This window comes from Kitasatospora sp. NPDC033851 (genome assembly GCF_055576085.1).
In genome coordinates, this window is the sequence record NZ_JBVIRL010000001.1 from 742,738 (window position 1) to 798,945 (window position 56,208).

The following is a 56,208-nucleotide window of genomic DNA, read 5'->3' on the forward strand; positions in this document are numbered from 1 at the left end:
GGCTCACCGACACCCTGGCCGGCGCCGACGCCCTCGCCGCCGCCACCGGGGCCGATGCCCGCAGCCGCCTCGACGCGCTCGCCCGCGCCTACCTCGGCTTCGCGGCCGCCGGCCCCGGCATGTTCGAGCTGATGTTCCGTCACGACCTGCTGGAGGGCAGCGGCGCGGAGCTGCGCCGCACCACCGTGCCGCTGTTCCTCACCTTCGTCGGCCTGGTCGCCGAGGTGCACCCGGACTGCGACGATCCGGCCGCCGCCACCGCCGCCCTGTGGTCCAACCTGCACGGCCTCGCCCAACTGCGCGCCTGGGGCAGCCTGCGGCTCATCACCGGCAGCGAGGACATCGAGCCGCTGCTGCGCGCCGCCCTGGACGCCCACCTCGGCCCGGCCGACCGGTGACGGCGCGGCCGCGCCGTCGGCTCACCCTCGCCGCGAGCATCACCGGTGCCGCGCTGGTCGCCCTCGACGGCACCGTGCTGACCGTCGCCCGGCCCGTCCTCCAGCACGACCTGCACGCCTCCGTCGCCGCCGTCCAGTGGACCGGCACCGGCTACCTCGTCACCGTCGCCGCGCTGCTGGTCTTCGCGGGGCGTGTCGGCGACCGCTACGGGCACCGGCGGGTCTTCACCCTCGGCGTGACGGGCTTCGCCGCGTGCTCGGCCGGGATCGCCCTGGCGCCCGGCATCGGCTGGGTCATCGCCCTGCGGGTGGTCCAGGGCGTGGCGGGCGCGCTGCTGCAGCCGGCCACCCTCGGCATGCTGCGCGCCGCCTGGCCCGCCGAGCGGCTGGCCGGCGCGATCGCGGTGCGCACGGCGGCGATCGGGCTCGCGGCGGCGGCCGGACCGCTGGTCGGCGGGGCGCTCACCGCGCACTTCGGCTGGCGGTCGGTCTTCCTGCTCGGCCTGCTGCCCGCCGGGGCCGCGCTGTTGTCGGTCCTCGCGGTGCCGTCCACGGAACGCCCCGAGGCGGCCGTACGGGACGGCGGGCTCGACCTGCCGGGCGCGGCGCTGCTCGCACTGGCTCTGGCCTGCCTCGTGCAGACCCTGGTCGCCCTGCCCGACTCCGGGTGGTCGGCGACCACGGCGCTCGGGCTCGCGGCGGCCGCCGCCCTCGCCGTGGCGCTGGCCCGGCACGAGCGGCGCACCGCCCGTCCGCTGCTGCCGCCCGCTCTGCTCCGCTCACCGTCGGTCGCGCCGCCGCTCGGCGTCCTGCTCGCGGCCTCGGCGGCACTCCAGGGCGCGCTCTTCCCGGCGACGTACTACCTGCAGGACGTCCTGGGGCTCGACCCGCTGCAGAGCGCCCTGCGGGCGGCGCCGCTCGCGGTGGCGATGATCCTCGCGGCTGCGGCCTCGGCCCGGCTGGCGAAGCGTCACGGTGAGCGGACCGTGGTGCTGGTGGGGATGTCTTTGGTCACGTCGGGCGCGCTGCTGACCGCCCGGCTCGGCCCCGGTTCGGGGACCGTCGCCATCGCCGTCTGCTTCCTGCTGCCGGGTGCGGGCTTCGGCGCGGTGATGGCCACGGCCACCGCGATGGTGATCCGGGGCGCACCCACCGCCGAGGCGGGCGTCGCGGGCGGCCTGCAGCAGACCGCGCTGAACATCGGCCCGGCTCTGGGCATCGCGCTCGCCACCACCGCCGCCGGCCGCACCGAGCCCGGCACGGCGCCGGCGCCCGCCGCGCTGGCCATGGCCGCCGTGGCGGCGGCGGGAACGCTGCTCGCCGCCCGACTTCCCGGCCAACCGACCGACCGGGAACGGGAGTTCGTCACACGCCCGTGACCCCGTCGATGCACTCGCGGAGCAGGTCGGCGTGGCCGTTGTGGCGGGCGTACTCCTCGATCAGGTGGAACAGGATCCAGCGCAGCGAGACGGTCTCCGAACCGATCACCGCCGCCGCCTGCGCGATGAGCGGGCCTGCCGCGTCCAGGGACGCTCCCGCGGTCAGCTTGCGCCCGTACTCGACCTCCGCCTGCCAGTCCGCGAGCGCCTCGGCCAACCCCCGCGCCTGGTCCAGCCCGTACCCGTCCGGATTGTCCGCGCCGTACACCGGCGGCACCTCCCGGCGCGCGAACACCCGCTGGTACCACGTGCGTTCGACCTCGGCGAGGTGCTGCACCAGGCCCAGCAGGGTCATCGTCGACGGGGGCACGGCCGCCCGCCGCACCTGGCGGTCGTCGAGCCCGGCGACCTTCCGGCCGAGCGTGGCCCGCTGGAAGTCCAACCAGCTTTCCAGCATGGCGCGTTCGTCAGCGTGCGCGGGCGGAATCGGCCGCCCGTCCGGAGTGGAACCCATGCCCGCCACTCTGGCACAGCCGACGGGGGACCACACCCGGCACGGGCCCTCCGCGCCGGCCACGGCGGCGAGTTGACGAGCGTCCACGCCGCCGCCCTTCACTCGACCGGCTGACGCACCTGCGGCTCGTCGGCCGCCATCGGGGCCGGCGCCGACGCCGCCCGACGCCCCACGAGGGCCGACAGCAGCGCGAGCTGCAGCGCCGCGCCCACTGCCGGGCCGAGCCACACGCCCGACACCCCCATCGGCCCCGACAGCACCGCCGAGGTGGCGAGTTGGGCGCCGAGGCCGAGCAGCACGGCGAGCACCAGCGGGCGGCCGGCGCCCGCTGCCTGGTGGACGCCGCCGAGGGCCACCACCAGGGCGTACGGAAGGAGGTAGAGCGCTGCCATCCGCAGGAAGCCGACGGACTGCGCCGCCACCGCCCGGTCGTCGGTGAAGAGCGCGGTCAGCGGGGCGGCGAGCGTCGCGGACAGCAGCGCCGCCACGGCACCGAGCAGCGCGGCGAGGCGTCCGGTGTCGCGGCGCAGGGTGCGCAGCGCGCCGGTCTCCCCCGCGCCGGCGAGACGGGCGGCCTCGATCGCGGCGGCCTGGCGCAGCGCGTAGAAGGCCATGGTGACGACGAGCAGCACGCGGTAGCCGACACCGTACCCGGCCACCGCCGCGACGCCGAAGCCCGCCACCAGCCCGAGTTGGGCCGCGCCGACGGCCATCCGGGCCGTGAAGTCCAGACTGAACGGCGCTCCCGCGCGCACGATCCGCACCGCCGCCGCGCGCACTCCCCCGGCGAGACCGGCGGTCCGCGCCGACGGCGCCGGCGCCGGCGCCGGCCGTCCCGGCAGGCGTACCCGCAGCCGTCCCCGCAGGCGCAGCGTGACGGCGAAGGCGATCGCCCGCGAGGCCGTCAGGGCCAGCGCCGCGCCCGGTACACCGAGGCCGGGCAGCGGGCCGGCGCCGAGGATCAGCAGGGGGTCGAGGGCGAGCAGCAGCGCGTTGGAGAGCAGGGCGATCCGCATCGGGGTGCGGGTGTCGCCCGCCCCCTTGAACAGTTCGTCGGCGACGCGCTGGCCGAAGAACAGCGGGAAGGCCGGGAGGGCCACGGCGAGGTACTCGGCGGCGCGGGCGGCGGCTTCGCCGTCCAGGAAGGCCCCCGCCAGCCGGTCGCGCAGCAGGAAGCCGGGGACGGCGAGCGCGAGGCTTCCGGCGGTACAGAGCCGCCAGGCGGCCCGGGTGGTCCGGGCGGCCTCGGCGTGATCGCCCGCGCCGAGGGCGCGGGAGAGCCGGACGCTGGTACCGGAGCCGACCACCAGGACGAGCCCGAGCAGCAGGTTCTCGACGGTTCCGGCGAGTGTGACGGCGGCGACCGCGGCCCCGCCGAGGCCGGCCACCCAGAGGGTGCCGATCACCGAGGCGATCACCCCGGACAGCAGTTCCGCGTAGACGGGTACGGCGAGCGCCGTGAGTCGGGACAGATGCCCGCGCATGATTCCTCCCCTGTTCCGCCGCCCGAAGCCGTGCCCGGACCTGGGCCGGGGCCTCGGAATGGTCCGGGACCTCGGGCTTGGTGCGGAGGCCTCGGGTGTGGACCGGAGGCGTGGACCGGAGGCCTGGGCGGCAACCTCGAATAGAGATACATCGGATCGAGGTATATCGGCAAGAGGTAGCATGGCCGCTCCACCGGGCGCACTCCGACGGAAGGGCTTCGACCGTGCTGACCCTCGCGATCCTCGGCTTCCTGTACGACGAGCCGCTGCACGGCTACGAGCTCAAGTCCCGGATCACCGGCCTGACCGGCCACATCCGCCCGGTCAGCGACGGCGCGCTCTACCCCGCCATCGCACGACTGGAGAAGGCCGGCCTGCTGTCCCGCCGCACCGAACCGGGCACCGGTGCCGCGCCGCGCCAGACCCTGGAGCCGACCGAGGACGGCCGGGCCGAACTGCTCCGGCGGCTGGCCGACCCGGAGCAGGTCGAGATCACCGACCAGATCCGCTTCTTCACGCTCACCACGTTCCTGCACCACCTCGCCGACCCACCCCGGCAGGCCGCCGTCCTCCGCCGCCGACTGGCCTTCCTGACCGCGCCGAGCAGCTTCTTCTACGACGGCGACGGCCGACCGGTCACCGCCGAGCGCGAGCCCAACCCCTTCCGGCGCGGGATGCTGCTCGTCGCCCGGGCCTCCTCGGCGGCCGAACGGACCTGGCTGGAGGAGACCATCGCGGAGCTGGAAGAGCCCCGGTAGCGCCCCGCAGCCCCTGGCAGCCCCCATAGCCCCACCCGCTCGAACGACCGAGCGAACAACCGGAATCAGGTTCCTCCGGACCTGGTTCCACCGGGCCCCGGCGTGGCTATGATGATCCGCCTCACGTCCTCGGCGTCCCTCCGCGGCGTGACCCGCCACCGCGCCCCGCCGTCCCCCTGGAGGCCGCCGTGCCCACTGCCGAGACCGCAACCGCCCGTCCCGTGCCGCTGCAGCGCGACGACATCCCCGGCTGGTTCTTCAGTCTCGATCGGGCTGCTTTCAGCCATCTGCTGTCCGCCCAGAGCGCCGCCGGCGTCACCGGCGACATCCTGGAACTCGGCAGCTACCTGGGCCGCAGCGCCGTCCTGCTCGGCGACCACCTGCGGCCGGGCGAACGGCTGACGGTCTGCGACCTGTTCGACTCCGAGGCGGGCGACGACGACAACGCCGCCGAGATGGCCATGTCCTACCGCAAGACACTGACCCGCAGCGCCTTCGAGTCCAACTACCTGGCCTTCCACCACGAGCTGCCCGAGATCGTGCAGGCGCCCACCTCGGCGCTTGCCGACGGCCGGATCCCGGCGGGCAGCTGCCGGTTCGTCCACGTCGACGCCTCCCACCTGTACGAACACGTCGCCGGGGACATCACCGTGGCGCGGGCCGCGCTCACCCAGGACGGCCTGATCGCCCTGGACGACTACCGCTCCGAGCACACCCCGGGCGTCTCGGCCGCAGTCTGGGAGGCGGTCTTCACCGGCGGACTGCAGCCGGTGCTGCTCACCCCGATGAAGTTCTACGGCACCTGGGGCGACGCCGCGGCCGCCCGGCAGGTCCTCCTGGAGCGGGACTGGCGGGCCGAGGGCTACACGGTGGACGAGGACACCATCGCCGGGGCACGCGTGCCGCGCCTCAACTACCGGGTCAAGGCCCCGGTCCAGCGCTCCGCCTCGCGCCGACTGGCACTGGAGCTGCTGCCCCCCGTCGCCACCAAGGCGACCCGCCGGATGCTCCGGACGCTGCGCGAGCGGCGTGCCGTGCCGCCGCCGCGCGCCTGAGCCCCGACGGGCCGGCCATCCGTTTCACTCCTGCTGTCCCGTCCGCCACGTCCGCCGCCCAGTGGGGGCGGGCCGGGGTCGGCGCCCGCTCCGCCGTCGGCGTCGGCTGCCACACCGGTGCCGCCGACGCCGGCACGAACACGTAGGCGAGGACCGAGCCGAGGATCCCCGCCGCCGCGGCGGCCACCAGGAGGAGGTTCAGGCCCTCGAACGGCGCGGCGCCGCCCTGCCGGAACAGCACGCCGAACGCCGCGACCCCCAGGGCCTGCCCCAGCTGACGGAACGTCGCCACGACCCCGACGGCCAGGCCCGCCCGCTCCGGCGGCAGCGCCGCGAACACCGCCGCGCCCATCGCCGGGGCCCATCAGCCCGACGCCGACACCGGTCGGCGCCGGCCCGGCCGCGCGCCCGTAGCGGCCGAGGAGCGCACGTCCAATCCGGCCTGCAGCGTGCGGGCGCCCTGCTGCCGCTCGAACGGGTCCCGTGGTGACGGATGGGTGGGTGGGCGGATAGGTGGGCGGAGGGCTGGGCGGAGGGTTGGGCCGATGAGCTTCTTTTACGCCTGACGTATTTTCAAAAGGCCTTCACTCCAACGGGGGAATCTCCTTTAAAGATTTGCCCACGGAACATTAAAGGGCGCATAGTGATGACGCCTCAGTTTGGTCTAGCGAACACCAAGTCCAGGCAAAGTCATCCCAGGTGAGGAGAAGGCCTTGTTCCACGGAATCACGATGGCGGACGCCCCCGGGCAGCGGCTCCGCGAGGAGATCGCGGGCCCCGGCACCACGCCCCTGATCGGCGTCTACGACATGTACTCGGCCTCCATCGCGGCCGAGCACTACAACGGCATGTTCGTCTCCGGCTTCGGCTTCGCGGCCTCCTACTACGGGCTGCCCGATATCGGTTTCATCGCCTGGCCGGACATGGTCGCCTTCGTCGAGCGGCTGCGCGGCGCGTTCCCCCTGCACCACCTGCTGGTGGACATCGACGACGGGTACGTCGATCCCGAGGTGGCCTGCCATGTCGTGCGCCGGCTTGAACGCATCGGCGCCTCGGGCGTGATCCTGGAGGACCAGAAGCGGCCGCGCCGCTGCGGTCACGCGGACGGCAAGCAGGTCCTCCCGCTGGAGGAGTACCTGGCGAAGCTGGAGCTCGTCCTCGCCAACCGGACGGACCTCGTGGTGGTCGCCCGCACCGACGCCACCGAGGAGGACGACATCCTGCGCCGTGCCCGGGCGCTCGCCGCCACGGACGCCGACGTGGTGCTCGTCGACGGCGTGCGCAGCGAGGCGTGGATCCGCCGGATCCGCGCGGTGGTCGGCGACAAGCCGCTGCTGTTCAACCAGATCGGCGGCGGCAAGTCCCCCCGGCTCTCGCTCTCGGAGCTGACGGAGCTGGGGGTGGACGTGGCCATCTACAGCACGCCCTGTCTGTTCGCCGCGCACCGGGCGATGGAGGAGGCGCTGGCCGGGCTGAAGGTCGCCGATGGGCGACTGCCCGCCGCAGCCGAGGAGAGCCGGCAGATCGGCGTGCGGGAGTCCACCGAGCTGCTGGAGCGGAACATCTCCCGCTCCCGGGGGCTGACGGCGGTGACGGCGTGAGGGCCGGGCCTCGCGGGCCCGCCCCGCCCTCGGCGGCTGCCGTCCTGCGGGCCGGCGCGCTGGGGCTGGCCGGGGCGTGCGCTGTGCTCGCGGGCGGGGTCGCACCCGCGGCCGCCGGCAGTCTGATCACGGTCGTGGACAACTCCCACGCGGACTCCTGGCTCGAGATCGACCGGACGGCCAATGTCCAGAACGGCAGCGGCTCGGCGGGCAGCGACCACGACGGCGCGGGCTCGCTGGTGGGCGGTGTCCTGGGGCCGGGTTCGTCGGCCGGGCCCGCGCTCCGCCCAGTGGCGGGAGGCGGCCCGTGAGCGACCGTCCGGCCGACTCGAAGCGGCAGGGACGGCAGGAACGACCGCCCGGGGGACGGAGGAACGGGCTTCGGGCGCGTCGGCCGGTGCCACGTCGGGCGGTGCCACGTCGGCTGCGGCCTCGGTGGCTCGATCCGTACCTGGCGGCGCTGGCCGGGACGGTCGGCCTGGCTGCGCTCTTCCCGGCCTCGGGCGGGTCGGCGCGGGTCGCCGAGGCGGCCTGCGACCTCGCGGTGGTGCTGCTGTTCTTCCTCTACGGCGCCCGTCTCTCCACGCGCGAGACGCTGGCCGGGCTGCGGCACCTACGGCTGCACGGGCTGGTGCTGGCCGCCACCTTCGGCCTCTTTCCCCTGCTCGGGCTGGCCACCACGCTGCTCACGCCGGTGCCGCTGACCGGGCAGTTGCAGACCGGGGTGCTGTTCCTCTGCCTGGTGCCCTCGACGGTGCAGTCCTCGGTGGCGCTCACCGGCAGCGCCGGGGGCAATGTCCCGGCGGCGATCTGCGCGGGCACCTACTCCGGCCTCGCGGGGCTGGTCCTCACCCCGCTGCTGGCGGCCTGCCTGCTGGGTTCACACGCCGAGCTGTCCGCTGACGGGCTGCTGCGGATCGGGCTGCAACTGCTCGCACCGTTCCTGCTGGGGCAGGTGCTGCGGCCGTGGATCGGCGGCTTCCTGGCCCGCCACAAACGGGGGCTGACCCCGGTGGATCGCGGTTCGATCCTGCTCGTGGTCTACACGGCGTTCAGCGCGGCGGTGGCCCGGGGCATCTGGAGCCTGGCCACTCCCGCCGCCCTGTTCGGGCTCCTCGCGGTGCTCCTCGCCCTGCTCGCCGCCGCCCTGGCCGCCACCGGGCTCGGGGCGCGACTGCTGGGGCTCGACCGGGCGGCCCGTATCGCGGCGGTGCTATGCGGTTCGCAGAAGAGCCTGGCCAACGGGCTGCCGATGGCCACCGTCCTGTTCGGGCCGGAGGCGGGGGTACTGGTGCTGCCGCTGATGCTTTACCACCAGCTCCAGTTGGTCGTCGGCACGGTCCTCGCCGGGCACTGGTCCCGGGCCCCCGCCGTAGCCACTGCCACTGCCACTGCCACCACTGCCGCCACAGCTCCACTCAACGGGCAGGCGCCGGCCGCGCTCACCGGTCCGGGCGCGCCGCCAGCGCCCGGGTGATCCCCCGGCGCAGCCGGGTCGAGGCCCCGGGCAGGTGTCCCAGTCGGCGCAGCCGCTCGGCCGGCAGCTCCGGCCGTCGGGTCAGCTCCAGCACCGCCGCGTACGGGCGGTCGCCCTCCCTCAGCCGTTCGGCCACCAGGTCGACCAGCCCGTCCAGGGCCGCACCGGTGAGGGCGGGGTGGACGGCGAGCAACAGCAGCAGGTGGTTGTCGTTCCAGGTGCTGTGCCGTCGGAGGGCGAGCGCGGCCAACAGGTCGGCTGGCGCGGCGGCGTTCCGGGCGATCGCATGCCAGACGAACGGGTACTCGCCCCTGGCCACTTGGCGCAGCACGTCCGGGTTCGAGGTCCGTTCGGCCAGTCGGCGGTAGTCCCCGCCGTCGTGCAGCCGGCGCAGCGCCTCGACGTCGTCCTGCTGATGGGTGTCGTCCATGTCGAGGCGCGACCCTAACAGGCCGACCGGCCCTCAGGCTCCCGGCCGAGACGCCGGGCCGACCACGTCACCATGACCATGGCCATGGTGACGTGGTCGGTCGTCATCGGACGTAGTAGGCGCGGTTGTGGGCGGCGACCGGCGGGGACTGGTAGGTCCAGACCCCGGCGGCCGGGGCGTCGGCGATCAGGTGGGCGAGGTCGCGGGCGGACTCCTCGGCGGGGTTGCCGAGGTCGAGCCGGACGCGGTCGGCGGTGCGGTCGTCCAGCGCGTAGTAGCGGTAGGGCTGGTAGACGTTGAGCGGACCGGCGAGCAGCTTGCCCTCGTCGTCGGTGCCGTAGCCGGTGATCGGGGTGTTGTTGACCGGTTCGGCGGTGAGACCGACCAGGTTGACGTCCAGGGCGAGGAGTTCCTCGTCGTGGCGGTCCAGACCGTCAGGCCCGAGGGTGGCGCGGCGGCAGGAGACGGACCAGCGTTCGCGCACGGCGGGCGCGTTGAGGGAGGGCAGCGTGGTCTCGAACCAGCCCGGGTGCTTGGGCTCGGCGTAGAGCCGGCGTCCGGCGTCGATGGCCAGCGGGTTGTCGCAGAGCACGTGCAGGCGGGCGATGCCGAGCAGCTTGGTCTGGTCGTAACCCCGGGCGTACTGGCCGTAGTTGACGGCCGGGATCCGGTCTTCGGCGAACACCGGGTGGGCGACCAGGTTGATCTCCAGCTCCTGGGTGATACCGCCGCCGTTCGGGTACTGGGCGAAGTAGAGCTGGTAGTTGAGCGACACGCACGCCCCGCCGTCGAAGGCGGCGGCGTTCAGCCCGGGGTGGCGCTTGCCGAGCAGTTCGCGCGCCCGTTCGCGATCGACCAGGTAGTCGACGCCGATGTTGTGCAGCGCGCCGTAGTGGAAGGGCAGGTGGTAGGGCTCCGGTACGGGCGGCAGCGGCAGGCCGGTCATGAGGGCTCCGAGGGCGAAGGAGGTTCGGGGGTACGGGCGTTGGCCGAGGACGTGACCACAGTCGGGGGTGTGACGGCGGGCGGGGGCGTGACGGCCGGCGGGGGTGCCACCACCGCCGGGCGGTGCAGCTCCAGCAGGTCCCGGTGCATCCGCTCGGCGCTGCGCAGCGCGAGCGCGGCCATGGTGAGCGAGGGGTTGGAGGTGCCGAGCGAGGGCATCGAGCCGCAGCCGACGGCGTACAGGTTGGGGTGGTCCCAGCAGCGCTGCCAGTGGTCGACGACGGAGGTGGCGGGCGAGTCGCCCATGATGTGGGTGCCGCCGGCGTGGCCCGCGCCCCGGTAGCCGTGGACGGCTCCCCGGTGTTCCAGCCGGCCCGGCCAGGCGCCCGCCGGGTAGGTGGTGTGGTCCTCGGCGCCGAGCAGGGCGAAGAGCTGGTCGGAGACGGCCCGGGCGGAGGCCATGCCCTCGCGGACGTAATCGGAGAGGTCGTAGCGGACGGCCGGTGCGGGGAGGCCGAGCGGGTCGCGCCGCGCCGGGTCGAGGGTGACCCGGTTGGCCGGGTCGGCGGGCTGTTCCAGCTCGAACTGGAGCGAGAACTGGCGGCCGAGCCGGTCGCCGAGGCGCTCGCGCAGCTCCTTGCCGCGCAGTCCCCTGCCGTGCGGGCCGCCGGCGATCAGCGCGGCCGCCTCGGCCTCGGGCGCACCGCCGGCCCAGGACCAGCCCCAATTGCCGATCTCGATCCGGAACGGTGCCCGGCGGTCACGGCCCGGGCCGAAGCGGAAGGCCTCCAGGCCACTGGTCGAACCGGGTCCCCGGTAGGGGCCGACCGGGCGGGGCATCAGGCCCCAGGTGAGCAGGGCCGGGTGATCCATGAGGTTCCGGCCGACCTGGTCGCTGCGGTTGGCCAGGCCGGAGAGGAGCAGCAGCCGGGCGTTCTCGATCGCGTGTGCGGCGAGGACCACCAGGTCCGCCTCCACCCGGTGGGCCGTGCCGCCGGACAGGTACTCGACTCCCCCGGCCCGCCCGCTCTCCGGGTCGGCGAGCACCCGGCTGACCACCGCCTCGGTGCGTAGCTCCACTCCGGCCGCCCAGCGGGCCTGGGTGCGCAGCGGGGTGTACTTGGCCCCGGTCGGGCAGGCCGGGACGCAGCCGGCGCTGCCCGCGCAGAGCGGTCCGTCACCGGAGCCCGGGCGGGTCGGTACCCCGCTGGCCGGTACCACGTCGGTCGGCACCCCGTTGCGGGCGTGCGGGGTGGCGGTGACGGCGAGCCGGGCGGGACCGGGCATCGCGGGGTCGCGGACGGTCCGGCCGTCGAGCACGTCGGCCAGCTGCCGGTCGAGGAAGCTGGCGGGGATGGCGCGCATCGGGAAGGCGTAGTCGTCCGGGATGGGCAGTCCGACGGCGTTGCGCTGCGCCTCGGCGTCGGCGGCGACGCCGAGTTCGTGCTCGGCGGCGCGGTAGTGGGGCTCCAGGTCGTGGTAGCCGATCGGCCAGTTGCGGCCGTGGCCGAGGTCGCCGGTGCGGAAGTCCTCGGGGTGCATGCGCGGGGTGAGCCCGGTCCACAGCAGGCCGGTGCCGCCATTGGCGCGCAGGTAGCCGCTGGCGTACGGCAGCGGCCCGTGCTGGCGCAGGTGGCCGGTGGCGGTGAAGCCGCCGTCGGGCAGACCGGTGAGGTCGGTGACATCGGGGGACGGCGCCTCGGGGTTGTGCGGGTAGGGCGAGGTGGGCGGTCCACCGCCGGCCGCGCGGTGGGCGGCGGAGACCTCGGCGCCGGTGGGCGCGGCCCGGCCGGCCTCCAGGACGAGCACCCGCCAGCCCTGCGCGCCGAGGTGGTGGGCGACCAGGGTTCCGGCGAAGCCCGCGCCGACGACGACGGCGTCCCAGCGCGCGGTCATCGGGCCTCGCCTCGTCGGGGTGCCTCGACCAGGAGCGCCTCGGCCCGGGGCGCCCCGCTCCGGGGTGCCCCGGCCCAGCTGCCGTGCCCGGGCGCAGCAGCACCGGGCGGGGTGGCCCGGAAGGTCCGCCAGACCAGGCCCTGGTCGTGGGCACGGGCGGAGCTGGGTGCCTCGCCGGGCCAGGCACCGACGTACCAGAGGTGGACGAGGGCGTGCTCGTCGCGGACCCGGTGGGCCAGCACGGTGCGGTGGTGCTCCTCGGCCATGCCGGTGGCGCGCAGCTCGGGTACGTCGAAGCCGGTCAGCTCGGCGCAGACGCGCAGGAATTCCTCCGGGTCGGCCAGCTCGTCGGCCTCGTCGGCCTCGACGGGGTCCCAGTGCTGCGCCAGGTCGAAGTCGGCCGGACGATCGTCGGACACGGACACGCGGGCACCCCCACGATCGACAGCGGACGGCCACGGAACCGGTGGCCGGGAAACGAATGGCCAGTCGGATGGCCAAGACATGACAGGTCCGGAGCGCCCATGCCTCACTGCACGGCCGGAACTGCCACCGCGATCCTGCCGCCGGCACTCACCACCGGAAACCCGTTGCCCGAATCTGCCCGGACTTGATCACCTGCCGACCGGCCACCCACCCAGTTCGCCCATATGACGCCAGCTTTCGATCATCGAAGGTCGGCGATCGTCATCGGCGGTCAGTCCTCAGCGATCAGTCCTCGGCAGTCAGTCCAGGGCGGTCAGTCCAGGGTGCGCACCGCGTCCAGCACGTCCAGGCCCAGCTCCGGGTCGGCGTCCTCGGGCAGGCTGACGGACACTCTGGTGACCAGGCCCGCGTACCGGCGGCGGATCTCCCGGGCGACCTCCTCGACCGACCCGGACACGGCGAAGGTGTCGAGCACCCGGTCGTCGATCAGCGCGGCCATCTCCGCCCAGCGTCCGCGCACCGAGTGGGTGTGCAGCTCCTCCTGCAGCCCCTCCCAGCCGTGCTGCGCCAGCACCGGGCGGTAGGCCGGGGTGGAGGCGTAGAAGGCGAGCCGCTCACGCGTCGCGGCCCGATTGGCCGTCAGTTCCTGCTCGGTGCGCCCGGCGGCGGTGAGCACGTTGCCGACGATCTCGAACGGCCGTGCCGTCCACGCGGCCCCCTCCCGCTCGGCCCGCGCCCGCTCCTCGGCCAGCCCGGGCAGCACCTGCTCGGCCAGGTAGGCGGTGGAGGAGAACGGGTGGCTCAGGAACCCGTCGGCCACCGCCCCGGCGGTGCGGGTCATCAGCGGCCCGACGCCCGCGAGCAGGATCCTCGGCACCCCGGCCGGGACGGGGTCGGGCGAGAACACCGGGGTCATCACCGTGTGGGTGTAGAACTCGCCCCGGAAGCGCAGCCGTTCACCGGTCTGCCAGCTGTCCCAGATCGCTCGCACGGCGTGCACGTACTCGCGCATCCGGGCGGCCGGACGGTCCCAGGGCATCCCGAAGCGCTTCTCGATGTGCGGCTTGACCTGCGAGCCCAGCCCGATGACGGCCCGTCCGCCGGAGGCCGCGTGCAGCCCCCAGGCCTGGTAGGCCAACGTCATCGGGGTGCGGGCGAAGGCCACCGCGATGCCGGTGGCCAGTTCGATCGACGTGGTCCGGTCGGCGGCGCGGGCGAGCTGGAGGAACGGGTCGTACGCGGTCTCGGCGACCACCAGCCGGTCCATGCCCCGGCGTTCGGCGCGTTCGGCGGCGTCCAGGATGCCCGCCGGGTGGCCGGAGGCGGTGGCGTCGAGGCGGAAGGCGGCGGGTCGGTCCATGGCGGTGCTCCTGGTCGGGGGCTGCGGTGCTACCCGGGTAGCCTGCCACGCCCTCGGCACCGACCCGGCCCGCCCTCGACCCGACCCGGCCCGGCCCGGCCCACCATCGACCCGCACCGACGCGACCCCGCACCGATGCGACCCCGCACCGGCCCGGCCCGTCCTCGCCTGGCTCCCTTCGACGGCCCCGCCCCCGCGCTACGCCGCGAACAGCCGGTCCAGGTGCCGGTCCACGGCGGTGAGCACGGCGGCCGGCTCGACCACGTTCAGCTCCAGCAGGGTGGCGAACCCGGTCAGCGCCAGCAGTAGGTCGGTCTCCACCACCGGGTCGCGGTCGGCCGCGATCCGCCCGTCCGCGACCGCCTGCCGGACCACCTGCTCCACCATGGCCCGCCCCTGCAGCAGCCCGCCCCGCGCCCGCGCGTGCACCTCTTCGTCGTGCAGCGCCTCCAGGACGTAGGCGGCGCCCATCCGGCTGGTCGCCCGCGCGTCGGCGTGCAGCGGAAGCATCTCGACCAGCATCGCCCGCAGCACCGCGCGCGGGTGCGGCCGGTCGCCGAGCTCCGCCAGCGCTCGGCCGACGCGCAGTGCGCTCTGCTCGCCGGCGAAGTCCATGGCGAAGGCGAGCATCGCCGAGCGGGAGGTGAAGTAGTGCTGGAGCTGCCCCAGCGACATGCCCGCTTCCTGGGCGACCTCGCGCATCGTCAGGTGGGTGGCGCCGCGCCGCTCCACCACCCGCCACAGTGCCCGGGCGATGGCCTCCCGGCGCTCCTGGTGGTCCACCTGTCTGGGCATGCCCTGCCACACCTCCGAATCCCGTTCCCGCTCGCGTTCCCGCGCGGCTTCCTGGTCCGGCATTCCCGCGGAACGTTCCCATACGCTTGACATAATACACCTGACCTATAACGCTGGAGGCATCCGAGGGAGGAGCCCACATGCTCACGCGGCCCGTCGCCCACACCACCGAGGGAACCGTCCGCGGCTTCCCGGACCGGGGGTTCGCGGTCTTCCGCGGCATCCCCTACGCCCAGCCGCCGGTCGGACCGCTCCGTTTCGCCGCTCCCGCCGCGCCCAAGCGCTGGGACGGCGTCCGCGAGGCCTTCGAGTTCGGCCCCGTCGTCCCGCAGTCCGGTCCGCTGCAGGCGGAGCCGTCCGAGGGCACCGACTGGCTCACCCTCAACGTCTGCACCCCGGATCCCGGCCGGGCGGGGCTGCCGGTGCTGGTCTGGATCCACGGCGGCGGGTACATGTCGGGGACCTCCGGCGACCCGCTCTACGACCCGGTCGAGCTCGCCCGGGCCGGGCTCGACCTGGCCGGCCTGGTCGTGGTGGGCGTCAACTACCGGGTGGGCGCGGAGGGTTTCGCGCTGCTGGAGGGCGCCCCGGCCAACCGTGGCTTCCTCGACCAGATCGCGGCCCTGGAGTGGGTGCGACGCAACATCGCCCGGTTCGGCGGCGACCCGGACCGGGTGACCGTCGCCGGCCAGTCCGCGGGCGCCGGTTCGATCGCCGCGCTGCTGACCATGGGCGAGGCGCGCGGCCTGTTCCGGCGGGCCGTCGCCCACACCGTCCCGGGCACCCTCTGCACGCCGGCCCTGGCCGCCGAAGTCACCGCCGAACTCGCGAAGCTGGTCGGCACCGCCCCCACGGCCGCCGCCCTGGCCGAGGTCGACCCCTGGCGCCTGGCCGCGACGGTCACCGACCTCGGCGCGGCGCTCCCCCAGCACCTCGCGCGCTGGGGGCGGCTCGCGCAGAGCGGCATCGCCACCCTCCCGGTCGTCGACGGCGAGGTCCTGCCCGGCGCGCCCTGGTCCGTCCTGGCCACCGGCCGGGCCGAGGGCATCGACCTACTCATCGGTCACACCCGCGACGAGTTCCGCCTGTTCAGCGTCCTCAGCGGCCGGCACGGCACCTTCACTGACGAGGAGGCCCGCCTCGCGCTGGAGCTGTTCGCCCCGGCACCGTCCGGCCCGGACGACTACCGCGCCGCGTACCCGGGAGCCACCGCTTCGGACCTGCTCGAGGCGGTCAGCTCCGACGCCCTCTTCCGGATGCCGTCCCTCCAGCTCGCCGAGGCCAACGCCACGGCCGGCGGCACCTCGTACCTCTTCGAACTGGCCCTCCCCGCCCCCGCGATGGGCGGCGCGCTCGGCGCCTGCCACGGGCTGGACGTCCCGCTCGCCTTCGGCACCCTGGGCAGCCCGACGGGTCGGCAGTTCCTCGGCGACCCGCCCTCCCCGGAGGTCGTGCGGGTCTCACAGGAGCTGCAGCGGGCCTGGATCCGGTTCGCCACCACCGGCGACCCGGGGTGGCCCTCCTTCGATCCGGACGCGCAGCTCACCCGGGTCCTCGACGCCCGCTCGGAGACCGTCCGCTACCCCGAGCAGGCCGCCCGCGAGATCTGGGCCGGGCACCCCCTCACCGCCTACGACCTCCACTGACGCAGGGGGCGCCGCCCACGCCGGGCCCGATCCGCTCGGCGAGGGCGGTGACAGCGGCGTGGACGGCGTGGACGGCGTGGACGGCGTTGACGGTGACAGCGGCGAGGACCGACGTCGCCCTGCTGCGCGGCACCGGGCCGGTGGAACCGCCCGTGCGGACCGTGCACCTGTACGACGAGAGGCGCGTCGCCGTCCGAGCCCGCGAGCAAGCCCCAGGGAGCGCAGAGAGGCCCCCGACACCCGGCACCGGCACCGGCACCGGCACCGGCACCGGCTGACGCCCCGCGCTGGGAGGAGGCCACGGAATGGACCCCGGTCGTCCACAGGGCGACCCAGCCCGACGACGAGGTCCGCAAGCGACTGCGCCCCGAATACGCCGAGGACCCCGACTCGCTCGTCGCCGTGGCCCACGTGGTCGCCATCGAGTTCGCCACCATCGCGGCCGCCAACGACTACTGGCGCTGACCTGGCCGTCCCCGGCGGCCGGACCCGCAGCCGCCGGGGCGGAAGCAGGCCCGCTCCGGGGCGGACGCCGCCGCTACGCCTGCAGCAGCTTGAGCAGCTCGGCGGCCACCAGGGCCGAGGAGGCCGGGTTCTGACCGGTCACCAGGTTGCGGTCGACCACCGAGTGCGGCGCCCAGGGCGCGCCCTCCTCGAAGTCCGCGCCGAGTGCGACCAGCCGGTCCTGGAGCAGCCAGGGCGCCCGGTCCGCCAGGCCGGCCTGGGTCTCCTCGTCGTTTGTGAAGCCGGTCAGCCGGTACCCGGCGAACGGCGAGCCGCCGTCCTCGGTGCGGGCAGCGAGCAGGGCGGCCGGGCCGTGGCAGACCACGCCGAGCGGACGGCCGGAGGTCAGCGCCTTGGTGAGCAGCCGGCCGGAGTCGGCGTCGACCGCCAGGTCCTCCATCGGGCCGTGGCCGCCGGGGTAGAACACGGCGTCGTAGTCGGCCGGGTCGACCTCGGCCAGTACCAGCGGCCGACGGAACTCGTCGATCGCCTCCAGCGCCTCGGCGATCGCCGGGTCGGTCAGGCTGGCCCGGTCGGCGACCGGGACGACGCCGCCCGGAGTGGCGACGGTGACCCGGTGGCCGGCGGCGGTGAGAGCCTGGTACGGGACGACGGCCTCCTCCGCCCAGAAGCCGGTCGGGTGCTTGGTGCCGTCCTTCAGCGTCCAGACGTCCGAGCCGGTCAGGACGAACAGGATGTCGGCCATGGTGGGTGCCTCCAGTGGTGCGGTCCCTGCCGCGACGATCCCGTCGCGGCGCTCACACCGTCGACGCTAGACCCGGCGAGCCCACAGGAACCAATGGGCCACGCGATGCGAGGCATCGGAATCCCGATGTCTCGCACGGGCGGCCCAGCCATCGGAATCCCGTAGGCTCGCGGCATGAGCGATCGGCTGCTGCCGGGTTCCGGCCCGCTGGACCTCAACCAACTGCGGACCTTCCTCGCCGTGCACCGCGCGGGCTCCTTCACGGCGGCCGCGCACCTGCTGGGCCTCTCCCAGTCCACGGTGACCGCGCAGATCCGCGCGCTGGAGCAGCGGCTCGGCCGGGAGCTCTTCGAGCGCCGGGCACGCGGGGTCAGCCCGCTGCCGTACGCCGACGACCTCGCGGCCCGCCTCGCGGTGCCGCTGGACCAGCTGGCGGGCCTCGCCGACGGGCGCGGCGGCGGCGTGCCGGAGCCGGTCCACCTGGCCGGGCCGGCGGAGTTCCTCGGCACCGTCCTGCTGGCGAAGCTGGCGCCACTGGTCGCCGAGGGCGTCCAGCTGCGGGTCACCAGTGGGCTGACCGACCCGCTGCTGGAGGAACTGCGGGCCGGGCGGCACGACCTGGTGGTCGCCACCCGGCGCCCGCGCGGCCGGACGCTGCTCGCCGAGCCGCTGGCCGACGAGGAGTTCGTCCTGGTCGCCGCCCCCGTGTGGGCCGAGCGGCTGGCCACCCGGGAGCCGGCCGGCCGGGAGCTGCCCGAGGCCCTGGCCGAGGTGCCGCTGCTCAGCTACGCCGAGGACCTGCCGATCGCCCGCCGCTACTGGCGCCACGTCTTCGACCGGCGGCTGCACGCCCGGGCGGCGCTCACCGTGCCGGACCTGCGGGCGGTGCTCGCGGCGGTGACGGCGGGCGCGGGCTGGAGCGTGCTGCCCGGCTACCTGTGCCGGGCCGAACTCGCCTCCGGGGCGCTGCGGTTGCTGCACGAGCCGGCCGATCCGCCGATCAACACGGCCTACCTGGTCCGGCGCCCGGCCGGCTCGGCCAACCCGCACGTCGCCCTGGTCCGCGATCACCTGTTGGCCGTGGCCCGCGCCTGGGGCTGAGGCCCTACGGAGCGTCGCGCGGGTCGGCGAGGCGCGGGTCCGGTCGAAGGCCGCGCGGATCCTCGTTGCGCCGCGCGGATCCTCGTTGCGCCGCGTGGTCGTCCGGGCCGAGCCGGGTGCCGGACCGGTGCCGGACCGGTACTAGATCGCGAGATCTCGCCGTTCCAGCAAGCGGAACGCCGCCAGCAGACCGAGCAGGCCGACGCCGGTGAGCACCCCCAGCGCCGCCCACGGCACACCGCCGTGGCCGAGCACGTCGCCCGGGGCGTAGTAGTGGAACGGGCTGAGGTAGCGCAGCGGCCTGGCCGGGGACCAGGCCAGCGCGACGAAGTTGAGCGCGAAACCGACCGCGCCGAAGACGACGGCCGCGCCGATCACGTACGCCCGCCGCCGGCTGAGCGCGGACACCGCCAGCACCGGGCCGGTCAGGCAGAACGCGAGGGCGCAGCCGAGCAGTCCGGCGGTGAGCACCGCACTCTCCGGGACGGCGTCGCGCAGCTTCGGGGAGAACGCGACCCCGAGCGCGACGGTCAGTGTGGCGGCGGCGTTGAGCAGTACCGAGGCGGCGACCAGGGCGCCGGCCCGTTCGGCGAGCAGCTGGCGCCGGGAGACCGGGCGGGTCATCAGCAGCTCGATGGTGCCGGACTCGACGTCGGCCGCGACGGCGGCGGCGCCGAGCGAGCCGATCACGGTGAGCTGGAGGGCGATCCAGAACGGGTGGGTGAGCCCGGCGCCGAGGAGGCCGGGGTAGCTGGCGATGGAGATGTCGCCGTTGGAGCCGCTGAAGGCCCGGAACGCGCCGGGCGGATTGCGGCGGGCGGCTCCGAACAGATCGCCGGGCGGGACGGTCCCGGCGATCACCACGATCAGGGTCTCGAAGACGACCATGCCGAGCAGCAGCGAGAGCAGCATCCGGCGCCGCCGGTGCAGGGCGAGCCAGACCAGGGGGAGGCGGCGGCTGACGGTGCCCGGGTTCACGGCTTCTCCTCGGCTTCCGGCCGGTGGTCGTGGTCCTCGGCTTCCGGTCGGCGGTCGTCGGGCAAGCGGCGGTCCTCGTCCGAGCGGTAGAGGTCGAGGAAGGCCTCGTCCAGGCCCGCCTCCTCCACGGTCAGGTCGGTGACCGGAAGTTCGGCCAGCAGGGTGCGCACGGCCGGGACCACCTCGTCCGGCGGCACCAGCAGCTCGACCCGCCGGCCGTCCCAGCGCGGGGACCACCGCTCGGCGGCGCCCAGTGGCCGGGCGCCCCGCTCGTCGGCGAAGACCAGCCGGACCCGGCGGGCCCGGGCCTGGCGCAGTTCGGCCACCGAGCGAACGGTCACCAGCCGGCCGTGGCGCACGATGGCGACCCGGCCGCAGGTGCGCTGCACCTCGGGCAGCACGTGGCTGGAGAGCAGGACGGTCCGCCCGGCGGCGGCCTCCTCGGCGAGCAGTTCGTAGAAGGTCTCCTGGAGCAGCGGGTCCAGCCCCTCGCTCGGCTCGTCCAGCACCACCACGGGCGGCCGGTGCTGGAACGACTGGACGAGGCCGAGCTTCTGCTTCATGCCGCGCGAGTACTCCCCGACCGGGCGCGCCAGGTCGGCGCGGGAGAGCTTCAGCCGCTCGCACAGCTCGCGCCGGCGCGGTACGGGGGCGCCCTGGAGGGCGGCGAGCAGGTCGAGGGTCTGCTGCCCGGTGAGCTCGGGGTAGAGCCGCAGTTCGCCGGGCAGGTAGCCGATCGAGGGGGCGAGCCGGCGGTGGTCGGCCACCGGGTCGAGGCCGAGCACCCGCACGTGCCCGTCGGTGGGGCCGAGCAGTCCGACCAGGCAGCGCAGGGTGGTGGTCTTTCCGGCGCCGTTGGGGCCGAGCAGTCCGAACACCTCGCCGGCCGTGACCGACACGTCCAGCCCCTCGATGCCGACCGTGCTGCCGTACCGCTTGGTGAGCGAGCGCAGTTCGATCACCGGGCCGGTGCCGTCGTCCGGTCCGTGGGTGTCCCCGTTCTGCGGCATGGCCACCTCCTGCTCGCTCCTGCTCTGGCGACGGATGCGTCCGACATCAAAGCGCGCCCGGCCGGAGTAGTCGAGAGACGCGGCCGGGACGGTTACCCGCTCGCGCCGTGCGGGCGGGTAACGGCTCGCGCCGTGCGTGCGGGCGGGCGGGCGGGCGGCTCACCCCTTGCACACGCCCAGCGGCACCAGGCGGGCGACCTGCCGGGCCAGCCCGGCGGCCTCGGTGACGGCGGCCACCGCGTCGACGTCCTTGTACGCCTCGGGTGTCTCCTCCGCCAGGGCCCGCCACGAGGCGGGCCGCACCGCGATGCCGCGCGCCTCCAGGTCGCTCTTCAGCTGCTCGCCGCGCACCGTGCGCAGCGCCTGGTGCCGGCTGAGCAGCCGCCCGGCGCCGTGGCAGGCGGAGCGGAAGGCCTCGTTGTCGGGCAGGCCGACCATGACGTACGAGGCGGTGCCCATGGTGCCCGGCACCAGGACCGGCTGCCCGGCCGCGGCGAGGTCGGCGGGCAGGTCGGGGTCGCCGGGCGGCAGTGCGCGGGTGGCGCCCTTGCGGTGGACGCAGAGCTTCCGGGGTACGCCGTCCACCTCGTGGGTCTCCAGTTTGGCGAGGTTGTGCGAGACGTCGTAGACCAGCTCCAGGCCGATGCCGAGCGCGGTGGCGAAGGCGCGGCGGGCCGCCTCGGAGAGCAGCTGCCGGTTGGCCCGGCCGTAGTTGGCGGCGGCGGTCATCGCGCCCAGGTAGGCGCGGCCGCGGGGCGAGTCGACCGGGGTGCAGGCCAGTTGGCGGTCCGGGAGGTCGATCTTGTAGCGGTGCAGTTCGCGGTCCATGGCGCGCACGTGGTCGGTGCAGATCTGGTGGCCGAGGCCGCGCGAGCCGCAGTGGATCATGACGCAGACCTGGCCGGGCCGCAGTCCGAAGGCGGCCGCCGTGGCCGGGTCGTGCACCCGGTCGACGGCCTGTACTTCCAGGAAGTGGTTGGCCGAGCCGAGGCTGCCGACCTGTTGCAGCCCCCGTTGCACGGCGCGGGTGCTCACCTCGCCGGGGGCCGCGCCGTCGAGGACCCCGTAGTCCTCGCAACGTTCCAGGTCGCGGGGCACGCCGTGGCCGTGCTCGACGGCGTAGCGGGCGCCGCCGAGCAGGAGTTCGTCCAGTTCCTCCGGTCCGGACAGCTGCCACAGGCCGCCCCGGCCGAGGCCGCGCGGGACGGTGCGGTCCAGCAGGTCCATGAGGCGGCGGATCCGCTCGTGGTCGAGTTCGTCGCGGTCGACGCCGGCGGCCAGCAGCCGGACCCCGCAGGAGATGTCGAAGCCCACCCCGCCGGGGGACACCACCCCGCCCTCGTCGACGTCGGTGGCGGCGACCCCGCCGATCGGGAAGCCGTAGCCCCAGTGCACGTCGGGCATCGCGTAGGAGGCGCGGACGATCCCGGGCAGCGTCGCCACGTTCGCCACCTGCTCCAGTGCCTTGTCGCCGGCGGCCTGCGGCAGCAGCGCGTCGGACGCGAACACCACGCCGGGCACCCGCATCGGCGGGCGCGGCTCGATCCGCCAGCGGTGGCGGCCCGCCGCGGTCAGTGCGATCTCCACCTCGCTCACCCGCTCCCGCGCTCCTGTGCCCCCACTTTCCCGTGTTCCCGCGTTTCGGCGCTCATCGGCACTCATCGGCGCTCAGACGTCCACGGTGACCTGGCAGGTCCAGCCGCCCGGCCCGGCGCGCAGGTCCAGGTCGTGCAGCGAGACGGCCTTCGGCACGGCGCCGACCAGCGCGGCGGTGGCCGCCTCGGCCATCCGGAAGCGGATCGCCACGGTCCGGGCGCCGTCCAGCCCCTGGATACGGCCGATCGCCAGCGCGACAGGCAGCTCGCCGTCGGCGTCCATCCGGTAGATGACCTCCTCCAGGACGCCCACGAGCAGGTCCGCGTCGCTCACCCCGAGGACGGTGCAGCCGCGCTCGCCGACGATCCGCGCGCCGCTCAGCTCGGCGAAACTGTCCACGACGGCGCGCACCAGCTCGCCGATGCAGCCCTCGGCCGTCGGCGCCCAGGCCTCCACCCGCAGGTCCGCCGTGTGCGGCACGCTCCGGTGACCGCTGTCGGACGGGCCCGCGGGCTCGTGTCCGTCCACGAGTGACGCCTCCCGAACCCGTTGCCGTCCTCACTCCAGCGTCGTCCCGCGAGCGGCCCGGGGGCAAGTGCGGCCGTCCCGGGCCGGCCGCCGGGAGAGTCCTACCGCGTACGTCCCAGCGAGGCGAGGTACGCGGCGGCAAGCTCGGGGGTGGCCAGCCAGGCGGCGTGGTCGCTCGGCTCGACGTAGGTGTTGGCGAGGCGGCGGGCGACCTCCTCGTGCTCGGCGGCAGCCGCGAACACACCTTGCAGGTGGTCCGGCATGGTCAGCATCGCGGCGGTGAACTCGACCGTGTGGCGGGCGTGTTGCTGCCAGAACCGCTCGGCGGTGCGGCACATCCAGTCGGCCGTGAACGGGGCGTTGCCGTGCTCGACGACGGCCCGCCGGTAGGCCTCCGCCGCGCGGGCGGCGCTGTTGGCGCCCTGGCCGGTGATCGGGTCGTTCACCACCACCGCGTCGCCGAGGCCCAGCACGTGGACGGCGTCCACGCCCGAGCCCAGCTCCGCCACCGCGTGCCGGACCGTCGGGGTGACCGCGCCGAAGAGCCCGGCCCCGGCGTCGGTCGGCTCGGCCTCCGACCAGAGTTCCGCCTCCCAGGGCAGGTACTCGCCCAACAGGGTGCGGATCCGAGCCAGTTGGACGTCCGGCTCGGGGCTGTCGCCGAACGCGTCCAGCGGACCGCCGGGCAGCGCCTCCCACAGCAGGATCGCGCAGGGGCCGGAGAGGGTGAGCGCCGGCTGGAGGTACAGCTCGCCGAGGCCGGGCAGGGCGTGCATCCGCGCGTTGGGCCCGGCGGCCGGGTCGGGCGCGCCGACGCCGTGCGCGTACAGGCAGGACAGCGCCCGCTGCGGCCGGTCGAAGGGCGAGCGGGCGGCGTCGCGGCCGAAGAGCCCGGCGAGTTCGCCGCGACCGGCCGCGACCACCGTCAGCTCGTGCTGCCGGGCCAGTTCGCGCAGCCCGTCCCGGTCCAGCGCGCGGTACTCGACCCGGGCTCCGCGCTCGGCCAGCAGCTCCAGCCAGCCGGCCAGCTTGAGCCGCTGGTCCACCGACTGGGCGGGCTCGTCGAGCGTCATGGTGAACTCCAGTGCCCGGACGGCGGGCGGCGCCGCCAGCACCGCCTCGACCGAGGAGACGGCCGGCGCCCGGTCCGCCCAGAGGTCCAGTCCGGCCGCCGCCTCGAGCCGCAGCGCCGGGCCGAACATCGCCTGGGTGGACAGCACCCGCCCGCCGCGGACCTGCTCCGGGGTGCGCTCGGCGACCAGCGTCACCTCGTACCCGTCCGCCACCAGCCCGAGCGCGAACTGCAGGCCGGCCTGGCCCGCTCCGACGACGGCGATCCGGCGCAACTCGGCCTCCCGGTGGTTTGCTGACGACTCGTCAAGCAGGCACAGTAGCCGAGCGGACGGGCTCGGTCACCAGTGCGGAGGGCGGGCCGGGCGGGCTCAGCCGCGCAGGCGGGCGGTGAGCAGTTCCACGACCTCGGCGGTCCGGTCGGCCAGGTAGAAGTGCCCGCCCGGGAAGACCCGCAGGTCGAAGCCGCCGGTGGTGTGCCGGTCCCACTGGCCGACCTGCTCCACCGTGGCGTTCGGGTCCGTCTCCCCGACCAGGCCGGTGATCGGCACCGACACCGTCGCGTCCGGGGCGCAGCGGTACGTCTCGATGGCGGTGTAGTCGGCCCGCAGGGCGGGCAGGATCAGTTCCTGCAGTGCGGGGAGCTCGAGGATCCGCTCGTCCGTGCCGCCGAGTTCGACGATCTTGGCGAGCAGCTCGTCGTCCGGCAGCTTGTGCATCTCACTGTCCCGGGGCAGCGAGGGCGCGCGGCCGGCCGAGACGAACAGCCGCTCGGGGCCCTTCACGCCGTCGCGCTCGAAGCGCCGGGCGGTCTCGAAGGCGACGGCCGCGCCCATGCTGTGGCCGAAGAAGGTGAGCGGCCGGTCCGTCCAGTCCCGCAGCTCGCGGTACAGCTGCTCGGCGAGCTCTCCGACGGAGCTGATCGGCGGTTCCAGGAAGCGGTTCTGCCGGCCCGGGTACTGGACGGCGAGCACATCGGCGTGCGGCGCCAGCGTGTTGGCGTACTCCAGGTAGTAGCTGGCCGAGCCGCCGGCGTGCGGGAAGATCACGACCCGGTCCGGCGCGGAGTCGGACGGGTTGAACCGGCGGAACCACGGGTTGTCGACGGCAGCGCTGCTGGGCATGCGGGGTGTGGCCTCTCTCCGTGACGGACTGTGCTGGTCCCAGTCTGGCAGCGCGGGGGTGGCCACGGGGTGTTGTGGTGATCACGCGCGCCGGTCCGCCGCCACCGCCCGGGACTTGGGACACCCGCGGAGTCTCCGGTCATGCCGAGGCCGAACGCCGCGCCGACCGCTGAGCGCGGGCCCCCGACCTTCGGCCCGCCGAGTTCAGTCCGCCGAGTTCAGCTCGCCGAGTCCGGTCCGCCGGCTTCGGTCCGCCGAATTCAGCCTTCCGTTCCGAACCGCACCGTCTCCGCGCGGGAGCGGGAGGCGGTGTCCAGCAGCAGGACGGACGAGGCCTCGGGCGTCGGCATCGGCCCGTCCGACCGCACGTGCCGGGTGAGGGCGGCCAACAGCCGCTCCAGGCCCCGGCGGTGGCGGGCGAACACCCGGGCGGGGGCATGCCGGCCGCGGGCCCGCTGGCCGTCCAGCGCGGTGGCCGCGCCGACGTCCAGCAGCACCAGGTGCAGCTCCCGGCCCCGGCGGCCCGCCTCCCGGGCCAGCCAGCGCCGCATCCAGGCGCGGCTGCCGCAGTCGTGCACCAGCAGCGGCCCGCCGCCCCGCACCGAGGCGCGCAGCAGCCGGAAGTGCTCCAGCCGCGCCCACGGCCGGTACACGGCGTACGGCAGGCGGGCCGGCATCACCGCTTCGCAGGCCTCGTGCACCGTCCGCGGGTCCACCGTGCGCACCGTCGTCCCGGACCACCGGCGCAGCAGCGTGCTCTTGCCGGCGCCCGGCAGCCCGGATACCACCACCACGGCATCGGCCGGGTACGCCACGACGAACCCCGCCCCGGCCGCACCGCGCAGGTCCACCACCCCGCACGGCGCCACGACCGCATCCACATCCACCCTGCCGCCCACCCGTTTCCCCTGTTCCCGTCCGACCGGGAACCCTAACAACCCCGCGCGGCATGACCCCGAGGGCGAGGTCGTCCAGGCGGGCCGGAATCCGCCCGAAGGTCCTCGGTCCGGGCTGCGGCCGGCGGTGCTCCTGTGGTCCGGGGCGACCGCAGGACATCCCTGGGGCCACTCTTCCATTAGGCTGACGCTCCGTCAGACAGGAGGCAGGCCATGGCTGAGGCGGGTCCGACGTACACCGGGCTGGTGCTGGGCGGGCTGGCGCGGGAGCCCGGGCGGGTGGCGGTCCGGTACGGGCACGACGGCACACTGACCGGGCAGGACTGTCTGGACGCGGTCCACCGCACCGCCCGGGCGCTGGAGCGGATCGGGCTGGGGCGCGGGGACGGGGTGACGGTGCTGGCCGGGAACCGGCCGGAGGCGGTGCTGGTGCGGCTGGCGGCGAACCTGCTGGGCTGTCGGGTGGCGATGCCGTACCCGGACGGGCCGGTGGCGGAGCAGGTGGCACTGGCGGAGTTCACCGGGACGTCGGCGCTGGTTTTCGACCCCCTGCGCTGCTCGGCCGCGGCCGACGGGATCGCACGCGCGGTGCCCGGGGCCGTCCTGCTCTCCCTCGGCCCGGCGCCGCTCGGGCTCGGGGTGGACCTCCTGGAGCTCGCCGCCGCTTGCTCCCCCGCCCCGCTCGGGCCCCGGTACGCACCGGAGGACGTGATGGCGGTGCGGTTCACCAGCGGCACGACGGGACGGCCGAAGGGCGTGCTGCGCCGCTTCGCCCGGCCGCCGCGCCCGCCGCTGCTGTCCGGCTCGACCTTCCTGCTGTGCACCCCGCTCTGCCACGGCGGTGGTACGACGGCGGACCTGGCACTGGCGGCGGGCGGCACGGTGGTGCTGCAGGACGGGTTCGACGCCGAGGCGGTGCTGGCGGCGGTGGAGCGGTTCCGGGTCTCCCGGATGTACCTGCCGCCGCACCTGCTCTACCGGCTGCTGGACCACCCGCTGCTGCCCTCGACCGACACGGGCAGTCTGCGCCGGGTCGGCTACACCGGCTGCCCGCCCTCGCCGCGGCGGCTGGCGGAGGCGACCCGGCGACTGGGCCGGGTGCTGCACCAGACCTACAGCCTGACGGAGTGCGGGCCGGTCGCCCGGCTGGGCCCGGACGAGCACCTGGACCCGCGGTTGCTGTCGACCGCCGGCCGCCCGTTCCCGGACACCGGGGTGCGGATCCTGGACGAGCACGGCGCGCCGCTGCCGCCGGGCCGGACGGGGGAGATCTGTGTCCGCACGCCGACCGCGATGGCCGGGTACTGGCGCGATCCTGAGCTGACGGCGCGGGTGCTGCGGGACGGCTGGTTGCACACCGGCGACCTGGGCAGCCTGGACGCGGCGGGCTATCTGACGGTGGCAGGGCGGTGGGACCCGATGGCCATCGTCGAGGGGCACAATGTGTTCCCCCGCGAGATCGAGGAGCCGCTGCGCGCCCATCCGGACGTCCGGGAGGCGGTGGTGTTCACGACCACCGACCCGGACCGGCTGGAGCGCGTCCACGCCGCGGTGGCGCTCAGACCCGGCGCCCGGGCGACGGTGGAGCAGCTGCACCGCTGGAGCCTGCAGCACTGCGGCACGCGGTGCGCTCCGGACACGATCCAGCTCCTGCCCGCGATCCCGCTGAACGGCCTCGGAAAGCCGGACCTCGGTCTCCTGCGCGCCCTGGTGGACGACGGCACCGGCCGGGCCGCCGCCACCGCAGGGGCGCGCAAAGGGGTGTGACGCGCCCCGTCAGTGCTTCGAGCGCCCACGCGGGCGACCTCTCGCGCGGCCCCCAGCGGGAAAACCGTCCGTGGGCACTCGACCGTGCGGCCCGACCTGCCGATACCTCCCCCGGCGGCCTTCCCCGCACCGTCCCCCAGGAGGCACTACCTTGACCTGGCTACGCGTCCTGACCGCACTGGGCATCCTCGCCGTGGCGGCCAGTGCCCTGCTCGTCTTCGCCCTCTGCACCGCCACCTCCCGGGGTGAGCGCGCCGCGGAGGGAGCGCCACCGGACCTCCGTACGGACGCCGAGGCCAGCGGCCTCTTCCAGCGGATGGACGGCGACAGCTGACGCCGCCCGCCCGCCGGAACCGGGTCAGTGTCCGGCGATGTCGTCCGGGCGGACCTCGATGTGGTCGGCCGCGAGGTCGACCGCCACCCGGTGCTCCATGCCCAGCGCCTCCAGGAACTTGACCGGCAGCTGCACCCGCCCGGTGCGGTCCAGCATCACGTACTCGCGCTCGTTCACCGACTCCTCACCGTGCTCGTCGGTCACGGTGCGGCGCAGGACCTCGCTGCTGGTGCGGCCGTCCCGGATGGCGACGGTGCGGCGGACCTCGCCGGCGACCATCGGGTCGTGGGTGACGATCACGACGGTGGTGCCGAGTTCGCGGTTGACGGTGCGGAAGGACTCGAAGATCACCCCGGCGGTCTCGGAGTCCAGCTCGCCGGTGGGCTCGTCGGCGAGCAGGACCGGCGGGTTGTTGGCCATCGCGACCGCGATCGCGACCCGCTGCTGTTGGCCGCCGGAGAGTTCGTCGGGGCGCCGGTGGGCGAGCTCCCCGATCTCCAGGGCCTCCATCAGCTCGGCCGCCCGGGCCGCCTGCTGCTTCGCGCCGCCGGCGCCCGAGCCGCGGCCGCGCAGCTGCATCGGCAGGGCGATGTTCTCGGCGGCGGTGAGGAAGGGCAGCAGGTTGCGGGCGGTCTGCTGCCAGATGAAGCCGACCACCTCGCGCCGGTAGCGCAGCCGCTCCTTGGCGGACATCTCCAGCAGGTCGCAGCCAGCCACGGTGGCGGTGCCGGCGGTCGGCACGTCCAGCCCGGCGAGGATGGTGAGCAGGGTGGACTTGCCGCTGCCGGAGGCGCCGACCAGGGCGACCAGGTCACCCTGCCGGATGGTCAGCTCCAGGCCCTGCAGCGCCTGGACCTCGACGCCCTCGGCGCTGAAGATCCGCACCAGCCGGTCGCAGACGATGGCCGCGCCCTCGCCGTACGCCGTGGGCGAGGCGGCGGCCAGCGCCCGCTGCCGGAGCTCCTGCAGGCTGGGGGCCTCGACGACCGCCTGCCCCTGGGGGGTGCTGTTCACCGCTCGTCTCCTGTCTCGACGGTCCGCACTACTCGTACTTTCTGCTTCATCGCGCCGGTCTCCGCTGGCCTGGCGGCCCTCGCCGCCGTCACGGCCCGTCCGTCCGGTTCCCCCGTCATTGCGGCTCCCCCGCGCGCAGTTCGGTGGCGATCTGGCGCCGGCCGGCGACCAGCGTCTCCGCCACCACCCCGAGGCAGACCAGCAGCGCCAGGCCCAGCGTGGGCAGCAGCACCGGCATCAGGGTGGGGGTCAGGGCGTCGCCGACCTTGGCGCCGACCAGTGTGGAGATGTCGAAGGCGGGCCCGAGCAGGCCGACCGCCGCCGCGGCGACCAGGCCGCCGCCGACCGCCGCCGCCAGGGTCTGTGGCAGCGCCTCGGCGATGATCAGCGCCAGCCCCTGCCGGGGTCGCAGGCCCATGGTCCGCAGCCGGGCGAGGACGGCGGTGCGGTCGGGCGCGGCCCGCAGCAGCGTCAGCAGGACCGCGAGCAGGGCGAACCCGGCTCCGGCGGCGGCCGCGTACCAGAACAGCCGTCCGGCGGCGTGCTGCAGCGGGTCGTCGGCGAGTGCGGCGGCGGCCTCCCGGCTGCTGTGCACCGTGTATCCGGCGGGCAGCCCGTGGGTGGCCTTTCCGGTGGCCGCGGCCTCGTCCGCGAACAGCTTGGCCAGGCCCGTCGGCTGGGTCACGCCGCCGTCCCGGAGGGTCGCCCTGACCTGCTCGGGGTCGGGGTCGCCGACCCCGAACCACTTGTTCATCCGCTTCAGCTCCGGCAGGCGTTCCGCGGCGGGGCCGGCGGGCACCACGACGAACGGCTTGCCCGGATCCGGCAGCGCAGGCGTCGCGGTGACGATCCCGGCGACGGTGGTGCGCAGCTGGTTCCCACTGGGCGTACGGACCTGCGGCGTGCCCGCGGCCAGCCGCTTGGCCAGGTCTCGGCTGAACAGCGCGGGCACCGGGGTGTCCGGGCCGCCGGGCGTACCGGCCAGCTTCGCCGGGTCGAACTCCCCGGCACCGACGGTCCGGGCGATCTCCGCGTACGCCGTCGGCTCGGCGACCACGAGGATCGCCTCGGTGTACTCCTTGTCCGCCCCGATGAACAGGGCCTTGGGCTCCACCCGGGCCCCGGTCGCGGCCCGGACTCCGGGCAGCTTTCCGGCGGCTTCGGTGAACGACTCGGACAGGGTGGCGTAGTCCGGGATGACGACGGAGACATCGCCACCGGTCGCGATGCGCGCGGCACGGGTCCGGACGTGCTCCACCGTGTCGAGCACGGTGGCACCGAATCCGGCCGTGGTGACGGCGATCAGCAGCGCCAGCAGCGGCAGCGCGGACGGCCGGCGCCGACCCGAGGTGTCGCGCGCCGCCCGGGCCAGGCCGAGGAAGCCGATCAGGCCTCGGCCGCGTCCGGCCAGCGCGGCCAGCCAGCCGACCACCACCGGCTCGATCCGGGCCAGCAGCAGCCCGCCGGTCACCGCGAGCAGCAGCGGGGCGGCCACCAGCAGGGGGTCCACGCCGGTGCCGGAGTGGCCGACGCCACGGCGCCGGACCTCCGCCACGGCCGCGACGGTGACCGCCAGGACGGCGAGTTCGCCGATCGTCCGGCGCCAGCCGCCGGGGCCCCGGGTGCGCGACCACAACAGGGCGGCCCGGGCCGGGAAGGCCAGCAGGGCGAGCAGCATCGCGGCGAGCGCCGCCAGGACCGTGTAGCCCCACCGGGGGGTGGGCAGCAGCACCACGGCGAGCACCGTGCCCAGCACGGCGGCGGGCAGCACGGTCGCCGCGCCCTCGCCGAGCAGCCGCCCCAGCACCCCGCCGCGCGAACCGCCGCGGGCCTGGAGCAGCCGGATCTCGGCGGTGCGCCGGTCGGTGTTCAGTGCGGCGGCCAGGCAGAGCACCACCACGGCGACGCCCGCGACGCCGGCCGGGCCGATCGCGCTCAGCGGCATCGCGGCCTGGTAGCGGGCGTCCGCCCGGTTGAGCACGTCGGTCAGGTTCGAGGAGGTGTGCAGGTCGGCGCGCTCGGTCGCGTCGACCAGCGCGGTGGCACCGGGCCCGGTCTGGAAGGACGCGATGGTGGCGCGGGTGCGGTCGAGCTGGTCGGCGCGCAGGGAGCCGGGGGCGACGGGCAGCCGCCAGAAGTTCTCACCGCCCGAGCCCCAGACGGCCAGCGCGGTCACGCTCGCGCCGTCCACGAAGCCGGTGGTCTGCCACCAGTTGGTGCCCTTGAGCGAGTACAGGCAGGCGCGGGCCGGGCAGCCGAGGTCGTCCCAGAACGGGTCCTGCGGATCGTTCACCCGGTAGAGGCCGACGACCAGGCTGCGACGCTGCGACGCGGGTCCTCCGCCGTCGTTGTCGATGGTGTCGCCGAGCTTGACGCCGATGGTCTCGGCCGCCTTCTTGCTCAGCACGATCGGCAGCGGGGCACCGAGGGCGGCGGGCGCGGCAGTCGGCCAGGTGCCGTCGGTCAGGGTCACCCGGTCCTCGAGGCCGTGCAGGTAGAGGAGGGTCATCATCGGCGGCGCGTTGTCGGAGAGCCGGGCGTAGCCCTGGTTGAGCATGGCGCCTGAGGCCTCGGCCCTGACTCCGTAGGCCTCGCCGGTCTGCGACAGCGTCAGCTCCCGGCCGACGCGCTCCGTGATCCTCCGGTGCACGGTGTCGAGGGCGGCGGCGGTGTCGGTCAGGCGGGTCCTGGTGGCGCTCTGCAGGCTGGTCAGGTTGAGGCCCTGGTGGCCCACGTAGTCCCGCAGGGCCGCGTCCGCGCCCCGGTCCGCGATCCGCGGGAAGGCCGCCGCCAGGAAGACGGTGACGAGCGCGAGGGCCGCCATGAGCAGCGCGGCCATCGGACTGGCGCGCAGCCTGGTGCGGACCCAGCGTGCGGGGCGGTGGGCGGGCTGGTGGGCGGTGTCGGGGGTGGGCACGGGGGTGCCGGCCTGGGTGGTCACATCTCCTCCACGAGGCGCAGCCGGCCGGCCACGTCTCGACGGCGGCGTCCGACGAGGAACGCCGACAGCAGCGGGACGACGGCGATCGCGGCGGCGAGCAGGAGCGCCCGGCCCACCGGCAGCCCGACCACCGCCTCGGGCAGCGGCCGGCGGGCGGCGGGGGTCAGCACGACGAACGGCACGATCAGATGGACGAGCAGGGCCCCGAGCCCCACGCCGACGGCACCGCCGAGGACGACCAGCAGAGCCGGCTCGGCCACGCTGGTGCGGGAGACCAGCCGACGGGGCGCGCCCAGGGCGAGCAGCAGGGCCGAGTCCTGGGAGCGCTGGCGGGCGGAGCCGGCCACGGCGGCGCCGAAACCGATCGCCGCGAGGACGGCGGTGACGACCGCGATGGCCGTCAGAGCACTCTGCGGGGCGGCGCCGACCGGGTCGCCGAGGAGGCCCTCGGCCACCTCGTCGTAGAGCCGGACGTCCTGGGAACCGGGTCCCGTCCGGAGCGCGGCGGCGGCCCGGGCCGGGACGCGGTCGCCCGGGCCTGCGGCGGGCAGCCACCATTCGGCGCTGCCGGACACCGTGCGGCCTTGGGCGGCCAGCACGCGCGCGGTGGTGGCGAGGTCGACGAGGACCGCGCTGCGGCCCGCCACCGGCAGGGCCTCGACGGACGCGGTGACCTTGATCGGGAGGATGGTCCCGCTGAACGGCACCCGGACGGTGTCGCCGACCGAGGAGCCGGTCGCCTTCAGGTAGTCACGGGTGGCGACGCCCCGCACGGTCGTGGGCGTGCTCGTCCCGGCCGCCGCGCCGGCGCTCTGAGCGCCCGACCAGGCGGCACCGGACGGCACCGGGACGGCGGTCGCGGGCCCGTCGGCGGTGTCGGACACGGCCAGCCGGCGGACGAGGGCCGCCCGCTCGCCCTTGTTGCCGGCGGACGCGGTCACCCCGATCACGGTCAGCGGCGCGGCGGCGGAGCCCATCGGGGCGTCGACCAGCGTGCTCAGCGGGGCCGAGCCCCGGAGGTCGTGGTCGGCCGGGACACCGCTGAACGGGACCTTGTAGACGATGCCGAAGCGGTCCCGGAGGAGGAACGTCACCCGCAGGGCCTGGTCGGAAGCCGGGTACCCGGCCTGGTCGGTGGAGATGTCGGCGTCGATCCGCAACGGGTGGCCGGGCAGCGGCAACCCGTCCTCCGTTCCGGCGGGGGCGGGCTGGGCGAGCGGGCGGAACAGTTCGTCCCGGGTGTGCCCGTCCAGCAGGTCGCCGCGCACCGGAACACGGTCGGCGAAAGCGGCGGCGTCCACGGCGAGCACCTGTCCGGCGCCGGAGGGCAGTTGCTGCTCATCCCGCACCACGGGGACCAGCCGGTCGCCGCCCGGCAGGGCGCCGTAGCGGCCAGCCTGGCCCATCAGCGAGCCGTGCGAGGCGGAGATCCGCAGGCCGCCGAGCGTCTCGAAGGCCGCCTGGTCGCGCTGGGAGGCGGTCCAGGTGGCCTGCTGGCCGAGGGCGAGGACGCCGGTGGCCACCGCCATCACGAGCAGCAGCACGGGGCCGGTGGCCCGCGCGGGCTGACGGGCCAGCTGCCAGCCGACCATGGCCGGGCCGAGGCCGCGGCCCCCGGCAGCCACCCGGGCACCCAGCCGGGCGGCGAGCGGCAGCAGACGCAACACCACCAGGGTGCCCGCGCACAGCGCCAGAGTGGGGGTGGCGACCAGCAGCAGGTCGACGCCGAGCTTGCCCGAGGAGTCCGTGGAGAGCCCGCCGCCGTACTGGTCGAGCTGCTGGTAGGCGAGGGCGGCCAGGGCTAGCACGGCGAGGTCGCCGCCGTTGCGGGCGATGCCGGAGACCACGGCCTGGCGGCGGCCGGTCCGGCGGCGCAGGGCCGCGCCGGCACCGCGCAGCAGGCTGGGCACGGTGGCCAGCACGATGCAGGCGAGGGCGCCGAGCGCGGCCACCGGCCAGAGCGCCGCGCTGATGCCGGTGTCCAGGGCGACCTGGTGGGACCGGCCGAGGCCCGCCAGGACGCGGACCAGGAACGGGGTGAGCAGCGGCGCGAACACCGCCGCCGGGGCCGCGAGCAGCACCAGTTCCAGCGCGGTGAGGGCACCGAGCCGGGTGCCGGAGGCGCCACGGGCCGCGAGCAGCTCGTTCTCCCACTCCTGACGGGTCGAGATCAGACGGACCACCAGCAGCAGGGCCGCTGCGGCGAGGACGGCCAGCTGCAGGGCGCCGATCAGCAGGGTGGACCGGGCGACCATCATGCCGGCCGACAACTCGCGCATGACGTCGGCCAGTTCGGTCTTCGCGCTGAGCGACGCGGTCTTCCGCAGGTCGTCGGCGAGGCCCTGGGAACGGTCGCCGATGGCCTGGGCCGTGTCCTGGCCGACGCCCGCGAAGTCGGCGTCGAGCAGCCAGCCGCGGCTGCTCTGCAGCAGACCGCCCACGGTGAAGGCGCTCTGGTCGACCATCATCGGACCGAAGGTGGTGAAGTCGCCGACCTCGACCTCGTGACCGCCGACCGGGTCGATCCGCCAGTACGGGTCGAACGGGTCGACGGCCCGGTAGGCACCGGTGACCCGCACGGTCAGCGGCTTGCCGTCGAACCGGTCGGCGAGCTGCACATCGGCGGGCAGCGCCTGCTCGGTCAGGCCGAGGCGGGCCAGCACGGTGTGGGGTACGGCCACCTGCGGGGCGGCGGACTGGACGGGCCCGGCGGCGGCGCCCGGCCACGCCCCGGCGAGCAGCCGGACGCGGCCTCGGTCGATATCGGCGAGGACCGTCAGGTCGACCTTGGCCGCGGCGGGCGCGACGGGCGAGGCAGGGGTTCCGGCCGCGGCAGGGGTTCCGGCCGCACCCGCCGTTCCGGCCACACCCGTCGTTCCGGCCGCGTCGCCGGTCGGCAGGCCGTAGGAGCGGCTGCGCAGCATGCTGTCGGTACGCACGGGCAGGTCGCCGAACAGCTTCTGCCGGTAGGAGGCGAGCGCCTCCTCGTCCTTCGACCGCTGGTCCGGCCCGTGTTCGGCCGTCACCACCACCGTGGTCCGGGTGTGACCGGGGCCCTGGAGCGCCTGCCGCAGGCCGGCCTGACCGACACTGCTGTTGAAGGTCACCAAGGCGGTCAGCACCGCCGTGGTGATCAGTACCGTCAGCAGAACGGCAGCAGCCAGCGGCAGTCGCCCGCGCAGCCGGCGCACGACGAAGCCGAGCATCAAGTTCCTCCCCCGGATGACGTCCCCGGTAGCGTCCGCCGACCCCGCCCACCGACCCGACCCGGGCACAAATCGGCCACGGATGGACACATCGAGGACACACCGGCGCATTGATCACCGGCATTCGATCACCGGATAGCGGACGATGCTGTCAGATGCGATCCAGGAACGGAAGGGACTTGCGCGAATCAAGTAAGTAATGAGCAAATTCTTTCCATTGGTAGCATCCCGGCCGAGGCTGTACCGCTGGAATGCCATGCACACTTCACAACTCTGGCTCCACTGCGCTCCTTTGGCCGGGGACTCCGCTTTTCCGGATTCCCCATCGGGAACGTGAACCGACGGAGCCACCGCATCCGTAGACACCGGATAGGACCGGGTCGCCACGCCCACAGGGGGGACGCCGCATGACGCAGGATCAGGCCGCCACCGCCATCGCCACCACGACCACCGAACCAATGGTGGCCGTGACCGACCTCCGACGCAGTTTCGGTACCGGCGAGCGGACGGTGCACGCCCTGCGCGGCGTCTCCTTCGCCGTCGGCCGAGGCGAACTCGCCGCGCTCAAGGGCCGGTCCGGCTCAGGCAAGACCACCCTGCTCAACCTGGTCGGCGGCCTGGACTCCCCGACCGGCGGCAGCATCTCCCTCGACGGCATCGACCTCGCCGGACTGAACGAGGACGGCCGACTCGCCCTGCGGCGCGAGCGGATCGGCTTCGTCTTCCAGTCCTTCGGGCTGATCCCGATGCTCACCGCCGCCGAGAACGTGGGCGTGCCGATGCGGCTGCGCAAAGTCCCGCCGGCCGAGCGCGAGGAGCGTGCACACACCCTGCTGGCGCTGGTCGGCCTGGCCGACCACGCCAACCAGCGCCCCGGCGAGCTCTCCGGTGGCCAGCAGCAGCGCGTCGCCATCGCCCGTGCGCTGGCCAACGAGCCCGGCCTGATCATCGCCGACGAGCCCACCGGTCAGCTGGACTCGGAGACCGGCCGCTCGATCATGGAGCTGCTGCGCGCGGTGGTGCGCAGCGAAGGCGTCACGGTGCTGGTCGCCACCCACGACCCGACGCTGATGGGGCTCGCCGACCGCGTGATCGAGCTCCGGGACGGGCGGATCGTCGAGGAGGGGGCGGAGCAGGCCGCGTAGCCGAAGCGAGCGGCCCGCTCGCCCGGGCCGGTGCGGCATGACGGGGCGCGGGGATGCGGGGTGCGTCCTCACACCTTTCCGCGCTTACCCCTGCCTTTCCGTGCTTTCCTGTGCCTCCTCCTGCCTCCTCGCGCCTCCTCGCGTCTTTCTGGCTCCGCCGCGTGGCGGGTGGGAGGACGGTCAGGCCTTGGCCGGGACGATGGACTGCGCGTGGTGGAACACCTCCTCGCCGTCCCAGTACGCCTTGGCCCGCTGCAGCCGCGCGTAGTTGTCCTTGTAGTACAGCCGGGGGTAGGCCGGGTCGGGCTGGTTGGCCGTGCCCAGGTCGACGTCGGGGTAGTTGACGTAGGCGCCGTCGGTCGCGGTGTCGATCTCCGGAATGCCTCCGGTCTCCCGGTAGACGTCGCGGTAGAAGCCGCTCAGGTAGGTCAGGTGGGCGGTGTCCTCCGCAGGATCGGTCCAATAGGTCTGGTACTGCAGCTTCATGACCGAGTCGCGCTGCGGGACGGCGGTCTCCTCGGGCCGACGGGTGTTGATCCGGCAGCCGTAGGAGTCGATCTGGACCAGCGTCTTCGAGAGGTCCGCCCCCTCGACGTCCCGCACCAGCCAGTCCCAGAAGGTGGCGATCTGGGCCGGGCCGAACGGCTCCCGGTGGTAGGCGGACTTGTACTTGCCGCGCTGGTTGTCGCCCGAGGGGTTGAGTGTCATGGTGGCCTGGAACCACGGCAGTTGGCGTCGCTTCTCCGGGTACGGCAGGAACAGTCCGCCGGCGGCGCGGGTCTGGACCACCGAGCGGGTGGCCATCCCCTGCTCGACGGCCGCCACGAAGGCGTCGAGGGACGCCGGGTCGTCGCCGTCCCACTGGCTGAACAGGACGACGTTCCCGTTGGAGTGGTGGGTGAGTTTCAGGATGGCGAACAGCCCCTGGTACACGGACTCCTGCGGGCCGCTGTGCTCCGCCATGAAGGTGCCGAAGTTGCGCACCAGGGTCTCGAAGTCGGCGGGCCGCTCGAGCAGTTCGGCCCACGGCCAGGCCACGCTGCTGAGCCAGACCCGGGGCGGCGGCTGGGGTGCCTCCGTCGCGAAGTGGTAGCGCAGCACCACCCCGAAGTTCCCGCCACCGCCGCCGGTGTGGGCCCAGAAGAGGTCCTGCTCCGGCGAGCCCTTCGCGTCGTCGCGGTGCGCCTCCGTCACCACGGCGGTGCCGCCCCGGACGGTGACCACGTCGACCTGGACGAGGTGGTCCACCGTGAGCCCGTGCCGCCGGGAGAGCAGACCGAACCCGCCGCCGCAGATGTGCCCGCCCACACCGACCGAGTAGCAGGACCCGGCGGGCAGGGTGACGGCGTACTCCCGGAACAGTGTGGTGTAGACGTCCCAGTTGGTCGCGCCGCCCTCGACGCAGTAGGTGGGCCGGCCGAACTTGTCCGTCGAGGCGGCGACGCCGCGCATCGTGCTGAGGTCGAGGATGACGCCGCGGTCGTTGTCGACGAAGCCCTCGTAGCAGTGCCCGCCCCCGCGGACCGTGGGCCGCAGTCCACGGTCCAGGGCCCGGTTCAACTCGGCGACGGCGTCGGCCTCGTTGCCCACCAGCCGGATGTAGGCGGGGCTGCTGCTCCACCGCTGGTTGAAGCCCTGGCCGAGCGTCTGGTACCGGGGATCGCCCGGCAGGATCGACCGCCCCTTCGGCAGTTCCCTGGGCACTCCGCCGGCCGCCGCCGCACTCATGGAACCGACGGTGACCCCGGCTGCCGCCGCGCCGGCACCGCCCAGGAATCCCCGCCGGGAGGATTCGCCCTGCATGCTCCGTCCCCACTTTCTCGATTCGAGAGAAGCCGGCTGGGCGCACGCTAACACGGGCATTCGACGGTGGGAAATAATTTATAAAAAGTGTGACAGTACGTCATTTTCGGTGACCTATCCGAATGCTGACGCCCGGCGCCCCAGCGAACCCCATTGTCAGTGGCATCGACTACGGTCACCGAAAACTCGACGGAACCCACTCCCTGGAGGTTCGATGACGATCTTCTTTCGCTTTCCCCGCGCGCTCCGGGAACTCGGCCGGAAAACACGGTTGTGGTGGCCGGCAACACCGCCGACCACCACAACCGTCGTCTCATCCGTCAGGCGCCCGAGGGCCGGGCCGTCAGACCGCCGGGAAGATCTCCGCGTCCGGCTTCAGCAGCTGGCCCGACTTCGGCGCGGTGCCGTCCACCAGGTAGCGGGTGACCAGACCGTTCAGCGCCGTGCTGCGGCCGACGGCGCAGTGCTCGATCGAGTCGACGCTGACCAGCACGGCGTTGCCCAGCTCCTGCTGCATCCGCTGGGCGAACTTGTACTGGGTCGCCGGGTCGTAGAGGTTGCCGATGACCATCACGGTGTTGGAGGTCTTCTTGTTCCACGGGCCGGAGAAGCGCTCGGCGTCCCGGGCCGGGGCCGGCCAGCTCGCGCACGCGGGCGCGTCGAAGGCCTGGTAGCGGCCGAAGGTCGGCGACTCCTGCTCCCAGGTCTTGGCCACGTTCGCGAACACCCGGTCGTTCGACGGGTACGGCTTGTCCTGGCAGTTGACGCCCATGTAGGAGTCGTCCGCGGTGTACTCGGAGTCCACCGGGGCCTCCCGCAGCGCCCGCGGCACGTTCACCGAGAGGAGGTTGGCGTCCTCCTCCGCGACGTTCGCCTTCGGCGCCAGCAGGGTGGCGGCGCTCGACTTCTGCAGCACCTGGTAGGTGGCCTGCAGCGACTTGGCCAGCGGGGCCAGCTTCGCCTGCGAGTACAGGGCGCCGGCGACCTCGCTGGTGAAGCTGCTCAGCGTCACCTGGGAGCCGTTCGGCAGCGTGATCGGGCTGGTCCGCAGGTGGTCGCGGAGCCCGTCGAACTTGGCCCGGGTGTCGCCCTCGCCGAACGCGCAGCGCGGGGCGCCGGCCGTCTGGCAACGCTTCAGGAACTCGTCCAGGGCCAGCTCGAAGCCGCCCGCGCGCTGACGGTCGTACTCCAGGCCGTTGTGCAGGCGCAGGTTCGGGTCGACGTTGCCGTCGATGATGATCGCGCGGACCTTGTTCGGGTACATGTTGGCGTACGTCGAACCGATCAGGGTGCCGTAGGAGAAACCGGCGAAGGTGAGCTGGGCGTCACCGACGGCACGGCGCATCCGGTCGAGGTCGCGCACCACGTTGATGGTCGACATGTGCTCGATCAGCGGGCCCGCGTTCTTGCTGCAGGCGTCCGTGTAGTCCTGGTCCGCGTCCAGCGTCTCGTTGACCTCGGCCTTGGCGACCGGCACCGCGACCATGCGGTTGTTGACCGCGTCGGCCTCTTCCTGGGTCTTGAAGCACTTGAGCGGGTTGCTCCGGGCCACGCCACGGGGGTCGAAGCCGATCAGGTCGAACTTGGACTGCACCTCGGGGCCGAAGCGGCTGGTCGTCGCCCACAGGTAGCCACTGCCGCCCGGGCCGCCCGGGTTGAGGAACAGCGAGCCGATCCGCTTCGACGGGTCGCTCGCCCGCCGCCGCATCATGGCGATGCCGACCTTCTCGCCCGACGGGTTGTCGTAGTCCAGCGGCACGGGGTAGACGGCGCAGTCATAGATGCCCGGGTCCGGCTTGCTCGGATCGGGGTTGCACGGCGTCCAGGCGACAGGGTCGACCTTCGCCTCGGCCAGACCCGGGGCCTGGTCGATCGGCGCCGCCGAGGCGGCGACGGCGGAACCAGTGACAAGGGCGAGGGCGCAGGCGACTGCTCCGGCCATCGTGGATATGCGGGACAAGGAACCTCCTTGGTAAAGGGCTGCCCCAGACTGTCAGCCGGAGATCTCCGTGTGAAGACCTCGGAGCAGCGGAATATTGTCCGCGCATCATGCCGAACTCGGCGGAATATTCTGTGAATGAACCAACTTGACGGCTGATTGACCTAACGGTCAGTCATTTTGCCGCCGATCCTCCAGACGCTCTCACCCGACGGCCGGCCCGGCCGAGTCGGGTCAGGTCGCGGGTGGCGGGTGACGGGTGACGGGTGGCGGGCCGCCGGTGGGATCCGCGGCAGGGGCGCCCCTATTTCGCGATCGGCTGCGCCAGGTTGTCCTCGGCGACCACCTGGTAGACGGCGTTAAGCGTCGGCGGGCCCACCAGGTCCTTGATCCGCTCGAAGCGGCGCTCCTCGACCGGGGTGAGCCGCTCCATCCAGGCCCGCATGGACTCCGGCCCGTGGTCGCCCTCGATGAGCGCGATGGTGATGATCTCCCGCGAGTCCTCCAACGCGGTGGCACTGATCACCCGGGTGCGCGGGTCGTCCGGGAACACCTCGTCCGGGATCCACGCCTTGCGGAACTCCCCGTACTCCACACCCTCGTTGAGCTTGCGCACCATGACGGCGACGAGCTGCATGACATCCTCCCCGGACTTCGTTTCTTGCAGTGCAAGAAGTTGACGTCGAGTATTCTTTTCTTGCACTGCAAGAGTTGTCAAGGCCCCACCGGAACCGCCCCGGTGACACCCGGAGCCCAGGAGGAGCAGATGCCGAACCGGCGCACCCGCCCGAGAACGGGCCTGACCCGCGAGAAGATCATCGACGCCGCCCTCGCCTACGTGGACGAACACGGCCTCGCCGCGCTCTCCAACCGCAAACTCGGCGCGGCACTCGGCGTCGAGGGCATGACGCTCTACCACTACGTCCCCAGCAAGGCCGCGCTCCTCGACGGCATGGTCGAGCGCCTGCTGGAGCTGTCCGCCGGAGACCTCTTCGCCGAGCCCAGCGGCCCGTGGGCCGAGGTCGTCCGCGAATTCGCCGTCGAACTGCGCCGACTGCTGCTCGACCACCCCGCCATGCTCACCGTCCTGGCCACCCGCCCCGCCGCCACCCCCAGCGCCCTCGCCCTGCTGGAACGCGGCATCACCGTGCTCCACGAGGACGGCGTCCCGCTCGGCGACGCACTCGACGTCCTCAACTCCGTCGTCCGGTGGACCATCGGCCACACCCTCGGCGAGGTCGGCGAGACCCCCCACCACGAGGGCACCGAGCCCGAGCCCGAGCAGTTCGCCGCCCTGGACCGGAACACCTACCCCCAGCTCGCGAAGGCCTTCGCCACCGGCGAAGGCCTCGACTCCGAGCAGTGCTTCCAGCGCACGCTCCGCATCCTGCTCGCGGGCTACGCCGCCGAACTGGAGCCCACCCGGGAGAGGCGGTCGTGACCGGCTAACTCCCGCTCGCCCCGCGCAGGGCGGCCGCCACCAGCCCCTCGATCTCGTCGACTCCGGGCTCTCCCCCGCCCACCAGGCGGTCGAAGAGCAGGCCGTCGATGCAGGCGAGCAGCGTGCCGGTCCGCCCATCGGGGTCCGGCGCGCCCCGCTCCGCCAGGAAGGCCCGGACGGCGGCGCGCCCCGCGTTCTCCCGCGGCACGAGGATCTCCCGCAGCTCGGGATCGCGCACGCTCTCCACCGCGCACGCGTACCGGGCGAGCGAGCGGCGCCGCCCCTCGCCGCTCAGCCGACGAAGCATCAACTCGTGGATACCGTCGACCAGTTCCTCCACCGAGCGGACGGGTACCGACTCCCCCATCACCTGCAGCTCCCCCTGGTCCAGCTCCACGAGCCGGCGCACCAGCGTGGTGAGCAGCGCCTGCCGGGTCCGCAGGTAGGCCGAGGTGGTCCCCACCGGCAGCCCCGCCGCCGCGTCCACCGCCCGGTGCGTCAGCCCCCGCACCCCCAGGTCCGCCAGCACCCCGATCGCCGCGTCCGCCAACACCGTCCGCCGATCCGGCCGCCCCTGCTCCTCATCTCGCCGCATCCCCCCTTTCTACCGGCAGCAGCCCCCGGACCACCCACCGGCACCAGCGGCTCAGCCCCTGCCCAGCTGCCTGGAAACCACGGCCCACCAACCGCTCCCGAGCAGCCGGCCTCCGATCGACCCACCCCCACCGGACGGCACACCCCCGGCCCGACCGCCTCCTCCGCCGCGCCCACCCCGCCCAGCCCGCCGGTCACTTCCGACAGCCCCAGGCCCAGGACCGCGCTCGGCGCGCCTCCACACCTCCAGCCCGGCCACACGCCGGCCGGAGGGCGCCGCGTCCCTGCGAAGCGCCGAGGCATCGGGGTGGAGGAGAGTACGGACGGGTGGCCGGGGCCGCGATGCCGCCGGGGTGATCGGCCCTGCGGAGTGCGGGGCAGGGCGAGCGGGGTGGGAGCTGTAGCGGGCCCCTCCGGCCCCAAGCCCGTATAAGCCCGTAGTACGGTCCTTCTACATCTGTAGAAACCAACTGGGCGACACGGGAGGACCGGGCATGGGTGGCAACAGCGCGGTGGTGGTCGGGGGCGGGATCGGCGGGCTGGCGGCCGCGATCGGGCTCCGGCTGGCGGGGTGGGGCGTGACCGTGGTCGAGCGGGCGGCCGTTCTGGACGACGCGGGGGCCGGCATCTCGCTGGCCGCCAACGGGATGCGCGCGCTCACCGCCCTGGGCGTCGGCGAGGCGGTCGAGGCGGCCTCGCGCCGTCAGTACACCGGCGGCACCCGTACGCCGGACGGCCGCCGGCTGGCGGCGATGGACGGGCAGGCGCTGGAGCGGCAGCTGGGCGCGCCGATCGTGGGCATCCGGCGCGCGGACCTGCATCGGATCCTGCGCGAGGCGCTGCCGGCGGAGTCCCTGGTGATCGGCACCGAGGTGACCGATGTGGACACCACACATCCCTCCCGGGTCCGGGTCACCGCCGGGGACACCACGCTGGACGCCGACCTCGTCGTCGCGGCCGACGGGATCAACAGCCGCCTCCGGCACCGCCTCTTCCCCGCCCATCCCGGGCCGGTGTACAGCGGTTCGACGGTCCTGCGGGCGATCACCGAGCGCCCGATCGACGGGCTGACGGCCGACTTCGAGCTGACCTGGGGCCACGGCGCCGAGTTCGGCCACATCGCTTTCCCGGACGGTACGGCCGAGTGGCACGCCGTCGTCAACGCCCCGGCCGGGCTCCGCTACCGGGACCCGCTGACGGAGGTCCGCCGCCGTTTCGCGCGCTGGCACCAGCCGATCCCCGCGCTCCTCGCCGCGACCCGCCCGGAGGCGGTGCTGCACCACGACGTGAACGAGCTGGTCACCCCGTTGCCCTCGTACGTCGCGGGTCGGATAGCCCTGCTCGGCGACGCCGCGCACGCCATGACGCCCTACCTCGGCCAGGGCGCCTGCCAAGCCCTGGAGGACGCGGTGACCCTCGCGGCCGCGCTCGCCGAGGTGCGGATGGTCGAGGGGCGGTCGATCGAGGGGCGGTCGATCGAGGGTGCGCTCGCCCGCTACGACGCGGTGCGCCGTCCGCGCAGCCAGACCGTCGTCCGCGATGCCCGGCGGGCCGGCCGGATGGGTCAGCAGCTCACGAACCCGCTGGCGGTCGGTCTGCGCAACACCGCGATCCGGCTGACCCCGCCGGGCGTGATGGTCCGGACCGTCCTGAAGCACGCCGACTGGACGCCGCCCCGGATCACACCCCGCGCCGTCTAGGATCTCGGCACCCGCGGCCGGCCCACAGACGCTCGCCGGGTTGCCGCAGTCAACGGGTGTCGGCGCGGCCGGTGGCACCGACGGTGGCGCCCGGGCCGATCACGGCCAGTCCTCCCGTGCCGCCGATCAGCACGCTCGGTCCCGGGATGGCGGACAGGAGGACGGACACGGTGCAGAGGGCCCGGAGCCGGCGAGGACTCATCATGCGCGGGATCGTCTCCCGCGCACAGTCGATCGCTCCCCAGCGACTTTCGGCCCGGAATCGCCGAGCGGGGCTTGACGGGGAATCTGATGAGGCGCCATATTACTTTTCGTGACGCAGCACTCCGAGCCCGACCCCGGCGCCCCGACCCTCGATCAGGCCCGCCGCCAGATTGCCCGCTACGGCCTTCCGGCCGACCCGCAGGCGGTTCTGGTCGCGGCCCGGCTGATGACGGCGGGGGCGCGGATCGGTCAGGCCGGCGAGGTGCATTTCGGCCGCTTCGGGCTCTCCACCGGCCGCTACCGCCTGCTGGCCGACCTGGAGGACGACGGCGGCGAGAAGTCGCCATCCCAGCTCGCGGCGAGCCTGGGCGTGTCCCGGGCGACCGTGACCGGCCTGGTCGACGGCCTGGAACGGGAGCGCCTGGTGGCCCGCCGCCCGTCGACCGAGGACGGGCGCGGCAATGTGGTGATCCTGACCGCGCGCGGCGCGGACAAGTTGCGCGACCTGGCGCCCGAGCACTTCGCCCGGATGCAGGCGATGGTCGGCGGCCTCTCCGTCGAGGAGCGCGCCACCTTCCTCGATCTGCTGGCCCGGGTGGTCGCGGGCATCGACGCACTGACCGCCGACTGAGCACGAACCGGCCACGCACCGACCGCGCACCGGCCGCACATCGACCGCGCACCGACTACCGCACCGCCAGGCGGGCCCCCGGACGGCCCGCCTCCTCTCAACCCCATTAGTTAGGCACCTAAGCACAAATAATTAGGTGCCTAATCGGTTCCACCGGAACCGCGAACCCGAAGGTGAGACAACCCATGAGCAAGAAGGCCCCCGGCGCTCCGCCGCCGTTCGTCCTGTGGCGCGAGGTCCTGGCCGCCTACGCCATGCCCGCGGTGATGGCCGGCCTCGGCGGAGCCGCCACCCGACAGCAGCCGCTGGTGGTCGCCGCCCTCACCACCATCGGCGGGACCTCGGCCCTCGTGGCCGCCGTGCTCGGGGCCGTCCTGCGCCGCCGCCCGGTCCGCGCCAGGCCCGCCCGGACGCCTCGCGCGCTGGCGGCAGCCGTCCTCGGTCTGGTCGCCGCCGCGCTCGGCCTCGCCGTCGGCCTGGCCGCCGCGCGCTGGCTCCCGCACGTCCCGATCCTCGCCGACAGCTCCTGGCCGCACCGGCTGCCGGTCGACCTGCCGGTCTCCTCCGCCATCGCCGCCACCATCACCACCTGGCGCTGGCGCGGCAGCCGCCGCATCCGCGAACCGCAGCAGCACCTCCACACCGCACCCCGACCCGAAGGACAGACGGCATGATCGTCATCATGGGCGCCGCCGGCGCCACCGGCGGCGCCACCCTGCGCAGCCTCTCCGTCCTCGGCGCCCCGAGCCGCGCGCTCAGCCGCGATCCCGCCCGCCTCGCCGCCGGACTGGACGAGCGGACGCTCGCGCGGACCGAGCCGTTCCCGGCCGATGCCGCCGACCCGGCGTCCCTTCGCACGGCCTTCCGTGGCGCCGACCGGCTCTTCCTCACCATGGCCAACAGTCCGGATCAGGTCCGGTACGAGCTGAACGCGATCGACGCGGCCCTCGACTGCGGGGTGGGGCACATCGTCAAGGTCTCCGCTCCCGCCGCCGAGCCGGACTCCCCCGTCGCGGTCTCCCGGGGCCACCACCTGATCGAGGAGCGCCTGCGGTCCTCCGGCGTCACCACCACCGTGCTGCGTCCGTACGCGTTCATGCAGAAGCTGCTGCTCCTGGCGCCCGGCATCGCCGCCGCCGGGGTGGTGCACGGCGCGACGGGGCAGGCGCGCTGCAACTACGTGGACGTCCGGGACATCGGCGACCTCGCCGCCGACGTGCTCACGCGCGCGGAGCCGGCGGCCGGCAGCTATCCGCTCACCGGCGGGCGGGCCTACAGCCACTCGGAGCTGACCGCGCTGCTGGGCGAGCTGCTCGGCCGGCCGGTCCGCTACGTCGACCTCTCCCCGGCCGAGCTGCACGGCCACCTGGTCGGGCGGGCCGGGATGCCGGACTGGCTCGCCGCCCACGTGGTGGAGATCCAGCAGCTCGCGGTGGTCCGCCGGGAGACGCCCGACGACGCCTTCACCCGTGTCACCGGGCGCACTCCGCGCACACTGGAAGCCTTCCTCCGGGAGCACCTGCACCGCTTCCGCTGACCGGTCCCGACCGGGTGGCGGGCCCGGACCGGCCCGGGCCGCGGGGCCGAAAGAGCTCCGGAAACGGCCGAAACGCCGGGCCCGCCACCCGAAGGGAGCAGTATTCGCTGTGGCGTGGATCACGATCCGAAATCCGGTCTGACGATCCGTCAATTCGACTGATTTACCGTCACATCAAGCCCAGAGGACCTCAGTTGTTGACTGATGCTTCGTCAGATTCTTTCACTCTCGGCCGAGTTGGGTCGAGTTGGGTCGAGCGCGGCCCCCTACGCCGCCGGTCAACCGGAGCTACCATCGGTCGGGTTGTCCGCTCCGGCCCCGGAGTGGGGTCACCCGGTTACGGCGAGTGCTCCCACCGCCCCCAGGGGCCGGGCATCGATCGGAACGGGGCGAGGACGAGGAGCGCACGGGCTGCCATGACAGCTGAACCGAGCCAGCCGAACGAGCCCAGCCGGCCGCAGCAGATCGCCGCGCCGTCGCGCGCCCTGTTCCCGGGCCGCCCGGCCGCCGCGCCGCGCACCCTGGTGGACGTCCTGGACGCCACTGTGCGCGCCCACCCCGACGAGCCGGCCCTGGACGACGGCCGCACCGTGCTCAGCTACCGCGCGCTGGCCGCCGAGGTCGAGCAGCTGCGCCGCCGGCTGGCCGCCGCCGGGATCGGCCCGGGCGACCGGGTCGGCGTGCGGGTGCCCTCCGGCACCAACGACCTGTACGTCTCGATCCTCGCCGTGCTCGCCGCCGGGGCCGCCTACGTCCCGGTGGACGCGGAGGACCCGGACGAGCGCGCCGAGCTGGTCTTCGGCGAGGCCGGGGTCGCCGCCGTGCTCGGCGCCGGGCGCGCCCTGACCGCGACGGCGGAGCCGACGACCGCGCCCGACCGCCGCCCCACCCCCGCCGACGACGCCTGGATCATCTTCACCTCCGGCTCCACCGGCAAGCCCAAGGGCGTCGCCGTCACCCACCGCAACGCCGCCGCCTTCGTGGACGCCGAGGCCGCGCTCTTCCTCCAGGACGAGCCGATCGGCCCGGGCGACCGGGTGATGGCCGGCCTCTCGGTGGCCTTCGACGCCTCCTGCGAGGAGATGTGGCTGGCGTGGCGGCACGGCGCCTGCCTGGTGCCGGTCCCCCGCTCCCAGGTTCGCAGCGGCGCCGACCTCGGCCCCTGGCTGGCCGAGCAGGAGATCACCGTGGTCTCCACCGTCCCGACGCTGGCCGCGCTGTGGCCGGCCGAGGCACTCAACGAGGTACGGCTGCTGATCTTCGGCGGCGAGGCCTGCCCGCCCGAGCTGGTGCAGCGCCTGGTCACCGAGGGCCGCGAGGTGTGGAACACCTACGGCCCCACCGAGGCCACCGTGGTCGCCTGCGCCGCGCTGCTGACCGGCGACGGCCCAGTGCGGATCGGCCTGCCCCTGGACGGCTGGGACCTCGCCGTGGTGGACGAGGCCGGCGAGCCGGTGGCCCCCGGCGGTACCGGTCAGCTGGTGATCGGCGGCGTCGGCCTGGCCCGCTACCTCGACCCGGAGAAGGACGCCGAGAAGTACGCGCCGCTGTCCTCGCTGGGCTGGGAGCGCGCCTACCGCAGCGGCGACCTCGTCCAGGCCGACCCGGCCGGTCTGCTGTTCCTCGGCCGCACCGACGAGCAGATCAAGCTGGGCGGCCGCCGCATCGAGCTCGGCGAGGTCGACGCGGCGCTGCAGGCCCTGCCCGGTGTGGCGGGCGGGGCCGCCGCCGTCCGGACCGCGCGCGGCGGCAACCAGCTGCTGGTCGGCTACCTGGTGGCCCAGGACGGCTTCGACCGGGAGCGGGCCGTCGAGCGGCTGCGCGCCGAACTGCCCGCCGCCCTCGTCCCGCTGCTCGCGACCGTCGAGACCCTGCCCACCCGGACCTCCGGCAAGGTGGACCGCAACGCCCTGCCCTGGCCGCTGCCCGAGCTGGAGGCCGCCGGACCGACCGAGCAGCTGTACGGCACCGAGGCCTGGCTGGCCGAACAGTGGTCCGAGATCCTCGGCATCACGGTCGGCGGCCCGCGCGACGACTTCTTCGCGATCGGCGGCGGCAGCCTGGCCGCCGCCCGGCTGACCACCCTGCTGCGCAGCCGCTACCCCAGCGCGGCCGTCCTCGACATCTACCAGCACCCGACACTGCGCAAGCTCGCCCGACACCTGGAGGGCACCGCCGCCGAGAGCGTCGAGGCCCGCACGGTGACCCTCGTGCCGACCAGGGCCAAGCTGCTGCAGTTGCTCACGCTGATCCCGCTGTTCACCGTGGTCGGCCTGCGCTGGACGGTCGCCCTGCTGGCCGCCGGCAACCTGCTCACGCACCTCGGGGACTATCCGTGGGCGCCCACCGCCTCCTGGTGGTGGGTCGGCGCGGGCGCGCTCGCGCTGTACACCCCGGCGGGGCGGCTGGCGGTCTCGGCGGGCGGTGCCCGGTTGCTGCTGCGCGGCCTGCGCCCCGGCAGCCACCCACGCGGCGGCGCGGTCCACCTGCGGCTCTGGGCGGCCGAGCGGCTCGCCGAGCTGAGCGGTGCGACCTCGCTGTCCGGCGCCTGGCTGGTGCGCTACGCCCGTGCGCTGGGCTGCAAGGTCGCGCCCGACGTGGACCTGCACTCGCTGCCGCCGGTCACCGGGATGCTGAAGCTGGGCCGCGGCTGCGCGGTCGAGGCCGAGGTGGACCTGTGCGGCTACTGGCTGGACGGCGACCGGCTGCTGATCGGCCAGGTCAAGGTCGGCTCCGGCGCCGTGGTCGGCACCCGCTCGACGCTGCTGCCCGGTGCCCGGGTCGGCAAGCGCGCCCAGGTCGTGGCCGGCTCCAGCGTCACCGGCCAGGTGCCGACCGGCCAGCGCTGGGGCGGTGCGCCCGCCGTCAAGCTGGGCCGTGCCGAGCGCACCTGGCCCAAGGAGCGCCCGCCGCGCCGGGCCCGCTGGGCCGCGATGTACGGCGCCGGCGGTGCCGTGCTCGGCCTGCTCCCGGCGCTGCCGGCCCTCGCCGGGCTGGCCGTGTTCGCCCGCTTCGTCCACCAGGGCGACTCCCTCGGGCCCGCGCTCGGCGGCGCGCTGCTCGGCCTGCTGCCGGCCACCCTGGCGTACGGCGCGGTGTACGCGGCGCAGCTGTTGGTGCTGGTCCGGCTGCTGAGCATCGGCCTGGTGCCCGGGCTGCACCCGCTGCACGGCCGGGTCGGCTGGCAGGCGTGGACGGTCACCCAGCTGATGGACCGCGCCCGGGAGGTGCTGTTCCCGCTCTACGCCGGGCTGGTCACGCCGCTGTGGCTGCGGGCGCTCGGGATGCGGGTCGGCCGGGGCGCCGAGGTGTCCACGGTGCTGGCGCTGCCCAGTCTGACCACGGTCGGGGACGGCGCGTTCCTGGCCGACGACACCCTGATGGCGCCGTACGAGCTGGGCGGCGGCTGGGTGCGGCTCGGCGAGGCGAAGGTCGGCGAGCGGGCGTTCCTCGGCAACTCGGGGATGACCGCGCCGGGCCGGTCGGTGCCCAAGCGCGGCCTGGTGGGCGTGCTGTCGGCGACGCCGGCGAAGGCGAAGAAGGGCGGCTCGTACCTGGGCATGCCGCCGATGCGGCTGCCGCGCTCGGCGGACCGGGCCGATCAGAGCCTGACCTACGAGCCGCCGGCCCGGCTGCTGTGGGCGCGCGGGCTGGTCGAGCTGGCCCGGGTGGTGCCGGTGCTGGCCTCGGGGGCACTGGGCCTGCTGACCGTGGCGGCGCTGTCCTGGCTGGCCGCCGGCTCGCCGCTGACCGCCGCGCTGCTGTCGGGCGTGGTGCTGCTGGGGGCCGGCGCGGTGGCCTGCGTGGTCGCGGTGGCGGCGAAGTGGCTGCTGGTCGGGCGGTTCCGGGCGGTGGAGCACCCGCTGTGGAGCGGTTTCGTGTGGCGCAACGAGCTGGCGGACACCTTCGTGGAGATGCTGGCGGTGCCCTGGCTGGTCGGTGCGGTGCCGGGCACGCCGGTGCTGAACCTGTGGCTGCGGGCGCTCGGCGCGCACGTCGGGCACGGTGTCTGGTGCGAGAGCTACTGGCTGCCGGAGGCGGACCTGGTCACCCTCGGCGACGGGGTCAGCATCAACCGGGGCTGCGTCGTACAGACCCACCTCTTCCACGACCGGATCATGCGGATGGATACTGTGGTCCTCCGCGAGGGCGCCACCCTGGGCCCGGGCGGCATCGTGCTGCCCGGCAGCACGGTGGGCGCGCGCAGCACGCTGGGCCCGGCCTCGCTGGTGATGCGCGCCGAGTCCGTCCCCGACGACACGCGGTGGCTGGGCAACCCCATCGAGGCGTGGCAGACCACGTCATGACCACCCGTCCCGGCCCGCAGGAAGCCCCCGTCCCCGTGAAGCCCAAGCACGCCCCGGCGGCCGCCGGCGCCCCGGACCCGTACTTCCCGACCAGCGGCGACCACCGCTACCGGGTGCACCGCTACGAGCTGACGCTGGACTACCGGCCCGGGCCCAACCGGCTGGCCGGTTCAGCCCGGCTGAGCGCGGTGGCGGACACGGTGCTGGCGGAGTTCGCGCTCGACCTGGCCGAGTTCCGGATCGGGCGGGTGCTGGTCGACGGCCGGGCCGCCCGCTACACCCACCGCGCCGGCAAGCTGCGCATCCGCCCGGCCAAGCCGCTCGCGGCGGGCGCGGCGTTCACCGTCGAGGTGCACTACACCGGCAACCCGCGCCCGGTGCGCAGCCCGTGGGGCGGCCTGGGCTGGGAGGAGCTGACCGAGGGCGCGCTGGTGGCCAGCCAGCCGGTCGGCTCGCCGTCCTGGTTCCCGTGCAACGACCGGCCCGCCGACAAGGCGACCTACCAGATCGCGGTCACCACGCCGTCCCCGTTCACCGTGGTGGCGAGCGGCCGGCTGCTGACCCGCACCACCCAGGCGTCCAGCACCACCTGGGTGTACGAGCAGAGCGCGCCGACCTCGACCTACCTGGTGACGGTGTCGATCGGCCACTACCGGCCGGTGCCGCTGGCCGCGCGGCCGGCCGTGCCGCAGACCGGGTACGTGCCGGAGCGGCTGGCCACCGGGTTCGCCCGGGACTTCGCCCGGCAGCCGGAGATGACGACCTACTTCGGCGAGGTCTTCGGGCCGTACCCCTTCGGCGAGTACGCGGTCGTTCTCGCGGACGAGGAACTGGACGTCCCGGTGGAGGCGCAGGGCATCGCCACCTTCGGCACCAACCACCTCGGCGGCGGCTGGGAGCGCGAGCGGCTGATCGCGCACGAGCTGGCCCACCAGTGGTTCGGCAACAGCGTCACGATCGCCGACTGGCGGCACATCTGGCTCAACGAGGGCTTCGCCAAGTACGCGGAGTGGCTCTGGTCCGAGCACGCCGGCGGCCCGGCCGCGGCCACCCACGCCGCCGCCGCGCACGCGCTGTTGTCCGGGCTGCCACAGGACCTGACGCTCGGCGACCCGGGCCGGAAGCTGATGTTCGACGACCGGCTGTACCAGCGCGGCGGGCTCGTCGTGCACGCGCTGCGGCGGGCCCTCGGCGACGACGCGTTCTTCGCGATGCTGCGGGACTGGACGAGCATCAACCGGCACGGCGTGGTCGACACCGCCGACCTGCGGGCGCACGCCTCCCGGTACGTCGCCACCCCGCTCGGTCCGCTCTTCGAGGCCTGGCTGGAACGGCCGGAGCTCCCGCCGCTGCCGGGCTGACCGCGCGTCGGGACAGCCGGTCGTCCGGTCGGCGGAGAGGCGGTTTATCCGGTCGGAGGCGGGGCGGTTTATCCGGTCGGAGGCGGGGCGGTTTATCCGGTCGGAGGCTGGGCCGGGCTGGACTACTGTCCGTCACATGTCGATGAGTTTCGAAGACCACATGACCGACCTGCCCGACGAGTTGCTCCCCACCACCCGCCGCGCCCTGCTGCACCGGCTCGCCGTCGCCCAGTCCGAGGGGCGCACGCCCTCGATCGTCGCCGGCGTGGTGCGCGGCGGGCGGCTGGTGTGGAGCGGCGCCCGCAGCATGATCGACGGCCACGCGCCGACCCCGGACGTCCAGTACCGGATCGGCTCGCTCACCAAGACCTTCGTCGCCGTGCTGGTGCTGCGGCTGCGCGACGAGGGCCTGCTCGACCTCGCCGACCCGCTCTCCCACCACCTGCCCGGCACCCCGGCCGGCGGCGCGACGATCGCCCAGTTGCTCTCGCACTCCGCGGGGCTCGCCGCCGAGACCCCCGGCCCGTGGTGGGAGCGGACCGAGGGCTCGCTGCGGCCCGGCCTCGGCGACCTCCTGGAGGCCGAACGTCCGCTCAAGCACCCGGCCGGCCGGCTCCACCACTACTCCAACCCCGGTTACGCGCTGCTCGGCGCGCTGGTGGAGAAGCTGCGCGGCGAGCCCTGGGGCGAGGTGCTGCACCGCGAGGTGCTGGCGCCGCTGGGCATGGACCGCACCACGCTGCTGCCCGAGCACCCGCACGCCGGGGGCTTCGCCGTCCACCCGTGGGCCGACGTCATGCAGCCCGAGCCGCTCACCGACACCGGCCTGATGGGCCCGGCCGGCCAACTCTGGTCCACCGGCGCCGACCTGGCCCGCTGGGCGGCCTTCCTCGCCGTCGGCGACGACAAGGTGCTGTCCGCCGACACCCTCGCCGAGATGCGCCGCCCCGCCGTCGCCCCGGAGGACGCCGGGTGGACCAAGGCGTACGGCCTCGGCCTGCAACTGCGCCGACACGGGGGCCGGTTGCTGGCCGGGCACACCGGCTCGATGCCCGGCTTCACGGCGGGCCTGTGGATCAGCGAGGCCGACGGCCTGGCCGCGTTCGCCCTCTCCAACGCCACCAGCGGTGCCGACACCGCGCAGCTGGCCGCCCGGTTGATCGCGCTCACCGCCGAGCACGAGCCGCGGCTGCCCGAGCCGTGGCGCCCGCTGAACGAGGTGGACGAGGAGCTGTTGGAGCTGACCGGCCCCTGGTACTGGGGCGCCGCGCCGAACGCCCTGCGGCTACGGGCCGGCCGGGTGCTGGAGCTCGCGCCGCTCGCCGGCGCCGGCGGCGGCCGCGGCTCGTGCTTCCGGCCCGAGGCGGACGGCACCTGGACCGGCCTGGACAACTACTACGCGGGCGAGACCCTGCGGGTGGTCCGGGGCGCCGACGGCACGGTCAGCCACCTGGACGTCGGCTCCTTCGTCTACACCCGCGAACCGTACGGACCGGCCGACGCCGTCCCGGGCGGCGTCGACCCGGCGGGCTGGCGGGCCATGTGAGCCGGGTCGGCACGTGAGCCGGGTGGCCCGGGTGGGGTGACCGCGACCGCGGGGGCGTACGGTGCAGCCGCACGCCCCCGTTGTCCACCCCCTGCGAACGAGCGCCCGGTGCCGGGCAGATGACCGGCAGGCCACGGGTGGTCCCATTCAGCAGGTGCACATCTGCGCTCCGCCGTGCCGCAACGTGGATGCCAACCGACTCGGAGAGACATACCGAGACCGGTTCGCGTCCATGCCCAACCACCTGCGGACCGGGACGGTGCCCTGGCGATCCACGGCACCGCCGATCGTGCTGCCCTGGAGGGTCCGCCATGACCACCGTCCCCACGTACACTCCGTCCGCAGTCGCCCCCGCCCACGACACCCCGGCGGTCCCCGCCCCGCGCCACCGGCCCGCGCCGGTGTCCGCGTCCGCCCCCGCCTCCCTCGCCACCCCCGCCTACACCGTCTCCCTCGCCCGCGACGAGGACGACGTGCGGGCCGCCCAGCGGCTGCGCCACCAGGTGTTCGCCGCCGAGCTCGGCGCCGTCCTGCACAGCCCGGTCGCGGGCCTGGACGTCGACCCGTTCGACGAGTACTGCGACCACCTCCTGGTCCGCGAGGGCGAGCACGGCACCGTCGTCGGCACCTACCGGCTGCTGCGCCCCGAGGCCGCCCGGCGGGCCGGACGGCTGTACTCCGAAGGCGAGTTCGACCTGTCGGCCCTGGCGCCGGTCCGCCCGGGCCTGGTCGAGCTCGGGCGCTCCTGCATCCACCCGGACCACCGGGGCAACGGCGCCGTCATCAACCTGATGTGGGGCGGCATCGCCCGCTACCTCGCCGACACCGGCAACACCTGGGTCGGCGGCTGCTGCTCGATCGGCCTGGAGGACGGCGGCGCCACCGCCGCCCGGGTCTGGGACACCGTCAGCGCCAAACACCTGGCGCCCGCGGAGTACCGGGTCGCCCCGCGCCGCCGCTGGGACGCCACCGGTGTGCCGCGCGCCGAGCGGGGTGCGCTGCCGGCCCTGCTCCGCGGCTACCTGCGGCTCGGCGCCTGGGTCTGCGGCGAGCCCGCGTACGACCCGGACTTCCACTGCGCCGATCTGTACGTACTGCTCTCGCTGGAGCGCACCGACCCGCGCTACCTGCGGCACTTCCTCTCCGGGCTGCCCGGCCTGGGCACCGCGGCATGAGCGTCTGGCTGCCCACGGCGACCTGCCGGCCCGAGACCTGCCTGGCCGGCCCCGCACCGCATGTCTCCCACCCCCGGCGGGTGCTGCGGCTGACGGCCTGTCTGGCGGCGGTCGTGGTCGGCGTCGCGCTCATCCCGCCGGTCCGCCTGCTCCCGTACGGCGGCCGGGAGCGGCTGATCCGGCTCTGGGCGCGCATTCTGCTCCGCGCCCTCGGGGTGACCGTCCACCTCGCCGGGCCCGACGGCGGGCCTGTCGGTGCGGCCGGGGGCGGGGGCGGGCCTGTCGGTGCGGCCGGGGGCGGGGGCGGCGGGGTGCTCGTGGTGGCCAACCACGTGTCCTGGCTGGACATCCCGCTGCTCGCGGCCGGACGTCCGGGCCGGTCGCTGGCCAAGACCGAGGTCCGGCAGTGGCCGGTCCTCGGCCGGCTGGTCGCCTGGGGCGGCACCGTCTTCCTGGACCGCGACCGGCTGCGGACGCTGCCGGACACCGTGGCGGCGGTAGCCGAGGTGCTGCGCTCCGGACGCCCGGTGATCGTCTTCCCGGAGGGCTCGACCTGGTGCGGGCGGGAGAGCGGCCGGTTCCGGCCCGCGCTGTTCCAGGCCGCGGTGGAGGCGCGCGCCTTCGTCCAGCCGGTGACCATCCGCTACCGGCTGGCGGACGGACGGCCGACCAGCGTCCCCGCCTTCGTCGGGGACGACGGGCTGCTCACCTCCCTCGCCCGGGTGGTCGCGGCCCGCGGGCTGGTCGCCGACGTGACGTTCCTGCCGCCGATCCCGCCGCCCGCCCCGCGACCCGCCCGGGCGTCCACCCGGGCGGACGCCCGGCGCGAACTGGCCCGGACGGCGCAGGCGGCGGTGGAAGGGATCCACTGACCGGCCGCCACGACGGCGGCCGGTCAAGCTCGGTGGGCCTCGGCCGACGCCGCCGGGTGCGGTCGCCGCGCGCCGACGGCACCACCCGGGACGGCCCCGGTCGGGCCCGGCCCAAGGCACCCGAGGGCCCCACCGGCTCCCCGGCCGCGGGATAGGCTCGCCGGGCACCCCGGCCCGTACGACCACGGAGGAGTCACCGATGCCCGACACGTACCCCCTCTACGAACCGTACGCGCAAGGCCTGTTGGATGTCGGCGACGGGCAGCGGATGCACTGGAACGCCTCCGGCAACCCGGCGGGCACGCCGGCCGCGGTGGTGCACGGCGGGCCCGGGTCCGGCCACAGTCCGGGCGCCCGACGGTACTTCGACCCGGAGCGCTACCACGTCGTCCAGTTCGACCAGCGCGGCTGCGGGCAGAGCCGGCCGCACGCAGCCGACCCGTCGACCGGGATGGAGCACAACACCACCCGTCACCTGATCGCCGACATGGAGCGACTTCGGGAACACCTCGGCATCGACAAGTGGCTGCTGTACGGCGGTTCGTGGGGATCCACGCTGATCCTCGCGTACGCCCAGGCCCACCCCGAGCGCGTGTCCGGGATCGTCATCTGCGGGGTCACCATGACCGACACCGACGAACTCGACTGGCTCTACCGGGGAGTCGGCCGGCTGATCCCCGGGCCGTGGGAGGAGTTCCGGGACTTCCTGCCGACCGCCGACCGCAACGGCGACCTCCTCGCCGCCTACAGCCGACTGCTCAACAGCCCCGACGAGACGGTCCGACGAGCCGCCGCCACCGCCTGGGCCACCTGGGAGGACGCGGTCATCTCGCACGAGGCCCTGGGCAAGCCGAACGCCTACACCGACCGCCCCTCCGACGCCCTGATGGCCTTCACCCGGATCACCGCGCACTACTTCTCGCACCAGGCCTTCCTGGAGGACGGCCAACTGCTGCGCGACGCCGGACGACTGGCCGGGATCCCGGCCGAGCTGATCCACGGCCGGCTGGACC

General features: G+C 74.5%; 48 protein-coding genes and 1 pseudogene (2 of these 49 cut by a window edge). 25 read left to right on the plus strand and 24 right to left on the minus strand.

The features are described from left to right. Window positions 1–398: the 3' portion of a TetR/AcrR family transcriptional regulator gene (locus tag ACZ51D_RS02875; protein WP_465619557.1), read on the plus strand. 193 nt of this gene lie to the left of the window's left edge; 398 of the gene's 591 nt are visible here — the last part of the coding sequence; the start codon falls outside the window, past its left edge; its stop codon occupies window positions 396–398. Continuing rightward, on the plus strand, window positions 395–1,777 hold the full coding sequence (locus tag ACZ51D_RS02880; RefSeq protein ID WP_465660969.1) for an MFS transporter: 1,383 nt from the start codon (window positions 395–397) through the stop codon (window positions 1,775–1,777). The genes ACZ51D_RS02875 and ACZ51D_RS02880 overlap by 4 nt, the downstream gene beginning before the upstream one ends. On the opposite strand, the gene ACZ51D_RS02885 is transcribed toward ACZ51D_RS02880, so the two are convergent. Together ACZ51D_RS02885 and ACZ51D_RS02890 are read right to left on the minus strand one after the other, a co-directional pair. Beyond that, window positions 1,764–2,291, minus strand: a complete 528-nt coding sequence (locus tag ACZ51D_RS02885; RefSeq protein ID WP_465660971.1) for a DinB family protein — start codon at window positions 2,289–2,291, stop codon at window positions 1,764–1,766. The genes ACZ51D_RS02880 and ACZ51D_RS02885 overlap by 14 nt on opposite strands. A 98-nt stretch (window positions 2,292–2,389) precedes the next feature. After that, on the minus strand, window positions 2,390–3,775 hold the full coding sequence (locus ACZ51D_RS02890) for an MATE family efflux transporter (RefSeq protein ID WP_465660973.1): 1,386 nt from the start codon (window positions 3,773–3,775) through the stop codon (window positions 2,390–2,392). Between the two features lie 224 nt (window positions 3,776–3,999). Between ACZ51D_RS02890 and ACZ51D_RS02895 the strand changes: the two genes are divergently transcribed. The 5 genes from ACZ51D_RS02895 (at window position 4,000) to ACZ51D_RS02915 (ending at window position 8,666) form a co-directional block, all read left to right on the plus strand. Beyond that, on the plus strand, window positions 4,000–4,533 hold the full coding sequence (locus ACZ51D_RS02895; RefSeq protein WP_465660975.1) for a PadR family transcriptional regulator: 534 nt from the start codon (window positions 4,000–4,002) through the stop codon (window positions 4,531–4,533). 188 nt (window positions 4,534–4,721) lie between these two features. Further along, window positions 4,722–5,588, plus strand: coding sequence for a class I SAM-dependent methyltransferase (locus ACZ51D_RS02900; protein ID WP_360491156.1), 867 nt, complete (start codon window positions 4,722–4,724; stop codon window positions 5,586–5,588). Window positions 5,589–6,319: 731 nt separating this feature from the next. Beyond that, complete coding sequence (locus ACZ51D_RS02905) at window positions 6,320–7,189, plus strand: isocitrate lyase/PEP mutase family protein (RefSeq protein ID WP_465619670.1); 870 nt, start codon at window positions 6,320–6,322, stop codon at window positions 7,187–7,189. Then, window positions 7,186–7,500: a hypothetical protein gene (locus ACZ51D_RS02910; RefSeq protein WP_465619567.1), complete on the plus strand. Its 315-nt coding sequence runs from the start codon at window positions 7,186–7,188 to the stop codon at window positions 7,498–7,500. Before ACZ51D_RS02905 ends, ACZ51D_RS02910 begins: the two co-directional genes overlap by 4 nt. Before the next feature lie 101 nt (window positions 7,501–7,601). Then, complete coding sequence (locus ACZ51D_RS02915; RefSeq protein ID WP_465619569.1) at window positions 7,602–8,666, plus strand: bile acid:sodium symporter family protein; 1,065 nt, start codon at window positions 7,602–7,604, stop codon at window positions 8,664–8,666. Here the strand turns inward: ACZ51D_RS02915 and ACZ51D_RS02920 are convergent. The 6 genes from ACZ51D_RS02920 to ACZ51D_RS02945 form a co-directional block, all read right to left on the minus strand. After that, the gene (locus ACZ51D_RS02920) at window positions 8,632–9,096 is read right to left on the minus strand and encodes a hypothetical protein (RefSeq protein ID WP_465619571.1); all 465 of its coding nucleotides are present in this window, start codon (window positions 9,094–9,096) and stop codon (window positions 8,632–8,634) included. The genes ACZ51D_RS02915 and ACZ51D_RS02920 overlap by 35 nt on opposite strands. A 103-nt stretch (window positions 9,097–9,199) precedes the next feature. After that, entirely contained in the window at window positions 9,200–10,042 is an 843-nt protein-coding gene (locus tag ACZ51D_RS02925) for a hypothetical protein (protein ID WP_465619573.1), read from the minus strand. Beyond that, entirely contained in the window at window positions 10,039–11,937 is a 1,899-nt protein-coding gene (locus tag ACZ51D_RS02930) for a GMC family oxidoreductase (protein WP_465660977.1), read from the minus strand. The genes ACZ51D_RS02925 and ACZ51D_RS02930 overlap by 4 nt, the downstream gene beginning before the upstream one ends. Further along, window positions 11,934–12,362, minus strand: coding sequence for a hypothetical protein (locus tag ACZ51D_RS02935; RefSeq protein ID WP_465660979.1), 429 nt, complete (start codon window positions 12,360–12,362; stop codon window positions 11,934–11,936). The genes ACZ51D_RS02930 and ACZ51D_RS02935 overlap by 4 nt, the downstream gene beginning before the upstream one ends. Before the next feature lie 314 nt (window positions 12,363–12,676). Further along, window positions 12,677–13,723, minus strand: a complete 1,047-nt coding sequence (locus ACZ51D_RS02940) for a TIGR03617 family F420-dependent LLM class oxidoreductase (protein ID WP_465660981.1) — start codon at window positions 13,721–13,723, stop codon at window positions 12,677–12,679. 198 nt (window positions 13,724–13,921) lie between these two features. Then, window positions 13,922–14,518, minus strand: coding sequence for a TetR/AcrR family transcriptional regulator (locus tag ACZ51D_RS02945; RefSeq protein ID WP_465619581.1), 597 nt, complete (start codon window positions 14,516–14,518; stop codon window positions 13,922–13,924). A gap of 140 nt (window positions 14,519–14,658) precedes the next feature. On the opposite strand from ACZ51D_RS02945, the gene ACZ51D_RS02950 reads away from it, so the two are divergent. The 3 genes and pseudogenes from ACZ51D_RS02950 to ACZ51D_RS02960 all read left to right on the plus strand — a co-directional run. Beyond that, window positions 14,659–16,164 carry a carboxylesterase/lipase family protein gene (locus ACZ51D_RS02950; RefSeq protein WP_465660982.1) on the plus strand — a complete coding sequence of 502 codons (1,506 nt, stop codon included), beginning with the start codon at window positions 14,659–14,661 and terminating at the stop codon, window positions 16,162–16,164. A gap of 92 nt (window positions 16,165–16,256) precedes the next feature. Beyond that, window positions 16,257–16,442 carry a hypothetical protein gene (locus ACZ51D_RS02955; protein ID WP_465660984.1) on the plus strand — a complete coding sequence of 62 codons (186 nt, stop codon included), beginning with the start codon at window positions 16,257–16,259 and terminating at the stop codon, window positions 16,440–16,442. A gap of 58 nt (window positions 16,443–16,500) precedes the next feature. After that, window positions 16,501–16,629, plus strand: a pseudogene (locus ACZ51D_RS02960) (hexameric tyrosine-coordinated heme protein); the annotation flags it as partial. Between the two features lie 73 nt (window positions 16,630–16,702). Here the strand turns inward: ACZ51D_RS02960 and ACZ51D_RS02965 are convergent. Continuing rightward, window positions 16,703–17,374 carry a type 1 glutamine amidotransferase domain-containing protein gene (locus tag ACZ51D_RS02965; RefSeq protein WP_465619585.1) on the minus strand — a complete coding sequence of 224 codons (672 nt, stop codon included), beginning with the start codon at window positions 17,372–17,374 and terminating at the stop codon, window positions 16,703–16,705. A gap of 174 nt (window positions 17,375–17,548) precedes the next feature. Between ACZ51D_RS02965 and ACZ51D_RS02970 the strand changes: the two genes are divergently transcribed. Next, a complete protein-coding gene (locus tag ACZ51D_RS02970; protein ID WP_360491189.1) occupies window positions 17,549–18,475 on the plus strand; it encodes a LysR family transcriptional regulator in 927 nt (308 codons plus the stop codon). Window positions 18,476–18,616: 141 nt separating this feature from the next. On the opposite strand, the gene ACZ51D_RS02975 is transcribed toward ACZ51D_RS02970, so the two are convergent. The 7 genes from ACZ51D_RS02975 to ACZ51D_RS03005 form a co-directional block, all read right to left on the minus strand. Beyond that, complete coding sequence (locus ACZ51D_RS02975; protein ID WP_465660986.1) at window positions 18,617–19,453, minus strand: ABC transporter permease; 837 nt, start codon at window positions 19,451–19,453, stop codon at window positions 18,617–18,619. Then, window positions 19,450–20,463, minus strand: a complete 1,014-nt coding sequence (locus ACZ51D_RS02980; RefSeq protein WP_465660988.1) for an ABC transporter ATP-binding protein — start codon at window positions 20,461–20,463, stop codon at window positions 19,450–19,452. Before ACZ51D_RS02980 ends, ACZ51D_RS02975 begins: the two co-directional genes overlap by 4 nt. Window positions 20,464–20,622: 159 nt before the next feature. Next, entirely contained in the window at window positions 20,623–22,059 is a 1,437-nt protein-coding gene (locus tag ACZ51D_RS02985) for an RtcB family protein (protein ID WP_360491198.1), read from the minus strand. A gap of 72 nt (window positions 22,060–22,131) precedes the next feature. Beyond that, window positions 22,132–22,587, minus strand: coding sequence for an archease (locus ACZ51D_RS02990; RefSeq protein WP_360491201.1), 456 nt, complete (start codon window positions 22,585–22,587; stop codon window positions 22,132–22,134). 101 nt (window positions 22,588–22,688) lie between these two features. Next, window positions 22,689–23,933 (minus strand): styrene monooxygenase/indole monooxygenase family protein, encoded by a 1,245-nt coding sequence (locus ACZ51D_RS02995; RefSeq protein WP_465660989.1) that lies wholly within the window; start codon window positions 23,931–23,933, stop codon window positions 22,689–22,691. Window positions 23,934–24,029: 96 nt separating this feature from the next. Beyond that, on the minus strand, window positions 24,030–24,782 hold the full coding sequence (locus ACZ51D_RS03000) for a thioesterase II family protein (RefSeq protein WP_465619596.1): 753 nt from the start codon (window positions 24,780–24,782) through the stop codon (window positions 24,030–24,032). A gap of 260 nt (window positions 24,783–25,042) precedes the next feature. Then, on the minus strand, window positions 25,043–25,663 hold the full coding sequence (locus ACZ51D_RS03005) for an AAA family ATPase (RefSeq protein WP_465660991.1): 621 nt from the start codon (window positions 25,661–25,663) through the stop codon (window positions 25,043–25,045). Between the two features lie 228 nt (window positions 25,664–25,891). Between ACZ51D_RS03005 and ACZ51D_RS03010 the strand changes: the two genes are divergently transcribed. Both ACZ51D_RS03010 and ACZ51D_RS03015 read left to right on the plus strand, forming a co-directional pair. Continuing rightward, window positions 25,892–27,445 (plus strand): AMP-binding protein, encoded by a 1,554-nt coding sequence (locus ACZ51D_RS03010; protein ID WP_465660993.1) that lies wholly within the window; start codon window positions 25,892–25,894, stop codon window positions 27,443–27,445. A gap of 151 nt (window positions 27,446–27,596) precedes the next feature. Further along, entirely contained in the window at window positions 27,597–27,779 is a 183-nt protein-coding gene (locus ACZ51D_RS03015; RefSeq protein WP_360491216.1) for a hypothetical protein, read from the plus strand. Window positions 27,780–27,803: 24 nt separating this feature from the next. Here ACZ51D_RS03015 and ACZ51D_RS03020 read toward each other — a convergent pair whose 3' ends face one another. The 3 genes from ACZ51D_RS03020 to ACZ51D_RS03030 form a co-directional block, all read right to left on the minus strand. After that, window positions 27,804–28,793: an ABC transporter ATP-binding protein gene (locus ACZ51D_RS03020; RefSeq protein WP_465660994.1), complete on the minus strand. Its 990-nt coding sequence runs from the start codon at window positions 28,791–28,793 to the stop codon at window positions 27,804–27,806. 115 nt (window positions 28,794–28,908) lie between these two features. Next, window positions 28,909–31,734: a hypothetical protein gene (locus ACZ51D_RS03025; protein ID WP_465660996.1), complete on the minus strand. Its 2,826-nt coding sequence runs from the start codon at window positions 31,732–31,734 to the stop codon at window positions 28,909–28,911. Next, window positions 31,731–34,940, minus strand: coding sequence for an FtsX-like permease family protein (locus tag ACZ51D_RS03030; RefSeq protein ID WP_465660998.1), 3,210 nt, complete (start codon window positions 34,938–34,940; stop codon window positions 31,731–31,733). Before ACZ51D_RS03030 ends, ACZ51D_RS03025 begins: the two co-directional genes overlap by 4 nt. 407 nt (window positions 34,941–35,347) lie before the next feature. Here ACZ51D_RS03030 and ACZ51D_RS03035 point away from each other — a divergent pair, with 407 nt between their 5' ends. After that, window positions 35,348–36,085 (plus strand): ABC transporter ATP-binding protein, encoded by a 738-nt coding sequence (locus ACZ51D_RS03035; RefSeq protein ID WP_360491228.1) that lies wholly within the window; start codon window positions 35,348–35,350, stop codon window positions 36,083–36,085. A 180-nt stretch (window positions 36,086–36,265) separates the two neighbouring features. Here ACZ51D_RS03035 and ACZ51D_RS03040 read toward each other — a convergent pair whose 3' ends face one another. The 3 genes from ACZ51D_RS03040 to ACZ51D_RS03050 form a co-directional block, all read right to left on the minus strand. Beyond that, complete coding sequence (locus tag ACZ51D_RS03040) at window positions 36,266–37,813, minus strand: FAD-binding oxidoreductase (protein ID WP_465619609.1); 1,548 nt, start codon at window positions 37,811–37,813, stop codon at window positions 36,266–36,268. 418 nt (window positions 37,814–38,231) lie between these two features. Continuing rightward, the gene (locus ACZ51D_RS03045) at window positions 38,232–39,848 is read right to left on the minus strand and encodes an alpha/beta hydrolase (protein ID WP_465619611.1); all 1,617 of its coding nucleotides are present in this window, start codon (window positions 39,846–39,848) and stop codon (window positions 38,232–38,234) included. A 283-nt stretch (window positions 39,849–40,131) separates the two neighbouring features. Further along, the gene (locus ACZ51D_RS03050) at window positions 40,132–40,464 is read right to left on the minus strand and encodes a hypothetical protein (protein WP_465661000.1); all 333 of its coding nucleotides are present in this window, start codon (window positions 40,462–40,464) and stop codon (window positions 40,132–40,134) included. A gap of 129 nt (window positions 40,465–40,593) precedes the next feature. On the opposite strand from ACZ51D_RS03050, the gene ACZ51D_RS03055 reads away from it, so the two are divergent. Then, complete coding sequence (locus tag ACZ51D_RS03055; protein WP_465661002.1) at window positions 40,594–41,268, plus strand: TetR/AcrR family transcriptional regulator C-terminal domain-containing protein; 675 nt, start codon at window positions 40,594–40,596, stop codon at window positions 41,266–41,268. A gap of 4 nt (window positions 41,269–41,272) precedes the next feature. On the opposite strand, the gene ACZ51D_RS03060 is transcribed toward ACZ51D_RS03055, so the two are convergent. Next, on the minus strand, window positions 41,273–41,863 hold the full coding sequence (locus ACZ51D_RS03060) for a TetR/AcrR family transcriptional regulator (RefSeq protein WP_465619617.1): 591 nt from the start codon (window positions 41,861–41,863) through the stop codon (window positions 41,273–41,275). 493 nt (window positions 41,864–42,356) lie between these two features. Here ACZ51D_RS03060 and ACZ51D_RS03065 point away from each other — a divergent pair, with 493 nt between their 5' ends. Further along, entirely contained in the window at window positions 42,357–43,562 is a 1,206-nt protein-coding gene (locus ACZ51D_RS03065; RefSeq protein WP_465619619.1) for an FAD-dependent monooxygenase, read from the plus strand. Window positions 43,563–43,611: 49 nt separating this feature from the next. Here the strand turns inward: ACZ51D_RS03065 and ACZ51D_RS03070 are convergent, their stop codons facing one another. Then, complete coding sequence (locus tag ACZ51D_RS03070) at window positions 43,612–43,767, minus strand: hypothetical protein (RefSeq protein ID WP_465661004.1); 156 nt, start codon at window positions 43,765–43,767, stop codon at window positions 43,612–43,614. A gap of 108 nt (window positions 43,768–43,875) precedes the next feature. Between ACZ51D_RS03070 and ACZ51D_RS03075 the strand changes: the two genes are divergently transcribed. From ACZ51D_RS03075 to pip, 9 genes are all read left to right on the plus strand, one after another. Further along, window positions 43,876–44,397, plus strand: a complete 522-nt coding sequence (locus ACZ51D_RS03075; RefSeq protein ID WP_465661006.1) for a MarR family winged helix-turn-helix transcriptional regulator — start codon at window positions 43,876–43,878, stop codon at window positions 44,395–44,397. 185 nt (window positions 44,398–44,582) lie between these two features. Beyond that, a complete protein-coding gene (locus ACZ51D_RS03080) occupies window positions 44,583–45,071 on the plus strand; it encodes a hypothetical protein (RefSeq protein ID WP_465661008.1) in 489 nt (162 codons plus the stop codon). Next, window positions 45,068–45,934: an NmrA family NAD(P)-binding protein gene (locus ACZ51D_RS03085; protein WP_465661010.1), complete on the plus strand. Its 867-nt coding sequence runs from the start codon at window positions 45,068–45,070 to the stop codon at window positions 45,932–45,934. The genes ACZ51D_RS03080 and ACZ51D_RS03085 overlap by 4 nt, the downstream gene beginning before the upstream one ends. Window positions 45,935–46,350: 416 nt before the next feature. Further along, entirely contained in the window at window positions 46,351–50,241 is a 3,891-nt protein-coding gene (locus ACZ51D_RS03090; RefSeq protein WP_465661012.1) for a Pls/PosA family non-ribosomal peptide synthetase, read from the plus strand. After that, the gene (locus ACZ51D_RS03095) at window positions 50,238–51,602 is read left to right on the plus strand and encodes a M1 family metallopeptidase (RefSeq protein WP_465619672.1); all 1,365 of its coding nucleotides are present in this window, start codon (window positions 50,238–50,240) and stop codon (window positions 51,600–51,602) included. The genes ACZ51D_RS03090 and ACZ51D_RS03095 overlap by 4 nt, the downstream gene beginning before the upstream one ends. Before the next feature lie 160 nt (window positions 51,603–51,762). After that, window positions 51,763–53,148, plus strand: coding sequence for a serine hydrolase domain-containing protein (locus tag ACZ51D_RS03100; RefSeq protein WP_465619674.1), 1,386 nt, complete (start codon window positions 51,763–51,765; stop codon window positions 53,146–53,148). Between the two features lie 311 nt (window positions 53,149–53,459). Next, a complete protein-coding gene (locus ACZ51D_RS03105; protein WP_465619631.1) occupies window positions 53,460–54,323 on the plus strand; it encodes a GNAT family N-acetyltransferase in 864 nt (287 codons plus the stop codon). Then, window positions 54,320–55,195: a lysophospholipid acyltransferase family protein gene (locus ACZ51D_RS03110; RefSeq protein ID WP_465619633.1), complete on the plus strand. Its 876-nt coding sequence runs from the start codon at window positions 54,320–54,322 to the stop codon at window positions 55,193–55,195. Before ACZ51D_RS03105 ends, ACZ51D_RS03110 begins: the two co-directional genes overlap by 4 nt. A 199-nt stretch (window positions 55,196–55,394) precedes the next feature. Beyond that, window positions 55,395–56,208, plus strand: the 5' portion of a protein-coding gene (gene pip, locus ACZ51D_RS03115; protein ID WP_465619635.1) for a prolyl aminopeptidase. It continues 140 nt past the right edge of the window; 814 of the gene's 954 nt are visible here — the first part of the coding sequence; it begins with the start codon at window positions 55,395–55,397; the stop codon falls past the right edge of the window.

What these genes read in the sequence shown, in the direction of transcription:
- ACZ51D_RS03080 (WP_465661008.1), top strand. Translation starts at nt 44,583, where the DNA reads ATGAGCAAGAAGGCCCCCGGCGCTCCGCCGCCGTTCGTCCTGTGGCGC.
- ACZ51D_RS03070 (WP_465661004.1), bottom strand. Translation starts at nt 43,767, where the DNA reads ATGATGAGTCCTCGCCGGCTCCGGGCCCTCTGCACCGTGTCCGTCCTC.
- ACZ51D_RS03055 (WP_465661002.1), top strand. Translation starts at nt 40,594, where the DNA reads ATGCCGAACCGGCGCACCCGCCCGAGAACGGGCCTGACCCGCGAGAAG.
- ACZ51D_RS02885 (WP_465660971.1), bottom strand. Translation starts at nt 2,291, where the DNA reads ATGGGTTCCACTCCGGACGGGCGGCCGATTCCGCCCGCGCACGCTGAC.
- ACZ51D_RS02940 (WP_465660981.1), bottom strand. Translation starts at nt 13,723, where the DNA reads ATGGACCGACCCGCCGCCTTCCGCCTCGACGCCACCGCCTCCGGCCAC.
- ACZ51D_RS02950 (WP_465660982.1), top strand. Translation starts at nt 14,659, where the DNA reads ATGCTCACGCGGCCCGTCGCCCACACCACCGAGGGAACCGTCCGCGGC.
- ACZ51D_RS03100 (WP_465619674.1), top strand. Translation starts at nt 51,763, where the DNA reads ATGACCGACCTGCCCGACGAGTTGCTCCCCACCACCCGCCGCGCCCTG.
- ACZ51D_RS02970 (WP_360491189.1), top strand. Translation starts at nt 17,549, where the DNA reads ATGAGCGATCGGCTGCTGCCGGGTTCCGGCCCGCTGGACCTCAACCAA.
- ACZ51D_RS03010 (WP_465660993.1), top strand. Translation starts at nt 25,892, where the DNA reads ATGGCTGAGGCGGGTCCGACGTACACCGGGCTGGTGCTGGGCGGGCTG.
- ACZ51D_RS03065 (WP_465619619.1), top strand. Translation starts at nt 42,357, where the DNA reads ATGGGTGGCAACAGCGCGGTGGTGGTCGGGGGCGGGATCGGCGGGCTG.
- ACZ51D_RS03035 (WP_360491228.1), top strand. Translation starts at nt 35,348, where the DNA reads ATGACGCAGGATCAGGCCGCCACCGCCATCGCCACCACGACCACCGAA.
- ACZ51D_RS03060 (WP_465619617.1), bottom strand. Translation starts at nt 41,863, where the DNA reads ATGCGGCGAGATGAGGAGCAGGGGCGGCCGGATCGGCGGACGGTGTTG.
- ACZ51D_RS03105 (WP_465619631.1), top strand. Translation starts at nt 53,460, where the DNA reads ATGACCACCGTCCCCACGTACACTCCGTCCGCAGTCGCCCCCGCCCAC.
- ACZ51D_RS02945 (WP_465619581.1), bottom strand. Translation starts at nt 14,518, where the DNA reads ATGCCCAGACAGGTGGACCACCAGGAGCGCCGGGAGGCCATCGCCCGG.
- ACZ51D_RS03095 (WP_465619672.1), top strand. Translation starts at nt 50,238, where the DNA reads ATGACCACCCGTCCCGGCCCGCAGGAAGCCCCCGTCCCCGTGAAGCCC.
- ACZ51D_RS03040 (WP_465619609.1), bottom strand. Translation starts at nt 37,813, where the DNA reads ATGAGTGCGGCGGCGGCCGGCGGAGTGCCCAGGGAACTGCCGAAGGGG.
- ACZ51D_RS02965 (WP_465619585.1), bottom strand. Translation starts at nt 17,374, where the DNA reads ATGGCCGACATCCTGTTCGTCCTGACCGGCTCGGACGTCTGGACGCTG.
- ACZ51D_RS03000 (WP_465619596.1), bottom strand. Translation starts at nt 24,782, where the DNA reads ATGCCCAGCAGCGCTGCCGTCGACAACCCGTGGTTCCGCCGGTTCAAC.
- ACZ51D_RS02980 (WP_465660988.1), bottom strand. Translation starts at nt 20,463, where the DNA reads ATGCCGCAGAACGGGGACACCCACGGACCGGACGACGGCACCGGCCCG.
- ACZ51D_RS03110 (WP_465619633.1), top strand. Translation starts at nt 54,320, where the DNA reads ATGAGCGTCTGGCTGCCCACGGCGACCTGCCGGCCCGAGACCTGCCTG.
- ACZ51D_RS02930 (WP_465660977.1), bottom strand. Translation starts at nt 11,937, where the DNA reads ATGACCGCGCGCTGGGACGCCGTCGTCGTCGGCGCGGGCTTCGCCGGA.
- ACZ51D_RS03050 (WP_465661000.1), bottom strand. Translation starts at nt 40,464, where the DNA reads ATGCAGCTCGTCGCCGTCATGGTGCGCAAGCTCAACGAGGGTGTGGAG.
- ACZ51D_RS02920 (WP_465619571.1), bottom strand. Translation starts at nt 9,096, where the DNA reads ATGGACGACACCCATCAGCAGGACGACGTCGAGGCGCTGCGCCGGCTG.
- ACZ51D_RS02890 (WP_465660973.1), bottom strand. Translation starts at nt 3,775, where the DNA reads ATGCGCGGGCATCTGTCCCGACTCACGGCGCTCGCCGTACCCGTCTAC.
- ACZ51D_RS03030 (WP_465660998.1), bottom strand. Translation starts at nt 34,940, where the DNA reads ATGCTCGGCTTCGTCGTGCGCCGGCTGCGCGGGCGACTGCCGCTGGCT.
- ACZ51D_RS03085 (WP_465661010.1), top strand. Translation starts at nt 45,068, where the DNA reads ATGATCGTCATCATGGGCGCCGCCGGCGCCACCGGCGGCGCCACCCTG.
- ACZ51D_RS02925 (WP_465619573.1), bottom strand. Translation starts at nt 10,042, where the DNA reads ATGACCGGCCTGCCGCTGCCGCCCGTACCGGAGCCCTACCACCTGCCC.
- ACZ51D_RS02905 (WP_465619670.1), top strand. Translation starts at nt 6,320, where the DNA reads ATGGCGGACGCCCCCGGGCAGCGGCTCCGCGAGGAGATCGCGGGCCCC.
- ACZ51D_RS03090 (WP_465661012.1), top strand. Translation starts at nt 46,351, where the DNA reads ATGACAGCTGAACCGAGCCAGCCGAACGAGCCCAGCCGGCCGCAGCAG.